This window comes from Sporotomaculum syntrophicum (assembly GCF_009932395.1).
Classification (GTDB): domain Bacteria; phylum Bacillota; class Desulfotomaculia; order Desulfotomaculales; family Desulfallaceae; genus Sporotomaculum; species Sporotomaculum syntrophicum.
On the sequence record NZ_LSRS01000002.1, the window covers coordinates 475,350 to 528,669 of the forward strand.

48 protein-coding genes, 3 tRNA genes, 2 pseudogenes, 1 riboswitch and 1 other annotated feature are annotated in these 53,320 nt (G+C 42.7%); of the genes and pseudogenes, 41 read left to right on the forward strand and 12 right to left on the reverse strand.

Annotation, left to right across the window (positions count from 1 at the left end):
* The 8 genes and pseudogenes from SPSYN_RS04620 to SPSYN_RS04650 all read left to right on the forward strand — a co-directional run.
* Positions 1-464: integrase core domain-containing protein (locus tag SPSYN_RS04620; protein WP_161821310.1), on the forward strand; the 464-nt coding region annotated here is incomplete at its 5' end.
* Positions 465-689: 225 nt separating this feature from the next.
* Positions 690-776, forward strand: a pseudogene (locus SPSYN_RS16425) (DEAD/DEAH box helicase family protein); the annotation flags it as partial.
* A gap of 138 nt (positions 777-914) precedes the next feature.
* Positions 915-1,490 carry a DEAD/DEAH box helicase gene (locus SPSYN_RS04625; RefSeq protein ID WP_243152909.1) on the forward strand — a complete coding sequence of 192 codons (576 nt, stop codon included), beginning with the start codon at positions 915-917 and terminating at the stop codon, positions 1,488-1,490.
* A 39-nt stretch (positions 1,491-1,529) separates the two neighbouring features.
* Positions 1,530-2,231 (forward strand): AlbA family DNA-binding domain-containing protein, encoded by a 702-nt coding sequence (locus SPSYN_RS04630; RefSeq protein ID WP_161821311.1) that lies wholly within the window; start codon positions 1,530-1,532, stop codon positions 2,229-2,231.
* Complete coding sequence (locus SPSYN_RS04635; RefSeq protein ID WP_161821312.1) at positions 2,222-3,238, forward strand: ATP-binding protein; 1,017 nt, start codon at positions 2,222-2,224, stop codon at positions 3,236-3,238. The genes SPSYN_RS04630 and SPSYN_RS04635 overlap by 10 nt, the downstream gene beginning before the upstream one ends.
* Before the next feature lie 290 nt (positions 3,239-3,528).
* A complete protein-coding gene (locus SPSYN_RS04640) occupies positions 3,529-4,443 on the forward strand; it encodes a creatininase family protein (protein WP_161821313.1) in 915 nt (304 codons plus the stop codon).
* A gap of 17 nt (positions 4,444-4,460) precedes the next feature.
* Positions 4,461-4,724, forward strand: a complete 264-nt coding sequence (locus tag SPSYN_RS04645) for an RAMP superfamily CRISPR-associated protein (protein ID WP_161821314.1) — start codon at positions 4,461-4,463, stop codon at positions 4,722-4,724.
* Between the two features lie 3 nt (positions 4,725-4,727).
* Positions 4,728-5,051: pseudogene (locus SPSYN_RS04650) on the forward strand (PEP-utilizing enzyme); the annotation flags it as partial.
* Positions 5,052-5,120: 69 nt separating this feature from the next.
* On the opposite strand, the gene SPSYN_RS04655 reads toward SPSYN_RS04650, so the two are convergent.
* Both SPSYN_RS04655 and SPSYN_RS04660 read right to left on the reverse strand, forming a co-directional pair.
* Complete coding sequence (locus SPSYN_RS04655; protein WP_161821315.1) at positions 5,121-5,753, reverse strand: methyltransferase family protein; 633 nt, start codon at positions 5,751-5,753, stop codon at positions 5,121-5,123.
* Between the two features lie 102 nt (positions 5,754-5,855).
* Positions 5,856-6,641, reverse strand: a complete 786-nt coding sequence (locus tag SPSYN_RS04660; RefSeq protein ID WP_161821316.1) for a flavodoxin family protein — start codon at positions 6,639-6,641, stop codon at positions 5,856-5,858.
* Between the two features lie 274 nt (positions 6,642-6,915).
* Between SPSYN_RS04660 and SPSYN_RS04665 the strand changes: the two genes are divergently transcribed.
* From SPSYN_RS04665 to SPSYN_RS04690, 6 genes are all read left to right on the forward strand, one after another.
* Positions 6,916-8,184 (forward strand): sensor histidine kinase, encoded by a 1,269-nt coding sequence (locus tag SPSYN_RS04665; protein ID WP_161821317.1) that lies wholly within the window; start codon positions 6,916-6,918, stop codon positions 8,182-8,184.
* Between the two features lie 4 nt (positions 8,185-8,188).
* The gene (locus SPSYN_RS04670; protein ID WP_161821318.1) at positions 8,189-8,830 is read left to right on the forward strand and encodes a response regulator transcription factor; all 642 of its coding nucleotides are present in this window, start codon (positions 8,189-8,191) and stop codon (positions 8,828-8,830) included.
* A 32-nt stretch (positions 8,831-8,862) separates the two neighbouring features.
* Positions 8,863-9,627, forward strand: a complete 765-nt coding sequence (locus tag SPSYN_RS04675) for a hypothetical protein (protein WP_161821319.1) — start codon at positions 8,863-8,865, stop codon at positions 9,625-9,627.
* 764 nt (positions 9,628-10,391) lie between these two features.
* Entirely contained in the window at positions 10,392-11,381 is a 990-nt protein-coding gene (locus SPSYN_RS04680; protein ID WP_161821320.1) for a DUF3231 family protein, read from the forward strand.
* Positions 11,382-11,834: 453 nt separating this feature from the next.
* On the forward strand, positions 11,835-12,074 hold the full coding sequence (locus SPSYN_RS04685; RefSeq protein WP_161821321.1) for a single-stranded DNA-binding protein: 240 nt from the start codon (positions 11,835-11,837) through the stop codon (positions 12,072-12,074).
* Positions 12,075-12,188: 114 nt separating this feature from the next.
* Positions 12,189-13,577: a hypothetical protein gene (locus SPSYN_RS04690; RefSeq protein ID WP_202623721.1), complete on the forward strand. Its 1,389-nt coding sequence runs from the start codon at positions 12,189-12,191 to the stop codon at positions 13,575-13,577.
* 224 nt (positions 13,578-13,801) lie between these two features.
* Here SPSYN_RS04690 and SPSYN_RS04695 read toward each other — a convergent pair whose 3' ends face one another.
* Positions 13,802-16,150 (reverse strand): STAS domain-containing protein, encoded by a 2,349-nt coding sequence (locus tag SPSYN_RS04695; protein WP_161821322.1) that lies wholly within the window; start codon positions 16,148-16,150, stop codon positions 13,802-13,804.
* Positions 16,151-16,374: 224 nt separating this feature from the next.
* Between SPSYN_RS04695 and SPSYN_RS04700 the strand changes: the two genes are divergently transcribed.
* Both SPSYN_RS04700 and SPSYN_RS04705 read left to right on the forward strand, forming a co-directional pair.
* Entirely contained in the window at positions 16,375-18,099 is a 1,725-nt protein-coding gene (locus SPSYN_RS04700; RefSeq protein WP_161821323.1) for an ATP-binding SpoIIE family protein phosphatase, read from the forward strand.
* Positions 18,100-18,167: 68 nt separating this feature from the next.
* Positions 18,168-18,470, forward strand: a complete 303-nt coding sequence (locus SPSYN_RS04705) for an STAS domain-containing protein (protein WP_161821324.1) — start codon at positions 18,168-18,170, stop codon at positions 18,468-18,470.
* A 148-nt stretch (positions 18,471-18,618) separates the two neighbouring features.
* On the opposite strand, the gene SPSYN_RS04710 is transcribed toward SPSYN_RS04705, so the two are convergent.
* Entirely contained in the window at positions 18,619-20,025 is a 1,407-nt protein-coding gene (locus tag SPSYN_RS04710) for an S-layer homology domain-containing protein (protein WP_161821325.1), read from the reverse strand.
* A gap of 252 nt (positions 20,026-20,277) precedes the next feature.
* Here SPSYN_RS04710 and hsp18 point away from each other — a divergent pair, with 252 nt between their 5' ends.
* Positions 20,278-20,712 (forward strand): heat shock protein Hsp18, encoded by a 435-nt coding sequence (hsp18, locus tag SPSYN_RS04715; RefSeq protein WP_161821326.1) that lies wholly within the window; start codon positions 20,278-20,280, stop codon positions 20,710-20,712.
* A 108-nt stretch (positions 20,713-20,820) separates the two neighbouring features.
* Here the strand turns inward: hsp18 and SPSYN_RS04720 are convergent, their stop codons facing one another.
* Entirely contained in the window at positions 20,821-22,170 is a 1,350-nt protein-coding gene (locus SPSYN_RS04720; protein WP_161821436.1) for an aminotransferase class V-fold PLP-dependent enzyme, read from the reverse strand.
* 232 nt (positions 22,171-22,402) lie between these two features.
* Here SPSYN_RS04720 and SPSYN_RS04725 point away from each other — a divergent pair, with 232 nt between their 5' ends.
* Both SPSYN_RS04725 and SPSYN_RS04730 read left to right on the forward strand, forming a co-directional pair.
* Positions 22,403-23,731: a hemolysin family protein gene (locus SPSYN_RS04725; RefSeq protein ID WP_161821327.1), complete on the forward strand. Its 1,329-nt coding sequence runs from the start codon at positions 22,403-22,405 to the stop codon at positions 23,729-23,731.
* A 209-nt stretch (positions 23,732-23,940) separates the two neighbouring features.
* Positions 23,941-24,201 carry a MazG-like family protein gene (locus SPSYN_RS04730; protein WP_161821328.1) on the forward strand — a complete coding sequence of 87 codons (261 nt, stop codon included), beginning with the start codon at positions 23,941-23,943 and terminating at the stop codon, positions 24,199-24,201.
* A gap of 180 nt (positions 24,202-24,381) precedes the next feature.
* Here SPSYN_RS04730 and SPSYN_RS04735 read toward each other — a convergent pair whose 3' ends face one another.
* Positions 24,382-25,059 carry a queuosine precursor transporter gene (locus tag SPSYN_RS04735; protein ID WP_161821329.1) on the reverse strand — a complete coding sequence of 226 codons (678 nt, stop codon included), beginning with the start codon at positions 25,057-25,059 and terminating at the stop codon, positions 24,382-24,384.
* A gap of 496 nt (positions 25,060-25,555) precedes the next feature.
* On the opposite strand from SPSYN_RS04735, the gene glnA reads away from it, so the two are divergent.
* Together glnA and pepF are read left to right on the forward strand one after the other, a co-directional pair.
* A complete protein-coding gene (gene glnA / locus SPSYN_RS04740) occupies positions 25,556-26,878 on the forward strand; it encodes a type I glutamate--ammonia ligase (protein WP_161821437.1) in 1,323 nt (440 codons plus the stop codon).
* A gap of 205 nt (positions 26,879-27,083) precedes the next feature.
* Positions 27,084-28,901: an oligoendopeptidase F gene (pepF, locus tag SPSYN_RS04745; RefSeq protein ID WP_161821330.1), complete on the forward strand. Its 1,818-nt coding sequence runs from the start codon at positions 27,084-27,086 to the stop codon at positions 28,899-28,901.
* Positions 28,902-28,949: 48 nt separating this feature from the next.
* Here pepF and SPSYN_RS04750 read toward each other — a convergent pair whose 3' ends face one another.
* Positions 28,950-29,585 (reverse strand): HAD-IA family hydrolase, encoded by a 636-nt coding sequence (locus SPSYN_RS04750; protein ID WP_161821331.1) that lies wholly within the window; start codon positions 29,583-29,585, stop codon positions 28,950-28,952.
* A gap of 315 nt (positions 29,586-29,900) precedes the next feature.
* On the opposite strand from SPSYN_RS04750, the gene SPSYN_RS04755 reads away from it, so the two are divergent.
* The 14 genes from SPSYN_RS04755 to SPSYN_RS04820 all read left to right on the forward strand — a co-directional run bounded on the left by SPSYN_RS04755 (position 29,901) and on the right by SPSYN_RS04820 (position 39,624).
* Positions 29,901-31,217 (forward strand): 4Fe-4S binding protein, encoded by a 1,317-nt coding sequence (locus SPSYN_RS04755; protein ID WP_161821332.1) that lies wholly within the window; start codon positions 29,901-29,903, stop codon positions 31,215-31,217.
* A 94-nt stretch (positions 31,218-31,311) separates the two neighbouring features.
* Complete coding sequence (locus SPSYN_RS04760; protein WP_161821333.1) at positions 31,312-32,697, forward strand: uridine kinase family protein; 1,386 nt, start codon at positions 31,312-31,314, stop codon at positions 32,695-32,697.
* A gap of 387 nt (positions 32,698-33,084) precedes the next feature.
* The gene (locus SPSYN_RS04765) at positions 33,085-33,606 is read left to right on the forward strand and encodes a DUF6125 family protein (protein WP_161821438.1); all 522 of its coding nucleotides are present in this window, start codon (positions 33,085-33,087) and stop codon (positions 33,604-33,606) included.
* A 165-nt stretch (positions 33,607-33,771) separates the two neighbouring features.
* The gene (locus SPSYN_RS04770) at positions 33,772-33,960 is read left to right on the forward strand and encodes an indolepyruvate ferredoxin oxidoreductase subunit alpha (protein WP_161821334.1); all 189 of its coding nucleotides are present in this window, start codon (positions 33,772-33,774) and stop codon (positions 33,958-33,960) included.
* A gap of 194 nt (positions 33,961-34,154) precedes the next feature.
* On the forward strand, positions 34,155-34,835 hold the full coding sequence (locus tag SPSYN_RS04775) for a hypothetical protein (protein WP_161821335.1): 681 nt from the start codon (positions 34,155-34,157) through the stop codon (positions 34,833-34,835).
* Between the two features lie 74 nt (positions 34,836-34,909).
* Positions 34,910-35,401 (forward strand): HIT family protein, encoded by a 492-nt coding sequence (locus SPSYN_RS04780; RefSeq protein WP_161821336.1) that lies wholly within the window; start codon positions 34,910-34,912, stop codon positions 35,399-35,401.
* 105 nt (positions 35,402-35,506) lie between these two features.
* Positions 35,507-35,583: transfer RNA gene (locus tag SPSYN_RS04785), tRNA-His, on the forward strand.
* 6 nt (positions 35,584-35,589) lie between these two features.
* Positions 35,590-35,664 (forward strand) — tRNA-Gln (locus tag SPSYN_RS04790).
* A 26-nt stretch (positions 35,665-35,690) separates the two neighbouring features.
* Positions 35,691-35,766, forward strand: a tRNA-Lys gene (locus SPSYN_RS04795).
* A 269-nt stretch (positions 35,767-36,035) separates the two neighbouring features.
* Positions 36,036-36,290, forward strand: coding sequence for an alpha/beta-type small acid-soluble spore protein (locus SPSYN_RS04800; protein WP_161821337.1), 255 nt, complete (start codon positions 36,036-36,038; stop codon positions 36,288-36,290).
* A gap of 369 nt (positions 36,291-36,659) precedes the next feature.
* Positions 36,660-36,965, forward strand: coding sequence for a hypothetical protein (locus SPSYN_RS04805; protein ID WP_161821338.1), 306 nt, complete (start codon positions 36,660-36,662; stop codon positions 36,963-36,965).
* Positions 36,966-37,001: 36 nt separating this feature from the next.
* Positions 37,002-38,090 carry a DUF763 domain-containing protein gene (locus SPSYN_RS04810; protein WP_423828279.1) on the forward strand — a complete coding sequence of 363 codons (1,089 nt, stop codon included), beginning with the start codon at positions 37,002-37,004 and terminating at the stop codon, positions 38,088-38,090.
* Positions 38,091-38,106: 16 nt separating this feature from the next.
* Entirely contained in the window at positions 38,107-38,649 is a 543-nt protein-coding gene (pyrE, locus tag SPSYN_RS04815) for an orotate phosphoribosyltransferase (RefSeq protein ID WP_243152911.1), read from the forward strand.
* A gap of 173 nt (positions 38,650-38,822) precedes the next feature.
* A riboswitch (cyclic di-AMP (ydaO/yuaA leader) is annotated at positions 38,823-38,952 on the forward strand.
* Positions 38,953-39,624, forward strand: coding sequence for a C40 family peptidase (locus tag SPSYN_RS04820; RefSeq protein WP_161821340.1), 672 nt, complete (start codon positions 38,953-38,955; stop codon positions 39,622-39,624).
* A 233-nt stretch (positions 39,625-39,857) separates the two neighbouring features.
* Here the strand turns inward: SPSYN_RS04820 and SPSYN_RS04825 are convergent, their stop codons facing one another.
* Positions 39,858-40,160: a hypothetical protein gene (locus SPSYN_RS04825; RefSeq protein WP_161821341.1), complete on the reverse strand. Its 303-nt coding sequence runs from the start codon at positions 40,158-40,160 to the stop codon at positions 39,858-39,860.
* Positions 40,161-40,303: 143 nt separating this feature from the next.
* Between SPSYN_RS04825 and SPSYN_RS04830 the strand changes: the two genes are divergently transcribed.
* The 3 genes from SPSYN_RS04830 (at position 40,304) to SPSYN_RS04840 (ending at position 41,912) form a co-directional block, all read left to right on the forward strand.
* A complete protein-coding gene (locus SPSYN_RS04830) occupies positions 40,304-40,555 on the forward strand; it encodes a GIY-YIG nuclease family protein (RefSeq protein ID WP_161821342.1) in 252 nt (83 codons plus the stop codon).
* Positions 40,556-40,622: 67 nt separating this feature from the next.
* Positions 40,623-41,069, forward strand: coding sequence for a 2-thiouracil desulfurase family protein (locus SPSYN_RS04835; protein ID WP_161821343.1), 447 nt, complete (start codon positions 40,623-40,625; stop codon positions 41,067-41,069).
* A 114-nt stretch (positions 41,070-41,183) separates the two neighbouring features.
* Positions 41,184-41,912, forward strand: a complete 729-nt coding sequence (locus SPSYN_RS04840) for a Clp protease/crotonase-like domain-containing protein (RefSeq protein WP_161821344.1) — start codon at positions 41,184-41,186, stop codon at positions 41,910-41,912.
* Between the two features lie 102 nt (positions 41,913-42,014).
* On the opposite strand, the gene typA is transcribed toward SPSYN_RS04840, so the two are convergent.
* Positions 42,015-43,793: a translational GTPase TypA gene (gene typA, locus SPSYN_RS04845; protein ID WP_161821345.1), complete on the reverse strand. Its 1,779-nt coding sequence runs from the start codon at positions 43,791-43,793 to the stop codon at positions 42,015-42,017.
* 215 nt (positions 43,794-44,008) lie between these two features.
* Positions 44,009-46,117: a beta-propeller domain-containing protein gene (locus tag SPSYN_RS04850; RefSeq protein WP_161821346.1), complete on the reverse strand. Its 2,109-nt coding sequence runs from the start codon at positions 46,115-46,117 to the stop codon at positions 44,009-44,011.
* Between the two features lie 402 nt (positions 46,118-46,519).
* Here SPSYN_RS04850 and SPSYN_RS04855 point away from each other — a divergent pair, with 402 nt between their 5' ends.
* Both SPSYN_RS04855 and SPSYN_RS04860 read left to right on the forward strand, forming a co-directional pair.
* A complete protein-coding gene (locus SPSYN_RS04855; protein ID WP_161821347.1) occupies positions 46,520-48,787 on the forward strand; it encodes a PAS domain S-box protein in 2,268 nt (755 codons plus the stop codon).
* Between the two features lie 129 nt (positions 48,788-48,916).
* Entirely contained in the window at positions 48,917-50,125 is a 1,209-nt protein-coding gene (locus SPSYN_RS04860) for an MFS transporter (protein ID WP_161821348.1), read from the forward strand.
* A 32-nt stretch (positions 50,126-50,157) separates the two neighbouring features.
* On the opposite strand, the gene SPSYN_RS04865 is transcribed toward SPSYN_RS04860, so the two are convergent.
* Positions 50,158-50,631, reverse strand: coding sequence for a superoxide dismutase family protein (locus tag SPSYN_RS04865; RefSeq protein WP_243152922.1), 474 nt, complete (start codon positions 50,629-50,631; stop codon positions 50,158-50,160).
* 272 nt (positions 50,632-50,903) lie between these two features.
* Here SPSYN_RS04865 and SPSYN_RS04870 point away from each other — a divergent pair, with 272 nt between their 5' ends.
* Positions 50,904-51,362, forward strand: coding sequence for a hypothetical protein (locus tag SPSYN_RS04870; RefSeq protein ID WP_161821350.1), 459 nt, complete (start codon positions 50,904-50,906; stop codon positions 51,360-51,362).
* Positions 51,363-51,412: 50 nt separating this feature from the next.
* Here the strand turns inward: SPSYN_RS04870 and SPSYN_RS04875 are convergent, their stop codons facing one another.
* Positions 51,413-51,739 carry a carbohydrate-binding protein gene (locus SPSYN_RS04875; protein WP_161821351.1) on the reverse strand — a complete coding sequence of 109 codons (327 nt, stop codon included), beginning with the start codon at positions 51,737-51,739 and terminating at the stop codon, positions 51,413-51,415.
* Between the two features lie 502 nt (positions 51,740-52,241).
* Positions 52,242-53,169 (forward strand) — a sequence feature (16S ribosomal RNA rRNA prediction is too short).
* Positions 53,170-53,320 lie beyond the last annotated feature (151 nt).

Consider the following 53,320-nt stretch of genomic DNA (forward strand, 5'->3'; position numbering starts at 1 on the left):
TATCACTTATAGACGTTTATGACCGCTCAGTAATTGACTATCATCTTGGATTAAGCGCTACAGCCAAGGATGCTTGCGCAGTACTTATAAATTCGCTTAATAAACGTGGTTTGAAGCCCGGCATGGAACTTCCGATAATAAGGACCGATAACGGCCCACAGTTTATAGCTAAAAAATTTGAAGAAACATGCTGGAAATGGAAATTAACTCACGAAAGAATCCCCGTTAAAAGTCCTAATATGAACGCCTATATTGAGTCCTTTCATTCTATTTTAGAAGATGAATGCTATAGCAGAAATGAGTTTACTAGCTTTACAGAAGCCTACAGGGTCATCAGTGAATACATGGATTATTACAACAATCGTCGTAGGCATGGCAGCATTGGGTACATTGCACCTGCTAAATATTATAAAGCTGTTATGAGTAACCAGATTCAGATATCAGTGAAGAAGATGGTCGCCTAGCAGCCGTTCATCGCAGACCCTTTACATGGGGAGGGTGTCCGTGTTAGCCTGCCTTTGGCAAAGGGCCGCAAAAGCATTAGCTGCAGCGGGCCCTGGTCGGCCCTAAGAAACACGGACACCAGGGGCCCCCATGTCAAGGGCGGCTGCCCAAGATAAAACGTTGTATTCTATATAAACTTAAGTTTTTAAGTGTATATTCTCCAATTTTAGGGGTTCAAGCCGATTATTGATGAGTGTCATCACGTATCTGCATTTAGTTTTGAGCAAGTATTAAAGCAAGTCAGAGCCAAGTACGTATTTGGGTTAACGGCTACACCTATTAGGAAAGATGGCCATCATCCGATTATAATGATGCAGTGTGGTCCCATACGCTTTCGGGTTGATGCAAAGAATCAAGCGGCCGCCCGTCCCTTTAAACATGTGGTTGTCCCAAGGTATACAACATTTAAAATGCCTTCAGAAATCTCGGAACCAAGCATTCAGGATATTTATGCGGCTTTAATATTGGATGCACAGCGAAATAACTTAATTTTTGATGACATCCTGACGGCCTTAGAGGCAGGCTATACTCCCCTATTGTTGACAGAACGAACGGAGCACGTAGATTATTTTGGTAAGCGCTTAAAGGGTTTTGTTCGTAATGTTATTGTTTTGCGGGGCGGTATGGGAAAAAAACAAAGAAAGGCTGTTGCGGATAAGATTGCTAGTATACCGGATGATGAGGAACGTGTAATTATTGCCACCGGGCGTTTCATTGGTGAAGGTTTTGATGATGCCAGGTTAGATGCTCTTTTTCTGGTAATGCCCATTTCCTGGCGAGGCACATTGCAGCAATATGCGGGGCGATTACATCGCTTACACAATAACAAGCATGTGGTTCGTATTTATGATTACGTTTATATCCTTGAACCTATGTTAAAACGTATGTACGATAAACGTCTTAAAGGCTATAAGACGATGGGTTACAAGGTTTGGGACAAGGAAGATATGTGTAACAAGCAATTTGAATTTATGTTAAATTTGTAAAATCTCATTTATCTATAAATCTTAAAGAGTGATGCTTACATGACAAAGGATGAATTATTAAATCTAATCTATGAAGTTCAGTCATTTAAAAGCGAGCAAGATAACATAGAAGTTAAATCCGCTGCCAAAGGTGCCCCCAAGATCTATGATAGCCTTTCTTCCTTGAGTAACCGACCTGGGGGAGGTGTCATAATATTTGGATTAAATGAGGAGCGGGGTTTTGAACCAGTAGGGATCTATAACTTGAGCGATTTGAGGCAAAATGTTGGGGAAGCTGCAGCGCAAATGGTTCCTCCTCTGCGTCTTACTTTTACTTCTTTAAAATATAAGGAAGCTATAATTTTATGTGCCGAGATACCTGAGTGTCCCATCGAGCTTAAGCCTTGTTATTATAAACCTGCGGGGCTGCACGGTGGTTCTTATATTAGAGTGTCAGACGGTGACCGTAAAATGACCGATTACGAAATATACATGTTTAAGAGCGGTAGAAGCCAGGCGACGGATGATATGCAGCCAGTTTTCAGGGCTAAACCGGAGGATTTAGACGAAAAGGCAATTGAAAAATATGTTTTAAAAATTCAGGAAAAGAGGCCGGGTTCCCGGCTACTTGTTTTACCTTGGGAACAGTTATTAAAATCTTTAAATATACTAACTGAATACGAAGGGAAACTGGTACCAACATTAGCCGGTATGCTGATGTTCGGCACTTTCCCGCAACAGTTTTCCCTTCATTGTTTATAGCCTTTTTATTATTTGCCGGTACTAACCAAGACGAAAAAGGTCCTAGGGGAGAAAGGTTTTTAGACAATCGTAGGTTAGATGGTACTTTGCCCGAAATCATTGCCGAAGCTGAAAAGGCAATAGTTTATAATATGCGTCGCAGCACTGTAATAAGTGGCTTGTGGCGCAACGATATTGATGAGTACCCACGAATAGCCTTAAGGGAGGCTATAATTAATGCCTTGGGTCATAGAGACTACAGCCATTATGCTTTGGGGACGCATATTCAAATTCGTATGTTTACGGATCGGCTGGAGATAGAAAATCAAGGCGGGCTTTATGGTCATTTATCTGAGGATACCATTGGTATAGATGCACCGGCAACCAGAAATGCGGCACTAATGCGTATGATGGAAGATATGGACTTGGTGGAAAACCGTGGTTCAGGCATTCGGACCATGATGGAGGCCATGCGCGCAGCACATCTAGCGCCACCTAAATTTACAAATAAGCATACTTCCTTTAATGTAACGTTTTTTAACCACACTTTGTTGGATAAAGAAACGTTAGAGTGGCTAAACAAATTTAGCTTAATCGATCTTAATGATAATCAACGATTTGCTCTTGCTTATTTAAAAAGAAATCCTTATGCCCCCAAATTAACTAATCGGGATTACCAACGTATCAATAGCGTGGAAAGTGTTCAAGCGACAAGGGAGTTGGGGGATATGGTAAAGCGGGCAGAGGTGCTGCTACAACACGGTACTCGTGGAGGTGCGTATTATACTCTCAGTGACTGGGTCTTGGATAAAAACCAGCAGATAGAGCCGACCCTTGAGCCAAAGTTATCGGAAAAAGAGAAAGAAATATTGAATTATGTAAAAGAGCATGGCTTTATTACTAATTCTTTATGCCGGGAATTGTTAAAAATTGATATAAATGCGGCAAATTATCTTTTAACAAGTATGAATAGAAAGTATTTATTAAAACGTACCGGAAAAGGTAGATGGACAAAATATACTCTGTAACCAATATAATTTATCCTATTTGGAGTCTATTTTGAAATATATTTGGAGTCTATTTTGAATTTTATACGGATCAGCAAAAGGGTGGATTCTCGGCGATTTGTTGCCGGGGCTTTGTTATTAATAACCGCCTTATTTTTTTATGTTAACGTTGTCACCTTGTCATACACCAAGTATCATTTAGGTGCAGGAACTACCTCTTTCTCGCCGAAAATTTTGGATATAGAGGGATTATTAACGTTAAGTTACCATGCCTTCATAGTAATACAAATGTCTAATAAATGAGGTATCTTATGACAGGTGTTCGCAAATATGCGGATCTTACTTGTACGGAATTTAATAAAATTAATACACATAAAGCAATATGTTTAATGACCGTCAGTCCTTTAGAAGTTCATGGACCGCATTTGCCGCTGGGTACAGATGTTTACATAGGGGAGAAGTTGCAACAAGAGTACTGCAAAGCTTTACTACAACGGTATCCCGACTTTGAACTTTTGCTTTTACCACCGTTATTTGCTGGTTGTGACTCTCTGCCAGTTAAAGGATCCATTACTATAAGAGCAAAAACATTAGAGAGTTTTTTGCTTGATATGGCCGGCCAGTTGTCTAAAATGGGATTTAAATATTTGGTTATCTGTGATAATCATGGAGGGCCAAGTCATCAGATTGCAATGGAAGTAGCATCGCGCAAAGCTTGGCATTGTTATAATTTTTACCTAATTAATCCCTTTAACGTCATTTATCGCATGATGGTGCGACATGATAAAAAATTTTTACAAATGATTAACCTGGCATCTGGTAATTGTGGTGATGATGCAGATGCCCATGCCGGAACCAATGAAACATCCCTAATGTTAGCAACAAACCCGGAGCTTGTAAGGGATTATTTAAATGTTTCCTCAAGCTTTTTAGCAAGAAAGAAAGGGCTGAGTGCTGCAGTTGGGTGGCTGGGGAAAATATTTAATAAGATGGGTTTGGTTAACATAAGTGCAGATTTAGAACATTTAGCCAATCTGGTAAATTGGACAAGGGATGCAAAAAACCAACCATATCTTGGCTCTCCAAGTAAAGCAAATGCCGATGATGGTGAGAGGATGACTAAAGGACATGTTTCCATTGCTGTGGATCTGATAGAAAAATCCATCTCAGGTCAAAGACCGTTTACTAAGCCCATGCTATGGTGGTTGAGGTTATTTAGAAGGTAATTAATTGGATTTATGATATGATGCCACAGCGAACCCCCGTACCTGAAAATGATTATGTTACTTTTGTTAGCTACGCTATCCCGGCTGGAGAAGCCGTTAGGGCAGCTAACTTTCGCGAACTACTTACTTTTTTCAAGGATGACAAGGGGCGGCCCGACATTCCGGGATCCTGTGTCAAGGGAGCGGTACGCACTGCACTGGTTGCTCAACTAATGAAAAACAGCCAATGTGGATCAATAAGTAACCTGATTTTCAATAATCTCCCTATCTGCCAACCGTAGCCCAGCTCAGATAACATACTTACCGGTTTTGGCGTATCAGCGGGAAGTGCTTCGGGTACGGCAAAATTAATTTTCCATCCCGACGAAGGGAAAAAACTGCAGGCCGGGGATGTACTGGTGGCCCCGTCAACGGACCCTGGCTGGACCCCCCTATTTTTAAAGGTTTCCGCTATTGTTATGGAGACAGGAGGGTTTTTGTCTCACGGCTCCATTGTGGCCAGAGAGTACGGCATTCCTGCGGTGGTAAACATTCCAGGAGCAATGAAGGTAATTAAAGATGGTCAGTTAATTACTGTCGATGGTGACGGGGGAAAGGTATATCTGTAGTTTTGCTCATTATCACATCCATAATAGGAGATAGCCATGGAATTATAATGGACAATCTATAAAACAAAATTAAAAGGACATCCTTCTTAGGCTATATTTTATCGGTAGAAACATGCCGGTTTTGCTCTTATATTTGATATACTCCGGACCAAATTCCTCTTCCATGTACTGCTCTTCTTTTTTAGCCAGCCTGTAATAAAGAACAACTAGAATCGGCCACATTATTAGCAGGGGAATGGTAGCCCATTCAAATATCATGCCCAGCGTTATAAGCAGGAAGCCGGTATACTGGGGGTGCCGGATGTAAGCATAGATCCCACCGGTTACCAGTCTGCCTTTCCCCGCTTCTTTACTCCAGTAGTGTTTGTGGATATTTCTCCACCCTAAGATAATCAGTATACCGCCTATTATATATAGCGCCGAACCAAAATATGTTCCCCAGTAACCAATATACTGCACCAGGGTATGGCCCCATAGCACCCCTTCTGGTAGAGTATAGCCAAAAACCCAGGTGATGACATACATACTTAATGGTATGCCAAACATTTCAAAGGCCAGCGCCACCACAAAAGCCATAAAAGCCCCGGCCGGTTTGATCTGGCTTTTTTTATAAAACGGAATAAAGGCCAGGAACACTCCGAACATAATGATCCAAACAGCGACCGCCCACCATTGCCCAAAGTGGCTCCAGATATCTTCCATTACCTTTTCAGCTCCTAGTTTAAAATTTTAACCTTTAGCTCTGGTCCCCCTGCCGATAAAATGCATGAAATTGATTTAATTATTTTGATTTGCTGCCGTTAATTAAAGAGCCCTTTTTGCTTTCAGGGCTTGTTTAATAGTTTGTTTTTCCACCCACCTTCCAATAATTTGCTTATACCAACTAATTCTGGTGGGGTAAAAATAATCTGCCTCAAGCCAGCCCTGCTCCTTGTAGTAGCGATAATCCCGCGCCAGTCCCGCCTCAATTGAGTGTACAGCTCGTACGGAACGGAAAATAACCACTTCTTTTAAGCTGGGGATAGAGTCGGTATTGCTGGTGAGATAGCTAAAAAACCTTTGGGCGGCCTTAGCTGTCTCTAAATCGTATTTTTGCTGTTCCGCCGGCAGCGGTTTTTCCCAGGCGACGGTAAGACCAAGCCCCGGGCAGGTCTTGAAACCCCAAAAGCGGGCTACCTCAGCCAAATATTTCAGGACGCCTTCATAGCCGTATACTCCCTGCGTTACAATCGGCATAAAGGTTTTATGGAAAAAACAGGGACGATGAAAAACATAAGCCAGGCGGTCCAACAGGTTTTTTAACAGTGCTGTTACCTGCAAAGAATACACAGGTGAGGCAAAGATCACTCCGTCGGCCTGCATCATCTTCATAAAAATATCTGTTCGTTCGTCTTTTAATGGGCAGTATTCTTCACCTTTTTCCAAACAGGCCCCGCAGCCCCGGCACGCTTTTAAATCTACATCTTTTAGAAAAACATATTCAAAATCTATATTGCCTAGCTTTTTTAGACACTGTTCAAATTGTTTTACTATACCCAGAGTTCTTCCATTGCGAGGACTGCCAATGATAGCGACAACTTTTGCGGACAACGAAATCACCTCTGTAATAAATTAACCAATGTTCTTACCTATGATTCTAAAGTAAGGTCCTGTTGGTAGGTAGTGCAATACGTCATGTCTTTGCAGGGTAAATAGTCATGTGAGGGGGGTAGCTTTTGTTTATCCGGTCACATGACACTCAGTATAAATAAAACATGACTTATTGCACTACATGATAAAAAGCCATCCCTTTAAAATATAGTTAGGCAGGTAATTATAGCTGATATAATAACTTGAATAAACGAAAGGATATGGCTGAAATCGTATGTATAAGCGCTCTTTTCTGCAGGAGGTTATTTATAATGCTATAATTATGAAAGAAAGAATCAAGGAAAGCGCGGGGTTTTATATGAGTGAACAGCCCAGGGCCTGGCAGTGGCTGGATTTTTTACTCGCTATGGTAAGAGCCGGGTGGTTTTTCATCCTGGTCATTGTTTTCATCACAGATCCGGATCACACTGGTATGTCCTTTTACATCATACTGATTTGGCTGCTGGTTGCTTTTATTGTGCCACAGTTGTTCTGGCGGCCCGGTACCATTAATACAGTGCTTTACCCGCTCGCAGAGTTGGTTTGTACCGGCGGGCTGCAGGTGTATATTTCCCTTATACTGCACAAAGATATTTTTGTTCTGGCTGTGCCCTTGTTAACTACGGGTTATTTTATTCATAAAAAGAACTTATGGTTAATTTTAACTTTTTTTATCCTGCTGATTCCCCTGGCCAACTTGGCTTTCCCCGGCAGTCCCTGGACAGATATACTGCTGGCGGTATTACAAAACCTATTAATGCTGGCCTTGGGTTATATATTTAGGCGCATGCTGAATGCCCACATTAAAATGAAACAGCTGTTAAGGGAAAACGAACGGCAGTATCAGCTCATCCAGGAACAAAACCAAATGCTGGTGGCATACGCTAAGCAGGTGGAAGAGTTGACCCAGCTGGAGGAGCGCAATCGTATGGCCAGGGAATTACATGACACGGTGGGTCATACTTTCACCTCTGTGATTATGGGCATGGATGCAGTTAGTTATTTAATAGATACTGCTCCGGACGTGGCCAGGGAAAAGTTGGATGTGCTGCGCCAGGTGGCTAGAAACGGCTTGGCTGAGGTCCGGCGGAGTATTCACGAGATTGCTCCTAAAGGTCAGGAACTGCCTCTTTCTCAGCATATCGCCCGGATAACCAATGAATTTTCTTTGCATACGGGAGCAAGCGTCGGCATTCATATTGAAGGGGAAGTTCATGATGAGGTACTACCGGTGAAGATGACCCTGATTCGCTGTATACAGGAATCGCTGACTAACGCCCTGCGGCACGGCCAGGCCAAAAACATAACCATCAACCTGAAATTTACCGCTGGTGAGATAATATTATCCATAGAAGATGACGGCGTTGGTGCCGATGGGTTAAAGCCGGGCTTCGGCCTATCTTCCATGCAGCAGCGCCTGGCGGCTCTGCATGGAACGCTGGAGTACTGGTCTGAAAAAGGAAAAGGAACCCGGATTACCTGTTTAATACCGACAGGGAGGTAATACTGTGAGCAGCTTGCGTATACTGGTTGTAGATGATCAGGAACTGATTAGGGAAAGCCTGTCCATAGTTTTAAATATGGAAGAAGATATTGAGGTTATCGGTATGGCTGAAAACGGACGCGTTGCTGTAGAGCTATGTGAGCGGCAGCAGCCTGACGTCGTTCTGATGGATATTCACATGCCGGAAATGGATGGCATTGTAGCCACGCGTTTGATTAAAAACAACTGGCCTCAGATACGTGTGATTATTCTTACCACCTTTCAGGAGTTGGATTATGTTGTTGATGCGTTGGATATCGGGGCTGAAGGCTATTTGCTTAAAGCAATTCACCCTAAAGACCTGGCAACAGGCATCCGGCTGGTGAACCGGGGCGGAACGCTGATTTCTCCTAATATGGCCAGGATGATGGCCAGCCAGTTAAAACAAAACGAGCCCAAAAGCTTAAATCACGGGTTAAGTGAGCGTGAGCAGCAGGTATTGGAGTGCTTGGCCCAGGGTCTGAGCAACCGTGAAACTGCGGAGAAGCTCTTTCTGTCTGAAGGTACGGTTAAAAACTATATTTCCAGTATCTACAGCAAACTAGATGTCCGGGACCGACTGCAGGCGGTAAAAAAAGCCAGGGATGAAGGTATTGTACGCAATTAAAAAAAGTAAATTTTACTGGGTGATAAGAACAAATGAAAAAAAATAAAATGTCAAAACCCATTCTTATCGGATTAGTTAGTATTATATCAGTAGCAGTTATTCAGTATTTACCTGCTTTGATCTTAAAATCCCCCGGTATGCAGGAGATAGCAGGGCAGTATGTAATTGTATACTATCAGAAAGGTGACGAAAAAGGAGCACATGAAGTTTTTGATTTGTTGGAATCTACTGCAAAAGAGATAAGAAAAAAATTAAATTATACAGAAGCTGCCAAAACGAAGATGTATATATATAAAAAGCAATCAACTTTTCAAATGAAAAAAGCAGGTCTTGTTACGTTATTATTTGCGCCGGAATGGTATGTTGGAGATAATAAAGGTGATATAGCCTTAATGGTTTCACCATATGCAAAAGTATCAGGACATAATCATGATAGTATTTTGTCGGCTGCACCACATGAGATGACGCATACCATTAATTACCTTATAAACCCTGAACTTTCATACTGGATTGATAATGGTGTTGCAGGATATCTATCAGATCAAAAGCCACAAGAAAACTTTATTGAGAAAAATAATGTTCCTTCTTTTGAAGATATTTGTTTAGAAAATGAAATAAAGTTTGGAAAAATTGGCGGGTATGAATATTCATACTTGTATATTGAGTACCTTGATAAAACGTATGGCTGGGACAAAGTGGCAAGTATTGTTAAAGGAATATCCTACCAAGAAGTATTTAATAAATCAGAAAAAGAAATTTATGATGAATGGGTCAGGTCATACTGGTATTTGTCCTAGCATTGACCCTAATAATATAACTAATCAAGGACGTTAATCGATATAACCCAAAGATATAAAAGGCAAGCCTCTAACTGTGCATACATCGACAAGTGGTCCGCCTCCACCATAATTTGTCCGAAAACCCGCTATTTTTGTGATATGCTCCCCGTCAAGTAGACAACTAAAAAACAAAAGATTTTCTGCCCGATTCGTCGGGCAGTTTTTATGCTGCTATTTTTGTCTGATAGTACTTGGACGGTGTTAATACCCCAAGCCTGCGCTGAACACGCTTATTACATAGTAATCCATGTAGTCGTTTATCGCTGCAATTAATTCCTCTTTTGTTTGAACTTTCTACCATAATACATTTCTCTCTTCATAACTCCCCAGAAGCCTTCCATCAGTGCATTATCTATGCAGTGAGCTACTCTGGACATACATTTCTCCGCTATTCTGAAGGCGTCTGCAAATCCAGTGCTTGGTGAGGACGGCGATAATTATAAAAGTTCAGTTAGCCGGCAATTCTTTGTCTGGCTTCTCGGGGATTGGTGTACAATCTTGGGTCCATTATACTGGCTATTAGCTGTAGACCGTCTCCTCTTGCGTGCCATTTCCTTAAACTAAGCGTTAGCTTATTATATAAGAATAATCTTGTGGGGGACGGTTATATTAATGGTGGTAGAAAATGAAATTGAGGTACAATTAAGCGGGTTGCTTAGTGGAGCTCGGAAAAGCTGGTCAAGAAACATTTCGTATTCTTCAGAAAAAACAAGGTGAAAGACATGAAAATATCAACAATCATTAATAAAACGCCGGATATAGGAAAATCGGCGGTGGCAAAGCAGCATAAATTAACGATAGCTGAGGCGGCAAATTTATGGAACAAACTGTTGGCTAGATATGATTTAATAGAAAGCATTTTGATATTTATGAACTACGTTAAAGATAAGGATTTGCGAAATGAAGCGCAAATCCTTCTAAAAAAAATTAGTCAGCAGACACAACAATTGGAAAAGGTGATGGCTGAATATTCGGTTCCGTTAACGCCACGGCCCCCTTCAGAAATTAAGATCTTGGAGGACATAGCATCAATCACGGATAGATATATCTTCAGCAGGATATTTAACGACATTAAACGGTTCCTGCCGGTCGATATGGTTGCCTTTATACAAAGTACGTCTTCACAAATGAGGAATTTTTTTAAAAAGTTTTTACTGGAAGAAATGGATATATACAATGGCCTTCAAGATCTCGGCCTGAAAAAAAACTGGTTGCAAGCTCAACCTGAGTACAAAGGTAATAAAAGCGGTGGGCAGGAAAACCCTACCATCATTGAAGCAGCCCAGATGTGGGTTAAATTGTCCGCCAGGTATGATACGGCCGAATTTACCAATCATATGAAAAATATTGCCACAGACCCCGATTTAAGGGCCGCTATTAGCATTGGCCAAGATACACTCAAGAAACAAAGCTCGGAGCTGGAAAAGATGATGCAAAAATACGCAGTGCCCTTGCCCGGAAAGCCTCCCGAAGCGGAAATTACAGCCCAGACTAGCGATGCAGTATCGGACAGGTATATCTACAGGCAAATTTTCAGGGGTATCCAATCCTTTTTGCCGATACATATGATTGCTTTTCAAGAAAGCATCAACCCTGCAGTGCAGAAAAAGTTTAAGGACCTGCTAACCGAGGAGATAGATATCTATGATAAATTCATTTCCTATGGAATATTAAAAGGCTGGGTGTTTAAGCCACCCTCCTTCAAGGGATAGTCACGACGGCGTAAAAAGTTAACAGTAAGAACGGCTTTATGCCGGGTAACTATACAAGTTTTTCTCGGCAGTGGAGAAATATAAACACGAAAAGGTATGATGTTACCGGCACTTAAGATTGCTGCATGGTTCGCCAAGCCGTTAATCGCTGGCAGCGGGCTTTTATTATAGCAGGTGTTTTCAACGGGTAGACATCCATGCCGCGAGCGGCACCATCAGAGGGATGAAAATACAGGAACTTTATGTCATTCCGAGCGCAGCGAAGAATCTTTAAATCTATCGCCAACGCAAGATCCTTCGCTAGCGCTCAGGATGACAGTTCGAAACACGGGGACTGCCGGTTGAGGAGTGATTATCCTTAAACGGCGGTTTTTCTATAATTGACAATATGCGGAGCAGTAGTACAATATTGATAACAATGTTGTTAATAAGGATGATAAGGAGGTGTTTGCTATGGTTGATGTTAATCAATTACTGGACGAAGCTATAAAAGAAACTGATAACCTTCAAGAAAACGAGATATTTCTGATCAGGGATCTGTTTAAGGGTTATGTCTGGAATAGAATCCCGGTAAAAGACAGGCTGCTTCTTGGAACGTTATTTTTAAACCAAGTAAATAGAACTGGTGGAAATATTCAGGCTATAGAGAAGACATCTTCGAATCAGCAGAGATATGAAAAAATATGCAAGTAAATTTTAAATAAAAAGTGAATTCGTAGCGGTTTGTTTCTAATAGTCATATAAAACGTTTAGTGATACTTACTCTTTTTTGAATGTTTTTAATAATGATTGGGGAGGTCGATAATATTGAATAAAAACATTCAATTAGGAATAGGTTTTGCGACTGGACGTAAGAGTTTCCGAAAGGTTCTAAAGACTTATGTTTTCAACTGGCGGGAATGTGGTTTGTCTGAAAGAAAAGATATCGGTCTAAACCTTCTAGTTGCTTATGATTTGAAGTATTCAAATACTAAACCGGAAGATTATAAAGAAATAAAAAAAGAAGTGCTTGATTTAATAGATAATGTCTATTTTATTGGTAAAGATGAGATGAAGGCGGAAGTTCAGCATCTTGTAAACAAAAATGTTATCAATAATAACGAAACTTGGATTTTTGGAAGTGGATATGCGGCTCAGCGTAATTCTATTCTGTATACAGCGATAAAAAACAACATAGATTATCTTATTTTCTTGGATGATGACGAATATCCACTGGCAGTAACCAGGACACGCCCGAATGTTGTATGGAGTGGTCAGCATGTTATAAGAACTCACTTGCGCTATATCAGACAGGCTGATATCACTCATGGCTACCATTGTGGGTATGTATCCCCCATTCCTTATGTGGAATTTAATAGTGTTTTGACCGAGAATGATTTTGCTATGTTTATAGAGGCTATAAGCAACGATATAATTAATTGGGATTCAATACGAATGATAATGAATAATGGCGGTATTACTTATGCTGATACGCAGGTGCTTACCAGTGAGGCAGTAAAGGAGGTTAAGGAAGTAAATCATTGTAAATTTATTTCCGGAGGGAACCTCTGTATTAACCTGACTGATCCCCTTAGAGTCAAGCCCTTCTATAATCCGCCTGGTGCACGAGGTGAAGATACTTTTTTAAGTGCCTGCCTGGGCGAACACAAGGTGATGCGAGTACCGTGTTATACATTCCATGACGGATTTTTTACCTATAATCATTTGCTTGATGGAGTATTACCTATCAGCCTTCGATGCGTTGAAGCAGATTCAGAGCAATTTATTACTCGCTTCTATAATGCTTGTATTGGCTGGATTCGGTATAAACCACTTCTGCTATATATAACACAACGAAATGTCTACGAAGACAAAATCGAACTGATGAGACAACAGCTAAGCGAAACATTGCCTAAAATATGTAATTATTTTAATAGAAATGAATTTATGAACATAGCGATAGAATTAGATAAATATCACCGTAACGTTAAAAAACATTACATGGAATTTCTTGAGATACAACGTATTTGGGCCAAAATATGTAATTATCTATACTCTAATAATGGACGAGCTTCTAAATTGTTGAAAACGGAAAATATTGCGGAATATATGACCAGAGATTTTCATCGTAAAAAAACAGTAAGAAGTCAATATACGAAAATTAGGGGCCGATATAACTATTCTGATAAGGTGAAACACGTAACTACTATGAAGTAGACTCAGGTTGCCTTTATCATAGATAACGGTACTAGAGCGAGTGTCTGACAACTCGCCTTTTTTTTGGCCAAATAATATGTTAACGTATTATGCGTACTTTCTCCAAATCTATTAGGGGGCTATATAGTAATTTCCTCTCCCCGGCGGAGCAAGCCTTAAAGTGACATACATAGTTAAGTGTTCTTTAATATGGATATAATATGGATATAGAATTTGAGTCTATCTCAAATTCTATCCAATCGCATAATTTGTTCTACTATCAAAGCAGCACTATAGGTTGCAGCTTTTTTAACCAGTGGGGTTACACTGCCATAAATAACGACGGGAAAAGTCCACTCCAGCATGGCTAAAAGATAGGGAATAATATCTGTTTCAAAGATTACTACCGTTTTGGCATATTTTCTTATCTGGCAGATCATATGATAAACCTTAACAACCTCGGGGTCATTTCCACGGTAGACGAATGGCGGCATTTCATCTAATGAATTTACCTGCGCCAGGGCCCGCTCGAATTCCAAGAAAGATATCAAATCTTCATTGTTTCCCAGCCGGGTCATCTCAAATTTAAAAATAGGTTCCAAACGGGCGAAATCAGATACTATGTTTCTCGGCCCGGTATCGGAGAAATCAATAATATAAACATTGTCGCGTTCGTCCAGCAGGATATTTTGCATATTTAAATCCCCATGATTGATACCCGTATACCAAAGGCGGGATGCGGATTGCCGGGCAGGATATTCTTTTTGTAAAAAATTATAGGGATTAGGAAGAACCACACCTAATTCGGGACAATCAATCATGTCTTGGTGAGCCGATATTCCCAATTCTTTTTCCGCTTCTTCAAGTATCATTGGAAATCGCACCAAAGGATTATGCTCCTGATAAGGCTTAATCATTTCCCAGCAGGGTTGACCGTACCAGGGTTTGAGGATATGAGTAAATATTTCATCAAAAAGCGGTATTAATTCCCCCACCGGCTTTTCTTGAAAGCGATTAGTCAGCCAGCAAAGATTGCTATCCGGTCCGCTGATACCCAAAAAGTTATATCTCATCCCAGTGGTATCACCGCACGTGGTTTGTCCCATAATGGTTGTGGAATTGTTAAGAATATAACCGTGCACATATTTTTGATGGTTTTCAATTTCTTTTTCGATCAAGGAGGTTGGTCCTATCTTTAAAACTGTAGGCAACATGCGTCGATTAGCATTATCATAAGCTGTTACGCGAAATGGTTTACCAAGACTAAATCCTCCGTGTAATGGTTCTAGAACTACTCGTCTGGCATCAGAATAAAGGCGACGGGTAATAATTCCCCATTCCTCCGGGAAAGCAATCCCATCCCCTACTTCAATCTGCAGTTGTTTCTCCTCCCCGGAGCGGATTTGTCCGGGTATAAAGAACCAAACCCTCCCTTCAGTAAGAGTCATATTTTTATCGGCTATGCACACATCTTGCATTAATTCCAGATCCGAGCAATACTTTAAGACCTCCCCAGGCTCCTGAATATTTTGCCAATCAATGATATTGGCAAAAACAAGAACATTTCCCCAGAAGAATTCTTCTCCCGGCTTTATACCCTGCTGAGCCATTAGCGGTGCCAAATACTCATCTGTTTTCCAAGCTGCACTTGCTGCCATACCAATAAGCAATATGGTTTTGTTGCCTGAAACTTCCCGGTTATGTAAATGGTTGTTTTTCAAATCTTCACGGTTTTGATAATAGCTCCCGTTTACCGTCTGCGTTCGGCCAACTATTACCATACCCAGGAGATCTTTATTCTGATGTGGTTTTTCCTGTAATTTCTCAATTATCAGTTTATGTATATCTTGTAAATTAACCGGTGCACCTGGCGGAATATCCAATCTTCCCCACGGCTGTCCACTAAAACTTGCTGCAGCAGCTATATACGTTTCTGCCTCCCGAGGGTCATTTACTACCATAAAATCCGGTTGATTATAACCATCTGCAGGCATTACTCCGATCATTCTTTCCAGAGCTAAAAATGGCCCTAATCCTTCAAAAGCGTCCACGCGGTCAAAACCTAAACCTCCTATGCCAAAAGCCACACCAAGATCTTCCAGACTGGCTGGAAGAAGATTAATGCTATCTAAATTATTCCGTGAGGGCTTTTTTAACGGATTCCAGATATCGAGACAGCTTTCTTTAGCTGATAGTATTTGCCAGGTACATACTCTTCCCAGAGCCGCAAAACTGTTAGGTCTTTCTGATAAAAGCCTCATATTTATTTGTTTCATGGCTTCGGCCATACCTTCAGCCTGTCCAAATAGCTGAAGTACGCCGGTAGTCTGTAACACTGATTTAACGTCACGGGTTAATCCCATTAGTATTAATCTTCCGTCAAGTTTTGCTAACTTCTTGCCGCATTTAATCAGGGACCGAATTCCGGCGCTGGATAAGTAGGTAACATTTGTGAAATCTATAATCCATTGATTTTCGTTTTTTATACCTTCCTTTAATTTTTGCTCAAAAAGTTGGGCTCCCAGCCCATCAAACCGCCCCTGTAAACAAATCTGAAGGATACCTTCCTCAATGAAGATAGAAACTTCAAGCATATTGAATACTCCTCCCCATGATAAAACCATATAAGTAGGGTAATGTTTCTGCTAAAGGTTATTAAATAATATTCTACAAAAAGCACGGATAACCTTGCAATTGCTAAAAACCGGCAGGATATTTTGATTATTTGTTGAAATTTCATCTATATCTTTTTATAGCAAGAAGGAAGGCGGCATAAATACATAACATTATCGATTTAGGCATAGAGTTAGTAAAAAATATGTCGGTGGTCATAGTATTAGCCTATGTTTTAACCAGGACCAGGGCTTATATAGCCATAATGACTAAGAACGAAATTACCATTAAGCAACAGCTTGGCATGATTCTGATATTTGGAATATTCTCCATTTACGGAACACTAAGCGGTATAGATGTTATGGGGGCAATTGCTAATATCCGTGATCTGGGACCAGCCATTGCCGGACTAATTGGAGGGCCGTGGGTCGGTATTGGCGCTGGTCTTATCGGCGGAATACATCGCTATACGCTGGGTGGGCCTACCTATATCCCCTGTTCCATTTCCACTGTTTTGGCAGGATTAATTGGCGGTCTTATCTATCAGTATCGGAAAGGTAAATTCGCCAGCATTACTTGTGCCGTAGTGTTTATGGCTCTGATGGAAGCCTTGCACATGGGTTTGACTCTGGTAATCGTAAAGCCATTTAGTCAAGCATTGCTTATAATTCAGAATGTAAGTTTACCTATGATTATTACCAATACTTTGGGTATGGGCATATTCGCTTTTATCATTCACAATTTAATGAAAGAACAGGAAACTCAGCATACCAAGGAATTAATTGAGGGGGAATTGAGTGCAGCCCGCGAAATACAGATGAGCATTGTTCCCAAAATCTTCCCGCCTTTTCCAGAACGGCCGCAATTCGATATATTTGCTGTTTTGGAATCTGCTAAAGAGGTGGGAGGGGATCTCTATGACTTTTTCTTGCTGGATGAGGATCATCTCTATTTCACCATAGGAGATGTCTCCGGAAAAGGAGTTCCGGCTTCCCTTTTTATGGCGGTTACCAAAACCTTGATAAAAGCCAAAGCCGACATCAATCTGGGTCCTGATGAAATATTATACCGGGTAAATAACGAACTTTGTGAGGATAATGACTCCGGTATGTTTGTAACCGAATTTCTTGGTATTCTAACGATTTCAACCGGAGAAGTGATTTTCAGTAATGGCGGCCACAATACACCTTATTTACTCAGGAAAAATGGAGAAGTAAAAGCTTTGCCCAAAATACCTGGAATGGCTTTAGGAGTTATGGAAGATGTTAAATATGTTTGTGCCAGCATCAAGCTTAGCGCAGGAGATAGTCTGGTGATGTATACGGATGGGGTAACAGAAGCAATGAATCCTGACGGGGAATTTTTGGGCGAACAACGACTGGAAAACATATTACGGCAATTTGACGGTAAAACTGCCAAGGATGAGGTTAATTACATTTTGAATAACACCCGACAATTTGTAAACGGAGCCAGCCAGTCTGATGACATAACTATAATGGTTATAAAATATCTCAAGCAAAAACAAGTGGAGTATCGCGTGAAAAATAAGCTAGAGGAAATACCCATCCTGGCTGCAGACGTAGAAGATTTTGCTGCAGCTAATAATCTACCTGCCCAACTAAATTTTCAAGTTAACCTTTGTCTGGATGAGTTGCTGACCAATACCATCAGTTATGGTTTCCCCGAAGGTGGAGAACATGAAATCCTGGTAACAATTGACCTGCAGGAAAAAATGCTGGTTATTACTATTCAAGACGATGGGATGGCGTTTAATCCCTTAAAACAGTCAAAACCGGATCTAAGTCTAGGCATTGATGAACGGGCAGTTGGTGGCTTAGGTATACATTTAGTACGTAATTTGATGGATAAAATAGAATACCGTAGGGAAGCAGGAAAAAATATTTTGGTAATGGAAAAACAAATAAAGTAATAAAAGAATTTTAAAGATAATCAAAGAGAAAAAAAGTCAATTAAAAGCTAAGATAAGGAGAGTTTACCATGAAGATTACAAAAAATGCGCAGGGGAATACCACCACTCTAGCCCTTCAGGGCAGACTGGATACAGTAACCAGTACCCAGCTGGCAAACGAACTAAGTGCTATATTTGAAGAAGGAGCGGTCAATCTCGTTTTCGATTTTACCGCACTGGAATACATCAGCAGTGCAGGGCTGCGTGTGATTTTGACTGCACAGAAAAAGATAAATGCTCAGGGAACGAAAATGGAAATTGTTGGGGCAAATGAGTCGGTGAAGGAGATATTTGATATCACGGGATTTTCCGGAATTATGAAAATCAATTGACAATCTGTCTAATTGTACTGCAACAGCGGGTTCTTCGGAACTCGCTGTTTGTATTTTATAGAAAGAAAGGGGTAAAGCACTATGAACCTTTAGCTCGTTGTGCTTTACCCCCCTTCTTTGCCTGAGGTATTATTCATGCTCTTGTCAGCTAATCCAGTGTTTCATTCTCTACGTCAAAATCATAGCTTGCCAGAAAATATGAATATATATTATACAATTTGACGTGAACTATTTCCGGCTCTGCGTCGGCATCATCTTGAAAGGCTTCGGCAAGTTCTTTACACATGGTTCTTACGTCGTCCTCAATAGCTCTGTTATTCAGGTCATCCCATTCATTAGCGGATATATATTCCCGGGATTTTAAAACGACCGTTACTTCATCATTTTCGTCGTAATTAATTGAAGTAATTTTGAAATCAATATTACTTACATTATATTCGTTGCCTTTTAGCTCATCCTCTACGTCGTTAATATCATTTACATTATCATCATAATAATTTACGATAAGATTTCCGGTCCCGTACTTAGTAAATTTAACCAACACGTCATCTTTATCAATGTTGATTATTTTGCCTCTAACAATGGTATCCTCGTCAAGTTCGTCTTGAATTTCGTCGACCAGGTTGGTTAAATAGTCCTTGATATCACGATTATTTAAATCGGACCATTCATCCTTGTATTCGTCCAACTCAACCTCGATCTCAACGTCTAAACGATCCTCGTCTCCTGATAGCTTGATATTTTCTACAGGTACCTCTTCAATTTCGGAGTATTCGTCTAGTAGCTCGTTTTCCAGGTCTGTAAGATCAGTATTATCCTCTTCATCTACATCGTCTTCATCTTCTTTAAGGTCCTTCAAAATTCTTTCCAGGATGGTAGCCATTTCCGCTCTGGTTATATAATTGTTGGGTAAGAAGTAGTTCCCCGGTGCGCCCTTAATATAGCCTGCTTGATACATCGCCAGGATGTAGCCGAGATCATCTTTGCTAATTAATATTTTATCTTTAAAATTTACTTTATCGATATCAACTGGAGTTAAAGCTAGTACTTTAGCAAATATAACACAGGTTTGAGCTCGAGAAGCTTGTTGTGCGGAATTGAACCGGTTCAGGTTTAAAATTTTTAAATTTATGGCCTTTTTAACTGAATCCCTGGCCCAACTGGGGACTTCCCGAAGATTTTCACTGTAAGTTGTATCTTTTTTGTCATTGCTATCGTTGTCTGCTAATCGCATCAGTAGTGCAATCATTTCTGCCTGGCTCATGTTTTTGTTGGGTTTAAAAGTACCGTCATCGTAACCTTTGAACAACTCCATATCTGCCATTCGTTGTATTGAGGCGCTGCCCCAATGATTTTTAGTGTCCCTGAACTTAGTGCCCTTAGCTGAGATTTTGCCGTCTACCATAGCCTTGTATTGCATCTTATACATTTGTACGGTTTGCGCTTTGGGTTTAGTCTTATCCTTTTTGGCGTTGCCGGATTTAGCCCATGCTGCGCCGGTTGACAAGGCTGTTGTCAGCAACATTACCAGCATAATAGTAAAGAATTTTTTCAAGTTTATCCCTCCCTATTATTCTTATACTAATTAATTCGCAGGCAGCTATATTTTTGGGGGGGACAGACGATGATTGCTGTGCATCAATTAATAAGAAAATGCCCAAAATTCGCAAAATTAAAAATATAAACTCATTTTGCGTTGAAAACAGACCAAAACTTGCTAAATCAAGGTGTTATGCGTTTTGACGTGCCTTATTTGGTGCTTGTACTATATAAATATAATTTTCATTTAAATAAGGAGGTTGGGTCTATGTTTAATATTGTTCCTTTCAAGAGAGGTTTGTTGAGAAGAGGAGAAGACTTTTTTGACCATTTCTTTGATAGTGACTTCTTCGCACCGGTTCCTTTTGAGAAATTTGGTTTCGGCTTCAAAGTCGACATTAAGGAAAATGAAAACGCCTATTTAGTAGAAGCCGACCTCCCGGGAGTAAACAAGGATTCCATTAACATCGAATTCGAAAACAACTATTTAACAGTCTCAGCCACAAGAGAAGACACTACTGAGGAAAAGACGGAAAACTACGTTAGGAAAGAGAGAAAATACGGCGAGTTAAAGAGAACTTTCTATGTTGATGATGTGGATGAGGAAAAAATAAAAGCCTCCTTTGTCGAGGGCGTTCTTAAAATTGAACTGCCGAAAGCCAAAGCAGAAAAGGCGGCGACGAAAAAGATCGAAATTGAATAAAGCATTGTAACCCTAGGGGGATTGAGTTCTGTAATTTACAGGATTCAATCCCCTTTCTCTTTGCTTGGGCGATATCTTTGCTTGCTAAAAGGCGGGTGGAATAAGCTGCTAGCTGTCGCTGTATTTGGCTATATAAATACTTTTATTAGCAATAATTTTCTGCAGGGCCATGATAAATCGGTCTACTTCCAAAAAGTTGTTATACAGTCCAAAGCTGGCCCTAACCAGGCCGGGAAAAGGTATGTCCGGGTTATTGCTGTAATAATCCAGGCATTCAGGAGTTAAATTCAACAGCCTCTGAGCATAAAGATGTGCGCAAAACAAGCCATTTCTTACCGCAATCCCATCCTCACCGGATAGTATTTTGGCAGTTAATTCGTGATGTACGCCTCTGATGTTAAAGGGAATAATTCCCACTTTTCTTTTTCCCCGTTGACTGTGGGTATAGATTTCGATATCTGGCAAGTGTTTTAGTCTTTCCAATGCATAGTCGGCCAAAGATATTTCATGTGCTTCAATTCGTTCAAGGCCGATACTTGTCAAAGTTTTAATCGCTGCCGTTAATGCTACTACGCCAATAACATTGGGAGAACCGGCTTCATCTTTTGCCGGGGGATCTTCCCAAAAAATATTTTGATGTGTTGCGAGTTTAACATCTCCCCCGCCTTTATATACAGGCTCACGCCGGTCAAAAAACTCCCGGGGACCGATTAGTACCCCTATCCCGAAGGGAGCATACATTTTATGTGCAGAAAAAACCAGAAAATCAATATGTTCCGGTGATTCTATCGGTTTCATATCAACCGCTATATGTGGAACTAATTGTGCGCCGTCAATCAGCACCTTCGTGCCGTATTGATGAGCCAGTTTGGCAATTTCATGGATCGGGTTAACATATCCTGTTATGTTCGAGGCTCCTGTAACTGTAACCAATTTTACTCTATGGCGGTATTTTTGGAGTTTGCTTTCCAGGTCATCTAAGCACAGCCTGCCGTAATTATCTATATCTACATAATCAACCGTAAATTTGCTTCTCCAGGGTAGATCATTGGCCAGGTGTTCCATCCAGGTTGTAAGGATAACCTGGTCCTTATGGTCCGGAACATCTGCACACAACAGATAAGCTAGCATATTGATAGATTCCGTAGTATTTTTGGTATAAATAACTACATCTTTTTCTTGGTCAGCTTTAACAAAATCTTTAATGGCCTGCCGGCCACCTTCAAATATTTGGGTGGATAAAATCGATTTGTAACCTGTCCCCCGGTGCACGGAGGCATACCAGGGCGCAAAATTATTAATTTCTTGCATTACCGCCAGGAAGGGCGGGGTAGACGCTGCATTATCAAAATTTACTGCAGTTGTAAATTTATGCTCAGCTATCGGCACCTCAGTATCTATGCCGACAACCAGATTTCTTAACTCAGTTTGCGTTATGTTTTGTTGCAAAGGAATCATCTCCATTGAAAGACATTAAAGCCTGGCCAATTTCGCGTTTCGCATTTCGCATTCCTTCCAACATATTATGATGAAGGATGTCATAATGTTATGCTAATAATTGAACTGCTGCCGAAATGGACACAATTATTATGTATTTATCACCATGGTCCAATTACCTAAAGGTTGAAAAAAAATACAGTTTGGGTTATTATAATTTTTATAAATTATTAATAATCAGAAAGGGAATCTAATGGAAACGGATCCGGAGTCAGCGAGTATATTTGTGCAATTAACCGTCATTGCTATTCTTACCATTATTAACGCCTTTTTTGCTGCTGCCGAACTGGCAATTGTATCTATAAATAGAACTAGATTGAGAATTTTAATTGACGAAGGCAATAGTAAAGCCGTTTTATTGCAGAAATTAATAAAAGAGCCCACAAAGTTTTTATCAACTATTCAGGTTGGAATTACCTTTGCGGGCTTTTTCTCTAGTGCCTATGCGGCAACAGGTATTGCTGATGACCTTGGTTTGTTGCTAAGCAAATTTGCTATCCCTTATAGCCAGGACTTAGCGCTGATTGTCGTGACGCTTATTTTATCTTACGTTATTCTTGTGTTAGGTGAGCTGTATCCTAAAAGGCTAGCCTTGCAAAAATCAGAAGCCATTGCGCTTTTTGCCGTGAAGCCGGTAATGTTTTTTCTAACACTAACCGCACCTTTTGTTAAATTGCTAACATTCTCCACAAACTTATTAATCCGGCTCACGGGTGTAAATAATCCCGACCTGGAAGAAAGGGTGTCAAGAGAAGAAATTAAATCAATGGTTGAAGTCGGGCAAGAACATGGTGCAATCAATGAAACAGAAAAGGAAATGATTGATAGCATTTTCGAGTTTGATGACAAATTGGCAGAAGAAGTAATGACACCGAGAACTGATGTTTATTTAATTGATATTGACGAGCCATTGTCGGAATATGTTGACGAATTGTTGCAGCAAAAGCATTCCAGAATTCCGGTTTACGAAGGCGATAGTGATAACATCATCGGTGTACTCCACATCAAAGACTTTATTATCGAAGCTCGCCGGGTGGGTTTTGCCAATGTTGACATTAGGAGCATTCTCCGACCGGCCTATTTTGTGCCTGAAAGAAAGAATATTGATGATCTCTTTAAGGATTTACAAAACTCGAAAAAACAAATCGCAATTTTGATTGACGAGTATGGTGGTTTTTCCGGTATTGTTACCATTGCAGATGTAATTGAAGAAGTAATGGGGAAAATTGAAGATGATGATACTTTAGACTCAGATGCGGATATTAAAAAAATCGACGACAACACCTACTTGGTCAAAGGTCGCTTGCCTGTTGAGGAATTAAATAAAGAATTATTATTAGATCTCGAAGATGATTCAGAAGACTATGATACATTAAGCGGGTTTCTAATCATGCTGCTGGGGTTCATTCCTAATGATGGTGAAGAGTATACTTTGGAACATAATAATGTTGTGTTTAAAATTGAAGAAGTAAAAAACAAAAGGATTGAAAAAGTAAAAATTTGCAAAATCGAATATGCTTAACGTACAGAATACCAAAGGTATTCTGTCTTTTTATCATAACGTTTGATGGTGCAAGCACTCTCTCTGGGGGGTGCTTTTTTAGTTGGCTGAACACCTTTTTTTTAACAAATGCATATTGTAATTAATGCATATATAAAGGTGCCAATATTTTTATGCTGGAATGTGTATAGATTTATTTTTAATAAAATTTACAAAGGAGGTTTATGTCAATGACTGATGCTACTACAAATCTTAAGCAGCTTAAAGACTTTGTGGCCATTTTTGTAGAAAACTCCCGCTTAAGAGAGTATCATAACATGGAGCCATCACTGCTCATTGACATTGAAACCGCCGATTTATCTCATGAGCGGGTGCGGGATGAACTGATCGGCCTAGTGATTTACTGCCTTTCACTAGCTAATGCCGCCGGCATAGATTTGTCCAGCGCCATTAGGGAAAAGGTAGTAGAAATATTAAAGGGTACACAGTAAATTAGATTATTTGCCCTTTTGGGCTGTTCTTTACGAAGTTTATAATGTTAAAATAGTTTAAACCTTGTACCCCCCCAGGTTGCTGTAGGCAGAGATGCAAGGTTTGATTTTGCCGCACGCCCCTTGGTAAGTGGGTGCGGCTTTTTGATGTTAATTATTGGTACAGATGGTTGTTACTCCCTAAGCCATCATGTCTTTAATGGAAAATCTGAAGGGGTTGAAATCCGTGTCGCTGTCATAGTAATCCACGTCTTCTATCTTTTTCACCAACCCTACTGCGGCATAGGTAAAGGGAGTAGCTAAGGCCTCAAAGGCTATTTTAAAAACGTAGTTGGATACGATCATGTACATTAACAAGTTGGCCGGTATTATTCCTGTAAAGGCGATAACTACGAATAATACTGTGTCTACTGCCTGGCCCACTATGGTGGAGCCAATTGTTCTGGTCCAAAGATACCGCCCTTTAGTGGCGATTTTCATTTTCGCCAGGATAAAGGCATTAACAAACTCACCGCCCAGGTAAGCAATCAAACTTGCGATTACTATTCTTGGAATTTGGCCCAATATGGCCAGGTAAGCCTCCTGCTGTTGCCAATCATTGGCAGCAGGTAGTATGCCCACCAGCCAGTACATCAAAGACATAAAGACACAAGCCAAGAATCCGGTCCAAACTACAATTCTGCTTCGTTTATATCCATAAACCTCGGTTAAGATGTCCCCAAAGATATAGGTTAGGGGAAAAAGAATCGTCGCGCCGTCAAAATAAAAAGGTCCAAGATGAGTGATTTTAACTGCTACAGTGTTTGAAACCAACAGCACAGTAACAAACAAGGCCATGATGATGGGAAATAAACGCAACTAAACCGCCTCCTGTTTTGTTAATCCGGGTGGCCGCGACCGGAAAACCTTGTATTTGATTAACTAGACTGCTTCTGACCGACAAAAACAACTTTTATCCTATCACAGGATAAGATATTCGTAAATATATTATCAAATTCTATTAAAACGTATTATGACTAAGGAACTTTAATGCCTTCATTAATCAGCCAGGGTAAGGTTACTTTGGTCTGAAAATCTACTGTACAAGGTCCGTCATTTTTACTGGGACTTGTTATACAAAGTATTATATAGCTTGTAATATGGAGCAGTTCAATCAAACCGGTACTAATATTATGGCTTATCAGCATAAGCTGTCTCAATACATCTTAATCCCATTATTAGGTATGCTGAAGCTCTTTTATGCATTAGCTAATACACTTAGACTTATATATCATTAAATTGCTAGATGTTTTACAAATAATAATAAAAGGGGGGAAAAATCATTACCGAAGAACTTAAAGATAAAAATCGGGAAATTAAAAAACAGGAAATTTTTGATAGAGTAATAAAAGGAGATATAGAATTCATTAGACTGCAATTTATCGATGTTTTTGGTGTTTTAAAAAGTGTCAATGTTACACCGGATGAACTTGAGGATGCAATGGAGGGCAATTTGTTGTTCGATGGTTCTTCTATTGATGGATATGCTCGAATTAATGAGTCCGACCAGTGTTTGGTGCCAGACCCCGACACCTTTCAGTGTATGCCTTGGAGGCCGACTGAAAAAGGTGTAGCTCGTATGATTTGTGATGTTTACAATCCCGATGGGACGCCTTTTGAAGGTTGTCCAAGGTGGATATTAAAACGCGCACTAAAAGAAGCTGAAGATATGGGTTATGAATTAAATATGGGTCCTGAAGGCGAGTTTTTCCTTTTTCACACTGATTCAGACGGGGGACCAACTCTTCATATTCACGATAAAGCAGGGTATTTTGATTTAGCGCCGATAGATCATGGTGAAGATGCCAGAAGAGATATTGTGCTTACTATGAAACAAATGGGTTTTAGAATAGAGGCCTCTCATCACGAAGTAGCTCCCGGACAACATGAAATTGATTTTAAGTATGGAGAGGCGTTGAAAACTGCTGATCAATGGGTTACTTTTCGCGACGTGGTTAAAAATATAGCTAAGAAACACGGTCTTTATGCCACTTTTATGCCCAAGCCCTTTGCAGGTGAAAACGGTTCTGCCATGCATTGCAACCAGTCATTGTTTCAAGACAATAACAACGTCTTTTACGATGCCAACGGCGAGTACCAATTAAGCAATATTGCCTTCAATTATTTGGCCGGGTTACTTAAGCATGCTAAAGGTATGACTGCTATTGGAAATCCCATAGTGAACAGTTACAAAAGATTAATTCCCGGTTATGAAGCTCCCACCCATATCGCCTGGTCAAATTCTAATCGCAGCACTTTAGTGAGAATTCCTGTCCGGCGGGGTAATGCAACCCGTATTGAGTTAAGAAATCCCGACCCTGTTGCTAACCCTTACCTGGCTTTTGCAGTAATGTTAAAATCAGGTATCGAAGGCATAAAAAACAGGCTCAAGCCACCACCGCCGGTTGAAGAAGATATTCATAATTTATCCGAGAAACAAAGAAGGGCTTTAGAAATAGAACACTTGCCCCGGGATTTATTTGAAGCTCTAAAAGAGATGGAAAAGGACCCTCTTATAGAACAAGCAATAGGGTCACATTGTTACAATCGTTTTTTAGAAGGTAAATATAGAGAATGGTATGAATACGCCGAACAAGTACATCAATGGGAAATAAGACATTACTTGGCTAAGTATTAGAACATTAACTTTACTAAGCTGCGTGGTGTTGCTAACATGAAAAGGAGATCGTGATTATCTATTAAGCAATAGGCGTGCATAATGGTATCATGCTGTTCATATGCTAGCTTAAAATACTACCGGATTAATATTAATCGATCACCGTCCATCCCGTTTTTATTTGATTGCTATTATAAAAGGTTCCGACCCTAAAAGGAGGTTAATAATGAACAAAGGCAATCTGCCCACTCGCAAAGAAATCCCCGACCAGTATAAGTGGCGGTTGGAAGATATTTATGTCTCAGTCGAAGCCTGGGAACAAGATTTCCGCCGGGCGTTGGATCTGGCCACCAGGATTGAGTCTTACAAGGGCAAGCTGGGCGCATCGGCCCGTACATTGTTTGAGGCGTTTCAACTGCAGGACCGGCTGGAAGCACTTAATGAAAAATTGTACACTTACGCCCATATGCGGCGCGATGAAGATAATACCAATCCCGTTTACCAGGCTCTTTCCGACCGGGCAGAAAGCCTGAGTGCCCAGGTCCAGGCTGCGGCTTCTTTTATGTTGCCTGAAATATTGACTGTGCCGGAACAAACTCTTGAGCAGTTTTTACAAGAAGAAGCCGGGCTGGGGTTATACCGGTTTGTGCTGGAGAAACTGGTGCGGCAAAAGCCGCATGTACTTTCTGCGGCGGAGGAACAGCTGATTGCCCGGGCGTCGGAAGTAACCCAGGCTTCCGCCAACATATTTAAAATGTTCAATAATGCCGATCTGACTTTTACTCCGGTGAAAGATGAAGAGGGCAACGAGGTGGAGCTTACTCATGGCCGCTACTTGCAGTTTATGGAAAGCAAAGACCGCCGGGTACGCCGGGAGGCTTTTGATTCCCTGTATGGTTCATACAGCCGGTTTCGCAATACGCTGGCGGCTACCCTGGGCTCGAGTATCAAAAAAGATGTGTTTTACGCCCGGGCGCGCCGGTATCCCTCGGCACTTGAAGCCTCACTATTTGTCGATAATGTGCCTGTAGAGGTATATGATGAGCTGATTCACACAGTGCGTAAAAATTTAGAACCTTTTTACCGCTATATGCGACTGCGGAAAAAAATGCTCGGTCTAAGCGAATTGCATATGTACGATATTTATACTCCCGTGGTTAAAGAAGTGAACTGGCACATCACCTACCCGGAAGGGGTGGAGATGATGCGAGAAGGCCTGGCTCCCCTGGGTGATGCTTATGTGGAAACAATGATTCAGGGCATCAATGAGGGTTGGGTAGATGTGTTTGAAAACAAGGGAAAGACCAGCGGTGCATACTCTTGGGGTCCATACGGCACGCATCCTTATGTATTGTTGAATTATCAGGATAATCTGGATAATGTATTTACCCTGGCCCACGAGATGGGGCACGCGATGCATTCTTACTACTCTTATACAACACAGCCCTACGTTTATGCCCATTATAAAATATTTACCGCTGAAGTAGCCTCCACAGTCAATGAATCATTGCTGGTACAATACCTGCTGGAAAAAGTAAAAGACCGGGATAAGAAGATGTATCTGCTAAATCATTATCTGGAACAATTTCGGGGCACTGTGTACAGGCAAACCATGTTTGCCGAGTTTGAAAAAATTACGCATGAGCGGGTGGAGGCCGGGGAAGCGCTAACACCGGAGTTGCTATGCAGTATTTACCATCAATTGAACCTTGATTATTACGGCCCGGATGTAGTGGTGGATAATGAGATTGATATGGAATGGGCCCGAATTCCCCATTTCTACAACGCCTTTTACGTGTATAAATATGCAACCGGTTTTTCGGCGGCAACTGCTCTAACGAGCCTAATTACTAGGGATGGGCTTCCGGCGGTTACTCGCTATATTGATTTTTTGCATCAAGGGGACTCCGACTATCCGCTGAATTTGTTAAAGTCGGCCGGTGTGGATATGACCACTCCGCAGGCAGTGCAGGAATGCCTGGATATGTTTGCACGCCTGGTAGGAGAATTGGAAGACTTGGCGGTAGGCAGGACAGTGGATTAGGAGAGAGATTTATTTGCGCACGGGCGGTGCAGCCCGTGCTGATTGTTTTTAGCCTGCATCACTGAAAATGGCATTACATAGTTCCAACGGGTGGTGGACGAGAGCGTCAGGATGATAGCCGGCCAGCAGTTCTTCACTATCATAGCCCCAGGTGACGGCGATAACGCGCACCTTATTTTTTTGACAGGCGATAATATCCCGGCATTCATCTCCAACATAAACTACCTCTTGACTATCTAAAGCTTGTTGGGTTAAAAAATCTTTAATAGCTTTATCCTTGCCAAAAAGGCCTCCGGATGAGATGATATTGTCGAATGAGCTAATTTTATTGTGTCTTAAAAAAGCGTTAATGTTTTCCGCCGAGTTGGAGGATATAATGCTTAACGCAAGCCCGCTCGCCTTTAGCCGGTCAAGCACCTCTTTAATGTCGCTGATGATGGGCAAAGAGGCTGTGGCCCGCCGGTATTTATCAGTCAAATCCATCTTTAGCACGGGTAATTTGTAAAAAGCGAGATTAATGAATTTGCATCTCTGGGGGATGGATAACGAGCGCAGGTGAGTATAGTCACTTTCTTTTATTTTGCGGAGCTTGTATTTGGGAGCCAGTTCATTGAGCAATTCCACGGCCAGGTAGCGTGACTCCACAATTGTGCCGTCAAAGTCGAAAATAACGCATTTAACCACTTTTTACCTCTCAGTTGTCATATTGTAATTAACTTGCATGACACTTTCAGTATAGCTTTTCCGGTTCCAAAACATTTTGCACATTTAAGTAATACTCAGCAAAGTATAATTTATCACACCTCTTTCAAAGATCAAAGACCTATTTAGGTTATTTTTGCCAGGGATTTGGAATAAACTTTATTTTCAGCGTATGATATAGTATATCATTTCTTGCCTGGGCTAAGTCCTTGCAGGAGTGCATTAATTAATTGGCGAAGAGTAGATTAATTAATGAAAGCACAACGATGTATGTTTACATGAAGGGATGGCAAGGGCATGGGGCACATGGCGGGCAAAGATATATACCGCAGGCTGGGCGAAAAAATCGATAACCTGACGATAAAATCCCCATGGAATAAGGCTTTGCACATGGTGCTTAAAGAGCTGTACTCTGAACCGGAAGCAGACCTTGTGGTGCAGATGCCTTACCAGTTATCCAGTGTGGATAGAATCGCCGGCATTACCGGTGTTGAATCGGCCGAACTGCAGGACAGCCTGAAAGCTATGGCGGAAAAGGGACTGGTGCTGGATCTGTATCATGAGGGACAGTATTACTACATGCCGTCCCCTCTCATGGTGGGCATATTTGAGTTTACCATGATGCGAACCGGTTCAAACTATAGTCCCAAGGCAGCGGCCGAGCTGTTTCATGCCTATCTGTCAGGTACTGACGACTTTTATCGGGCTAATGCCGGCGACGGGCAGCAAATTGCACTAACCAGAGTTATGCCCTATCCTGAAACAGTGGCACCCGAAGATGTGGTGGAGATTTTACCTTACGAAAAAGTCGAGGCTATTGTGGAAAGCCATGACCAGTATGCTATAGGTACCTGCGCCTGCCGGCATGAGAAACAGCACATTGGCCAAAAAACCTGCGCCACTCCGCTGGACACATGTACTTCTTTTGGCTACGCCGCTGATTATTTAATTAGACATCACATGGCCGCTCAGGTAAGCCGCGAACAAGTGTTGGAAAACCTAATGCGCTGTAAAGAACTGGGACTGGTGTTTTGCGCCGACAATGTTAGAAAGAATATAACCTTTATTTGCTGCTGTTGCTCCTGTTGTTGCAATATGCTCCAGGGTATCAACAAATTTGGGTATACCGGCTTTATCAAAACCTCTAGCTTTATTGCTACAGTGGCCGTTGAAAAATGCACCGGGTGTGGCCGGTGTGTCTCAGCCTGTCCGGTAAATGGAATTAATTTAGTTAAGAGAGCATCCTTTGGGGCGGTGGAAGAAAATACAATTGCCCGGGTGGATGAAACAATTTGCTTGGGATGCGGGGTATGTGCTACTCAATGTGCCCGGGGTGCACTGCAGCTAATAAAACGTCAGCCCATCGTGTTGCCTCCGGAAACTATCTTTGAGCGTAACATACTGGCCTGTTTGGAGAAGGGAACCTTGCAGAACTATCTATTTGATAACCCCGGCGCGGTTACTCACCAGGTGATGCGGGGTGTGTTAGGTGGAATATTAAGGCTTTCTCCGGTGAAGAAAGCGTTGGTGGGAGACTTATTTTGCTCTGTCTTTATCAAGACATTGACCACTGGGGTAAAGCTTACCGGCAGGGGATGGATAACCGAACTATAAGATATTGACAAAACTTTGCAGAATATTTGCAAAGGAATAAACATTTTTATGTGGAAACAATAATTAGCCAAACTACTGCGAAGAAGGTGAGTATATGATTGAAACCCATTTTCGTAAAGGCACCCAAACTATTAAATTGGGACTTATTAAAGTGGTGCATGACTTGTTTCCCGATGATGCTTTAAAAACAGCTTACTCAATCGGGGAGGGGGTTTTTTGCAACCTGGCCGGTTCCCTGTTATCTGTAAGAGAGGTAAAACAAATTGAAATAAAACTAAGGGAATGGGTTGAGCAGGATAGCCCGATCCAATTTATTGAACATAAGGATGGGTATTATCACTATCTGGTAGGCGACATGCTGATGAAAGTAGTTTACCCTGCCCACACCACCACTGCTCTGGCCGATCCATTCACGATCACCCCTTTTTCTTATGGTTTTATTATCGACTTTTCCGATCCCGTAAAAAGAGGGAATAAGCCTATTGAACCGCCCGTTTTGTTGGCTAACAATTATGAAAAGAGCCAGCGCTGGTTAAAAAATATCGGCATTGAATTCTTTTCCGATATAAATAAATTTATTCTCTCCGGAAATAGTATGCAATTACTTGGTCTTGCGGAGGCTGTGCATGAAAAGAGAATCTCCGATATTGCGGATATGATTATTCAACAGCGCCGTGCTTTGCGCGTGCTGCTTATTTCTGGACCCTCGTCATCAGGGAAAACCTCTTTTGCCCAGAGAATTGCCACGCAGCTGTATGTAAATGGATTAAAGACTGTTTCCCTTTCCATGGATGACTACTATTTAAGCCGGGATAAAGTTCCTCGTGATGCGGATGGCAAATATAATTTTGATTGTATTGAAGCGCTTGACTTGCCGCTTTTGCAGCAACATATTGAACAGTTGATTAATGGGGAAACCATTGAGGCTCCGGTACATGATTTTATTCTTAGCCGCCGGGCTAAGCAAACTAGAACCATGCATGTAGGACCTTCAGAAATTCTCATTATCGAAGGAATTCATGCCTTAAATCCCATATTGGTTCCAAACATAAATAGAAATTTACTTTTTAAAGTTTATGTCAGCTGCCTCGGCGGGCTTAATTTCGACCTGGTTAACAGAAATCCCACCACTGAAATTAGATTGCTGCGTAGATTAGTTAGGGACGATCGATACAGGGGCTCTCACCCTGAAGAGACTTTAGATATGTGGGCTAGCGTGCGCAGGGGTGAGGAAGGCATTTTTCAATACCAGGAAGACGCAGACGTTATGTTTAATTCAAATTTGCTCTATGAAATGAACGCCCTGCGTCCTTTTGCCGAGGAGACATTGAGTAAAATACCTGATGATAGTCCTCATTACGAAACAAAAGAGCGCCTGATGAATTTATTGACTTTTTTCGAACCGATGGAAACTGCTAAAGTTCCCTTTAACTCCATTTTAAGGGAATTTATTGGAGGCAGTATATATTTCAGCTACTAAAGCGAAAAACTGAGTCGATGCTACATTGTTTCTTATTTAAATGGGGTATAAAGGAGCGCGGTCAACAAGTGAGCGTTCCTTTATACCTCATATTTTTAGGTATACCTCATATTTTTAGGGCTGTTTTTTTGATGCATAAACAGGCAATAAGTATAAATTACGCTGTAATAAGCTTAACGCTCGTAAAAAATCACACAAAAATATGACATTTTGACATCATTAAGAATAATGCCGACACGTTGTGAGCAAGTGTCGGTCATTTGCTTTTTGATTCTTGCCTAACCGACCGATTATTTAAGTTTAAATGATTAACGGTTGGCAGATTAGATGCTAGGGCTAAGGCTTTATGTTATAATGTGCTGCAGTAAATTTTTTATGGAGGGATGAATTTTGTCATTCAAAGACATCCATGATTTGACCAGGGAGCAGCTCCTTGATTTTATAACAGATTTGAGCAAACGCTGGCTGGCACTCGATGGGCTGTGGTTTCAGGCTGTGGAAAAAGAATACGGTTTGAATAAGGCTATTGCAGTGGATACTGCTGCGTGGAGCAAATTTACAGCTCTAGAAGCTCAGCGAATCATGGCCTTTCTTGGTCTGCCGGCACAGGGCGGTCTGGATGCGCTGGAGCAGGCTTTAAAGTTTCGTTTATATACTTTTTTAAATAAACAGGAAATTATCCGCCGGTCGCCTGACAGACTTGTATTTCGCATGCAGGATTGCCGGGTGCAGGCAGCCCGGGAGCGCAAAAATATGCCGCTATTTCCCTGTAAGCCGGCGGGATTGGTGGAATACAGCGGCTTTGCCCGTACTATTGACTCTCGCATTAGTACCCGGTGCATTTGCTGCCCGCCGGACAAGCCCGATGCAGGCTGCTACTGTGCCTGGGAGTTTACAATTACCGAGTAACATGTACAAAAAAACAGCTAAACGCCATTAATTTTTTTATTTTCTAACACAATTTACTATAGACGTTACACCGGGGGTTTTGTACAATAATATTTGCTGGTTGCTTGACCGGTCAATGAAGGGGTAACCCCTGCGAAATTTTATGAATTATGGGAGGTATATAATATGTTTAAGGTGCAAATCAACCAGGATAAGTGCCAGGGTTGTGGGGAATGCGTAGAAAACTGCCCGGCTGAACTTCTGGCTATGGATGGCGATAAAGCTACTGTGGTCGGCGAACCTGATGAGTGCTTGGGCTGTGAAACCTGTGTAAGCATTTGCCAGAACGAGGCTGTTACTGTTAGTGAGGTATAATATAAACTTAAATATTTTAGCATAATAAGCTCATATCCGACCGGATATGAGCTTATTATTTTTTTGTCAGAATAATATGCTTGACAGTGCAAATTTTGTCTTAGTCATCGTTAAATGAAGTCATGAAGCGACATTATAAATCGTTGTTATGCTACTCAAAAACACTTATTATATTCATTGGAGGTGGATACAGTTTGTATTACATTGCAGGGGTAACTGAAGACGGCATAGAGATGGGCTGTGATTTCGGATTTGATATGATTGAGCGAATCATACTGGATGATATTTTCATGGAGATACCTTTAAAGGTAATGGGCGATTTAATTGCCTGGAAAAGGTTTTCGTATTTTGGGGACAAGCCCGAGGTTAATGCTGATGATTTAGTTGGCCAAAAAGCTCAGCGCCTGCAGATAGAATATGGGATTGATGTTTTGCGGGAGAACTGCCAGTCGGTAATAGTTGACAGAATTCCTTTATTAGCAACTTTAAAGAGAATACGCATTAAACTGTGGAATCTGCCGGGCTGGCAATGTGGACAAAATATAATACCAATCGAACTGTTTAAGCATATCGTGCTATATCACCCCCAGTTATTGCGCAGTCTATTAGGTGAAGAAAAATACGGGCTCTGGGACCATGCTGAGGACCGGGGGCGGGCTCTTGGTGTTTTAAATAAATTCATTGACTTCCTGGAAGGTAACCCCGGCCTGCAATATATTGTATTATATAATGAATTGACTTGCCCCCACTGGGATGCTTCGGGTGAAATGCAATTTGACAGCAGTGGCCGGCTGGCTGCTTTTAATTATTTTGGCCGGGGTAACGGCCAATCATATAAATATTACCCGGAGCTGGAAGTATGGCAAAGAACTTAGCCTGGCAGGACTTGCCCTTTTAATAAAAAAGTATATAGTTATAATGAATACGTAACTTACAGGAGGCATGAAATGTGGACAGGCTATGGGCACCGTGGCGTGGCGTTTATGTGGTTAATAAATCCGGAACCGAATGTATCTTTTGCGAGAAATTAAATGCGGGGGTCGAAAAGGATTTTGAAAATTATGTACTGTATCGCGGCGACAATGTGTTTGCGTTGCTGAATATTTATCCCTATAATAATGGTCACTTGATGGTGGTACCAAACCGGCATGTAGGTGAAATTGAGGAATTGAAACTTGAAGAGATGCAGGAATTGTTTACGGTTATTCAATTAATGGTCAGAGTGCAGAGAAGCGCGCTGTCTCCCGATGGTTTCAATGTGGGGATGAACCTGGGTAAAGTAGCGGGGGCTGGCATTCCCGGCCATTTACATATACATATAGTGCCCCGCTGGGGTGGCGATACAAATTTTATGCCTGTACTAGCCGATGTGAGAGTAATTCCCGAGGGTTTGGAGGCCACCTACGCCAAGCTCAAGCAGGCATTGGAGCGGATAGTATAGTACAGTAGATAGCAAAAGGATAATATTACAAATAAACAATTCTTGACTTAAAGCAATGCGTATGATAAGATCGTTCTTGCGTTAAGGAAGAACGCAAATTTTGTGGTGGATGTAGCTCAGCTGGTTAGAGTACCAGATTGTGGCTCTGGGGGTCGTGGGTTCAAATCCCATCATCCACCCCAGTTTATTGGGGCGTAGCCAAGTGGTAAGGCAACGGGCTTTGGTCCCGTCATTCGTTGGTTCGAATCCAGCCGCCTCAGCCAAAGCGGCCACGTTGTGGTCGCTTAATGACCTAGTAGCTCAGTCGGTAGAGCACCTGACTTTTAATCAGGGTGTCCCGCGTTCGAGTCGCGGCTGGGTCACCAGGAAAAGCCCCGTGATTAATCATTGCGGGGACTTGCTTTTTTTTAATCCAGTTTGGTTTGTATAAAGCTTTTCGTTGGAGTTAATAACTTTATCCGGTTACCTAGTCAGCCGTTATTATAATGAATATAAAAAAACAAGTTGCTAAAAGTAGCAACTTGTTTTTTTTTGTTCCTGTGTCACTAAATAGTGTCACACATACTCGTAATTTTGTCGGGCATTATAAAGACATCACCAGTAATTAAAAATAATTAACGAGGAGGTTTTTATTTTGGCACAAGGACAAAACAGGAACAGGAAACTGATACCGCAGGCAGCTAATGCTATGGAGCAATTTAAATATGAAACTGCTGCCGAATTAGGTATTCCCAATTACCAGGGTTATCTTGGTGACTTGCCTTCACGGATGAACGGTGCTGTTGGCGGTAACATGGTTAAGAAAATGGTTGCCGCTTATGAGCAAAGCCTGGCTCAGGGACAACAGCCTCCCACTCCGCAGGTAACCAACCAGCAGCCTACTCCCTAAGGAATGAAAACCAACCGGCCATTACAAGGCCGGTTTTTTCTGGTCTACCAAAATTAAACCATTGTTCGGCTCGTTAAATCAGCTTGACTTGTACAATATTTTCTGCATTACCATAAAAATTATGCATGCTCAGTTAAAAAATCTATTATGTGAATTTTATTTTAGTATTTAACTTGAGCACAAATAACCTTTATTATGCTGGTTTTTTATGCTTTTATGCTAATTTGTGCTGATATGTTGTGTGGATTAAGTTAAAAATGTTCCGTGTATTGTTGTTTTTGTGATAATATTTATGAATAACATATAATAAGATTATATATAAGTTAGAAGCAATAAATAATTAAAATTAGATGTTGGGAGGCGTTTGTTTTGGCTTTTGAAGTTTATAAACCAAGGTCGTCTAAAGATGATGTGGTTGCCTTCACTAAACATCATATTAGATTAGGAGTAAAACTAGCCGGTAAACTTGGTGGTGACCGGGTTGAGGTAGCTTATGACAGGGATACTCAGCAATTAAGAATTAAAGCGGTAGACGATGGCGGGCTGTTGCTTAATAATAATAAGATCGGGGCTCGGGGTATCTTTAAGTTTTTTGATCTCGAAGGTAAAAAGGGTAATTATGAAGCCAGGTTTGATCCTCAGGAAGCAGCTATTTTTGTAGATATGAAAGAATAGTGTTTCTGCTTAGGGGGATAAATAATGCGAACTGGTATAGCTAACTTACCTTTACATGGACATCATTGTCCCCGGTGGCTTTTCGAGCGCATGGTACGTCTGAGCGCGGCTATCGTTGAGGCGGTGGTGGAGGAATTCGGGCCGCGGGAAGTGCTGCGCCGCATGTCTGATCCTTTTTGGTTTCAGGCTTTTGGTTGCGTAGTGGGCTTTGACTGGCATTCATCCGGGCTGACCACGGTGCTCTGTGGTGCCTTAAAGCAAGGGATGGCTGATAGACAAAAGGATGCCGGTATATTCTTTGCCGGAGGCAAGGCAATGACGTCACGGAAAACGCCCCTTGAAATAGCTGCTTATACCGACAGGTATGCACTGCCGGACAATGTGGCTAATTTGCAGTATGCCAGCCGCATGTGTGCCAAGGTTGATTCGGCGGCGGTGCAGGATGGCTACCAAATTTACCAGCATTTCTTTATGTTTACCGGCGATGGGAGTTGGGCGGTGGTTCAACAGGGCATGGATGGACAAAGTGGCTGGGCAAGGCGTTATCACTGGCTGAGCGACAATTTACGTAGTTATGTCGAAGAGCCGCACGCTGCTGTTTGTGGTCAAAATGGATTAAAGGTGCTCAATATGGTAGCCAGGGAGAGTGACCAAGCCCGCAACGTATCGGTTTTTCAAACTAAAGAGAAGCCGGAAAAAATTATTTCGTCCTTAAAAAAGATTGCGGCGCTACCCCGGGAGCAGTTGGCCAGATTAGATTTACCTGCTGCTCACCCGGTGCCTCAGGCAGGACGTATCGAAAAAACCTTGCGTCAACTCTATGATTTGGCTCCGCAGAACTATGAGCAGCTATTGTCTGTTCAGGGAGTCGGACCGGCGACCGTGCGGGCTTTTGCCCTGGTTGGTGAAGTAGTCTACGGAGTAAAGGCCAGCTTGAAGGACCCGGTGCGCTATTCTTTTGCCCACGGGGGTAAAGATGGTCACCCCTACCCGGTGGATCGCAACAATTACGATCTCTCTATAAATATGCTGGAAACCGCCCTGCGGCGGCTGCGAGTTGGCGAAAGAGATAAAATGGATGCTCTACGCCGCCTGGCAGTTTTGCAAAAAAACTTTACATATTAAACTGGAGGTTTTCGATATGGATAATCGTCAAGCGCTTAAAGAGTTATTGGATACCCTGGCTTTTGAACGCCGGCCGGTAGTGCTTTCTTCCGGTAAAACCAGTAATTATTATTTTGATGGCCGGAAGGTTTCCCTTAATCCCCAGGGGGCTTATTTAATTGCCCAAATCATTTGTGATATGCTTGAAAACGAAAATATTGATGCTGTGGGTGGCTTGACCATGGGTGCGGATCCCATTGTGGGTGCTCTGGGGCCGGAGGCTTACCGTAGAGGTCTTGACCTGTCTTTATTTATTGTGCGTAAAGAAGCTAAACAACATGGTACCAAACAGCAAGTCGAGGGGCCGCCCCTTAAACCGGGTCAGCGGGTGGTAATTGTTGATGATGTTCTTACGACTGGGGGCTCAATAATCCAGGCGGTGCAGGCTGTGCGGGAAATCGGTTGTGAGGTAGTCAAGGCTATTGTCCTGGTGGATAGGTTGGAAGGTGGTACCCAGGCTTTGGAAGAGATGAACGTTCGCGTAGAGTCTGTGTTTACTGCGGCTGACTTTGGTCTTTAATTAAGCCGCACAAAAAAACTAAACTTTCGTCTATTAATTGTTTAAAAGGCTAAATAAGAGCTCATGATGTATTTATGCCGAGATATTTTGGCAAAATGAACAATTTTGTTGTTTGACTTGTTAAATAATAATACATAAAATTACATCGCGAGCCTAAATTTGGGGAGGCGAATAATATTTTGTCACCGAATTCCTATTATGGAAGCGGGGGAACCATTTTAGGGGTGAAATGCGATTAGCATGGGGCTAACACTTCGGTCCTAACCCGTCAGCTAACCTCGTAGGTGTGGAAAGTGAGGCACCATGTTAAAGCGAAAGGCAAAGTTGTTTTTTACTTCAGTTGCGCTCGGTGCATCTTTATTAGTGTCACCAGGTATATCTTCTGCGGATACATATTACACTGTTAACCAGGGGGACAACCTCTGGAGAATTTCCAGAATGCACGGCACATCGGTGGAAAACATTATGTTCTGGAATGGTATGACTTCTAATATTATTCATCCAGGTCAGCAATTGGTGGTAGCTTCTGGTGCGGGTACAGTGCAGGACAAGCCATCCACCTGGACAAGCCAGGCGAATCCGGTCCAAACCGTGTCAAGAAGTAGTGACCGTGTCACCGAACTAATTGATTATTCCAAAACTTTTATTGGTGTGCCATATGTCTCTGCAGGTATGTCGCCCAGCGGTTTTGATTGTTCCGGCTTTACCAAGTATGTATTTGCTCACTTTAACATTAATTTGCCCCGTACTGCTGCTGAACAGTACAACGTAAGTCAGGCTGTAACAACAAATGAAACCAAACCCGGTGATTTAGTGGCTTTTAAAACAGGTAGTTACATATCGCATGTTGGCATTTATTTAGGCGGTGGCAAATTTATCAGTGCCACCTCCAGCAGGGGAGTTGCTATTGCTTCGGTATCTGATCCCTATTGGAAAGAGCATTTCTTTGGATATGCAAGGGTCATTCCTTCATAAACATTGCCGAACAGTGTTACTTTGATTAATCATTAAGAACGATCATATAAAAAAGCTCACCTACATTCGGATAGGGGGCTTTTTTACTTTCAAGATATCGTGCCCGCAAATAGTGACTATGATTATAGTAGACAATTTAAGTTGTTCAGCAAGAAAGGAATTGTGCGATGAACAGTAAGTAATTAGCGAAATTTTATGAACGGTCGAATCCAACCCCGACTGTAGGCTGTGATTTAACAGACTGGGATTTTTATCTCCAATATGGTTTTAGGCTCAGGACAATTAACCAAAACCTCAACCACAAAGTAATTATAGTATTTTTTTATGGCTGTTGCCAGGCCAAAGGTGCGCAGTCCATATTTGTCCAGTGTCTGGATCAAGTTGCCGTATATGCTTGCTTCCAGCATGATACGGTCGTTCAACTCAGTATGGCTAATGCCGGCCAATACTTGCCGGACATATTCGCTGAATTCATTAAGTGCAGGTGTAAGGGGGGAAATATCATATTCAATATAATCTTCCACCATGTCGATCATATGATCATCTCCTATGGTAATATATGTAATATATTACCATACGTGGAAATAAATATCTAGTATTAAATTTATAACCCATGTTAATATTTTTATTAATTTAAGTGATTTTTTTATCTATGATTTTGTATGTTAAAGGTGTAATAATGTATTATGTTTATATATTAATCTGTGCTGACGGCACTTATTATACCGGTTATACTACAGACCTGGTCAGGCGGCTACATGAGCATAACCGGGGGCAGGGGAGTAAATATACCAGAGCTCGTTTGCCGGTGGAACTGGTATATTATGAGGTGCTGCCGGATAAAAGCAGTTCGCTGAAGAGGGAAATTGCCATTAAAAAATTGTCCCGGCGGGAAAAAATAAGGCTGGTAGATAAATGCCAATCCAACTAAGCATTAAGCCTGCACAGAAACGGTAGTGTGACTAGGTTAAGCAGTTGGGAAGGTGGATAGGTGCCCGATGATAATTATCAGTGCCTGCTTGGTTGGCGAAAAGTGCCGGTATACCGGTGATGGTTTTGATTACACCACGCTTCGCCGGTTGGTGGAGGAAGGTCTGGCTGTGCCTGTTTGCCCGGAGGTGCTGGGGGGCTTGCCTGTTCCAAGGGATCCCAGTGAAATAAGGGGAGGTAACGGCTTTGATGTGCTAGATGGCAAGGCCCGGGTGAAAACTAACCAGGGTGTGGATAACACGGCTGCCTTTATGCGAGGAGCTGCAGAGGTACTGGCAGTAGCCCAACGATACAGTGCTTGCATGGCTATTTTAAAGGAACGCAGCCCGTCCTGTGGCAGTAAGATGATTTATGATGGCACTTTTACTAACCACAGGGTTCCCGGTTGTGGCTGTACCACGGCACTTTTGCTGAGGGAGGGTATCCGGGTTTTTTCAGAGGAGAACTATAGTTAGCCGGGGAAATAAGTTACTACCGGGTAGCCGAAGGTCATATGCTGGCTTGACTGGTTAAAAGTATAAGTTTATTAATCTTAGCTTGGAAAGTTGGTCGTGGGAAGGAAGAACTAAATGTTTATTAAAGACGAATGGCGATTAATTGAAAAACATCAATTAGCTGAACAGCCCTGGTTAGTGAAGCAATTGGCCGGATTGGCGGAAGGTCCCGGTGCTTTGGAAGAAAGGGTTGAAATCTTGCTGTTGTTGTGCCAGCTCCCTTTAAACAAACAAGCAGTAGCGATTAGCGCTTGTATAGACAGGGACAAGCTGTGGGAAGATTTACTAGACAGAGAAGAATATGGCGCAGCGCTTAATTTATTGCACAGCGCTTTAGCCAGGTGGCTGCCGGATATCGGCGAATTCAGCGATTTAAAGTGGTTGTTTTCCGGGTTGCTGCAGGTGAAAAGGCAGGCAGTCGGTAAAAAGGCCAGGGTGGTGTTTAATACAGTATCCGGCAGCCAGGTGTGGGAGAGCGCTGCCATGCTGGAGGCATTGATAGAGGACGCCCTTGGTGCCGCAGCGGAAGCCTGGGTGCGTTGTCTGCGTGGTCCAGGGGGAGGCCACCGGGTATTGGAAATTCCCCAGGCATTGGCAGACCCGGATCTGGCGGAGTCGATAATTAGTGAACTGGCCCGTGACCCGCAGGCACTGACCCTGTTATTGGAGGATGTGCGCCCGCAGCCGTCAGATGTTGGGCTTACTTTGGAGCAGTATGTCGCGCTTCTAGAAAGTGGTGTTGAAGCCGCTCGTTATTGTCTGGATACAATTATGGCCGGTATAACCGTAAGTAGTGAAAAGTAAAGCCACAACAACAGCTTGGCTGGTGTTTATATGGTTATATCTCTATGCAGCAGGTATCTTTTGCAAAAAACACCTGCTGCTGCCTTTATTGTTAACCTAAGGTTACAATGATTGTTTACGCATGCGCAGTGATTTGGGGGTTACTTCCAACAGCTCATCGTCAGCGATAAATTCCATGCATTGTTCCAAGCTCATTAACCGATGTGGTGTTAGCTTGGACGAGATCTCGGAAGTAGAACTACGCATATTGGTCAGTTGTTTCTTCTTGCAAACATTAATCACCAAGTCCCCTGGCCTGGAGTTCTCACCGACGACCATGCCCCGGTAAATCGGCACCCCGGGACCGATAAACAATTCACCACGCTCCTGGGCGTTTTCTAAACCGTAGGCGGTGGAATCACCGGTTTCAAAGGCCACCAGTGAGCCTCTGGTGCGGGTTAGAATTTCACCCTGGTAGGGCGCGTAATGATGAAAAGCATGGTGCATAATTCCCAGCCCCTTGGTATCGGTCATAAATTCGGATCGGTAGCCGAACAAGCCCCTGGTAGGTATATAAAAGACAAGACGTACCTGCCCGTTGTCCTTATGCTGTATGTTAACAATTTCACTTTTACGGGGGCCTAAACCCTCCATAACGATGCCCACATAATCTTCCCGAATATCCAAGGTTAATTCTTCAACCGGTTCGCACCTTACCCCGTTGATAAACCGCTCCACAACCTGTGGACGGGATATTTCAAACTCATAGCCCTCCCGGCGCAGGTTTTCGATTAAGATGGACAGGTGTAGCTCTCCGCGCCCGGATACTAGAAATGTATCCGGTGTCTCAGAAGCGGTCACACGCAGGCTGACATCTGATTCCATCTCTCGAAACAGTCTCTCACCTAGTTTGCGGGAGGTTACGTAAGTGCCCTCTCGACCGGCAAACGGGCTTTTATTTACGTGGAAAGCTATTGCTACAGTTGGTTCATCAATGCTGATAAAGCTCAGCGGCACCGGGTTTTCCGGGTCGGCGATGGTGTTGCCGACATTAATATCTTCAAGGCCTGTTACAACAACAATGTCCCCTGTAGTGGCTTCCTCCACAGGTACTTTCTTAAGACCGCCAAAAACAAATAATCCCGAGACACGCTGGCGTTTAATTTCATCGTTAGACTTAATAACGGCTACATCCTGCTTGAGTCTGATGGTACCGTTTTGAATGCGTCCTACCGCTTGCCGTCCCACGTACGTGTCATAATCAATCAACGTGACCCCCAGCTGCAGGGGGGCTTGAGGATTTCCCACCGGGGCGGGAATTCTATCTACGATCATGTCAAATAGCGGCTTCAAATCTGTCCCGGGGGTACCAGGGTCTAAAGTGGCTGTGCCGGCGCGGGCGTTGGTGAAAATTACTGGGAATTCCAGCTGCGCATCGCTGGCTTCAAGCTCAATAAATAAATCCAATACCTCGTCGATAACTTCTTTGGGGCGGGCGTGAAGCCGGTCAATTTTATTGATTACCACAATAGGCGCCAGACCTGCCTCCAGTGCTTTGCGCAGTACAAAACGGGTTTGGGGCATAGGGCCTTCAAAGGCGTCCACCAGCAGCAGCACGCCGTCCACCATTTGAACAATGCGCTCTACCTCGCCGCCGAAGTCGGCGTGGCCGGGGGTATCTACGATGTTTAATTTGTACTGGCCGTATTGCACAGCTGTATTCTTGGCCATAATTGTGATGCCCCGCTCCCTCTCCAAATCGTTGCGGTCCATAACGCGTTCCTCTACCACCTGCTTTTCATGGAAAACGCCGCTTTGCTTAAGCATCCCGTCGACCAGGGTAGTCTTACCGTGGTCAACGTGGGCAATAATGGCTAAATTGCGAATTGTGTTTTTATCCATGCTGTATATCCTTTCCAGGCATCTTTCGTTGGTTTTTTTACCTACCTGATATTACTCTTTTTTAACATTTTTTTCAACAGGCAAGCAGGGCGGCGTAGATTTTTAGATGTATATTTCTCAGAATGGAACGGAAATAAAGAATAAAAACTCTTGAAGCTGTTGCAACAACTTCAAGAGTTCAAAATGTCCCCCGGCAAAAGTAAATTTCTCCTGCTTTATAAAGCTATCTTCCTGATTTCCTTCAGGTTATCCAGCTTATACATCTTAAGTTGCTGCTCGGATATGGTGTACAGGACATCCCCAATATATAACGAGCGGCTGACGGTGTCATAGAAACTTGCACCGTTTTGGCTGACCCGGTGTTCCAGCTTGCCTCGTAGTTTGATGCCCTTTTCGGGTGAGATGTCAAACACATAAGTCCCCTGCCATTCAGGGAAGTAGGGCAGCATGCGTTTGGTATCCATTGGCATGATGCGCCATGTCGAGCCGTAGCTAACTGGTATAACCAGCAGGTTCTTTTCCTTGCTAAACAATACCGCCCGGTGGTCGTGGCGTGCCGCTGAGTCCGAATCATCCCGGTCAATTACATACTTGGCTATTTCCCGGGGCGCTGTGGGATTTGTTACATCAAACAGCGCAATTTTTACTCCCTGTTCGCGGGTAGGCGGGGGCATAATCATGCTCTGCTCGGTAAAGGGCTGGGATACTGGTACTGTAGTAACCTCCCGGCCAATACCAATTAAGTGGTTATCGTCGTAGGGCTGCAGGTAATCCGAATAACCTGGTATTTTTAGCTGACCCAGCAATTTGGGCTGCTCCGGGTTGGCCAGATCAACCACAAACAACGGGTCGGTTTGCCGGAAGGTTACCAGGTAAGCCCGGTTGCTCATGAACCGCGCCGAGTAAATCCTTTCTGTTGGGGCCAGGCCCAGCAGCTGCCCGGTTACTTTCATTTTATCATCCAGTACATAAATATTGTTCCGAGTGGCGGGCGCAGTAGTGGACAAAAACCCCTCCGAGGTAGTGGCGATGCGGAAATAACCGTTATACTCATCCATAGAGAACTGGTTTAATACGCGCCCATTTACTTCGCCCTGGCCACGGTATTTCACTTGGCAGTTTAATAATGCCATTTTATGGATGACGGTTTTATTTTGTTCTCGGCCTATATCTTGTTGGAATTTGTACATGATACCCCTTATTTTTTCTTCCATGGCAGCTGCTTGTAGGTAGTTCATACTGCTTAAGTGTTCTTCCAATATACTTTCGGCTTGCCGTGTCTTTTCCGTGTAGCTGTGCTCCGAATCCCGCACAGCCCTAATTTGCCGGGCGATATCAGCCGGTACTAGTTCAGCCAGCCCGTCCAGCAGCTTTTGGGTGTGGAGGGCGTAATCTGGCATTTTATTGCCAGTCAGGTATAGATGACCAGTGGATGCAAATATATTTTGAGAAGTACCGGTTAAAAATGTTTTGCTTTGCACCTGGTTGGTATTATCTTGCATATTTAGAGATAGTATCAGAGTATAGTTGTAGGCATTGTCAGGGTTATTGAAATAGTGGATGCTTGAGGCATCAATGGTACTCTCTTGACCGTCAACGGTTAGCTCGGGCAATACTATTTTATTTTGCCGGCTGGCCGGTTCGTAGCGATAAGTGGGGGCGTTTACAATTGCGTATACCTCGGAGCCAATCATCCGCGAGGTGAGGTAATAACCGCTGCATTTTACTTCCTTGACCAGTACTGGATTTTCCCGGTTGGCCACGTTATACTTATGCATGAACATAAGGTCATTCTCTTGGCTGCTACCGAAAACTAATAGCGTGTCAACGTTAATAAAAGCTTCCACAGGTTGCCCTTCAAAGTGTATTGTGGATAGTTTTTTACTCTCCGCAACCGGGTTAGCTTTTATAATAGTTAGCTTTTGGCCGCTAATTACGTACAGGTATTCACCGTCTGTTTTCACTTTGTCTGCTTCGTCTACTCCCTGCACCTGGTTATTGGTGCTGGAGTAATCGGTTGTGCCGGTGGTATCCAATGCTTCATTCTGATAATCAGTCCTCTTGTTTTTTTGCGCGGCTTCTGGAGGGGCCGCGCCACTCTGAGGAGCTGCACTGTCCTCAAGGATCTCTCCGTAGCGTAGTATGCCAAACTGACGGGCTATTAACGTATTTTGCTCAATGTAATCAACAAGCTCTTCATAGCTTTGGAACGTGGCCGGCTCTGCGGCCGCTGATTGGTTCGTCCCGGCAGAGAAACTTGCCAGTAAAACGATCATTGATGTCAGCATGGCCAGCAAACCGTACCAGGCCTTCCGTAACGACATAACCATTACCTCCTTATTTATTTGCTTTTTACATGCTGACGAGAGTAGCTGGGAAAAAGTTCCCTGGTAATAAGCCATTAAAGTGGTGAATGGCTCAGTGAATATATTTTGGACAATAGGGCTTTCTAGATTAGTGCACAGTGTTTAGAACATAAAGAAAGACATTTTTTACGCTACTAACATAAAATAGTACAAGTAGACAATTAATTAACAAAAGCTGCCCGCCGTAAGGTTTGTTGCGGCGGGTTTATCTTTTAGTATTCAACAATAATGTAGCTATAAATGTATTACAAACAATAATATCTAAATTTTTTTCTTAATTTACAAAATTCGATTATATTCCCGAAGGTAATTTGACGAGTGATGTATAATAAACCATCTCGAAGGAGGTAAATAACGCTTATGAATAATCCATATTTATTGTTTGCTTTGCGCATTAGTATATTGTATTTCGTTTTTGGCCTATTATGGATGGTCGTGTCTACTTACCTGCTTCGCTCACTTGTCGGTAATGAACAGCAGTTAATGCAGTTTTATGCCTACAATAGCTTGGCTTTCGTTGGAATTACCGGTGTACTACTATATTTGTTATTGCGCCGCTATTTACAGGTACGCGATCTTGACGAAAAAAAACTACGGGAGTCTGAGGACAAATATCGCACGGTTTTTGAAACCACGGGCAGTGCTACCATGATCATTGAGGAAAATGCCATCATATCTATGGTAAATACAGAATTTGAAAAACTTTTCGGTTATTCCAGAGATGAATTAGAAGGTGAAAAGAGTTTAATTGAATTTGTGGCTCAGGAAGATGTCGAGAGAATAAAAGAACACCACTGGAAGCGCATGATTGATCCAGACTCTGTGCCCAGGAGCTTTGAGGCAATGCTTATTGATAAGCAAGGCAAGGTTAAAAATATTGTCATGATCGTGGCCATGATCCCGCGGACCAAGAAAAGAGTGGTCTCTGTCTGGGATATCACAGAGCGCAAGCAACTGGAAAATGCCTTGAAGCAGCAGCACGACCACCTTGATGAACTAGTCAAAGAGCGTACGGCTGAATTACAGCAGGAAATCACCGAGCGCAAACGGGCGGAGCAGGAATTAAAATATCGATTTGAATTTGAAAAGCTGATCACTACGATTTCAACCAAATTTATTAACCTGGCGCCAAATGATATTGACAGCGGCATAAAGAATGCTTTGGGGGAAATTGGTCGGTTTGCCGGGATGGATCGCTGCTATGTGATATTGTTTTCGGATAAAGGGACCAAACTAAATGATATCTATGAGTGGTGCGCCGACGGCATTGACCCGCAAGTGGAAAGACTACGGGGAACATCTACTTATAAATTTCCGTGGTGGATGGAGAAATTACGCCGTTTGGAAAACATTGTTTGTTTTAGGGTACTTGATCTTCCGCCGGAGGCTAACGCTGAAAAAGAAATCCTGCTGGCCCAGAGTGTTAAGTCAGTAGTGTCGGTGCCTTTAATCTATGGCAAGTCAATGCTGGGCTTTCTGGGCTTCCATGCCGTGCGGTCAGAAAAAAATTGGCCGGATGAAATTTTTGCACTGCTCAAAATAGTCGGGGAAATCGTGGTTAACGCCCTGGAGCACAAACGGGCGCAGCAGACGTTAGCGAAGAGCGAGGAACGTTACCGGGGCATGGTCGATCTATCGCCTGAAGCGATTGCCGTGCTTAGTGAAGGCAAGATTGTTTTTGTAAATAACGCAGCTGCCAAACTTATCGGGTTAAACAGCCCGGCAGAAATGATCGGCAAACCGTTGCTGGACTATATGCACCCGGATTCCCGGAAAATTGCTAATGAACAGGCATGGCGGGCGTTGGAAAAGGGAAGTACTGAGCCCTTTATTGAAATGCAGTGCCTGCGGAGTGATGGGACAGCTCGTGATGTGGAGGCAGCGGTAGTGCCATTAACCTTGTCGGGGGAAAAGGCAGTGCAGGTGATTGTGCGTGACATCACCGAGCGTAAAGTATTAGCACAGGAAATGGCCCGTCTGGACCGGCTGAACTTAATTGGAGAAATGGCGGCCGGTATCGCTCATGAGGTTAGAAATCCCATGACTACCGTGCGTGGCTTCCTACAATTATTCAGAGGTAAAAAACAGTTTGCCGAATCCATTGAATATCTGGACCTGATGATTAGAGAACTGGATATGGCCAATGCAATTATTACCGAATACCTAGCCTTGTCTAAAAATAAACCGGTAAATCTTAAGATGCAAAACCTTAATGCCATCATCGAAGCCCTATTCCCGTTAATTCAGGCAGACGCTGCGCTGTCCGGCAAATATGCTCAAATTGAACTGGGGGATATTCCGGATTTGCTTCTAGATAAGAAGGAAATTAACCAGCTGATGCTCAACTTTGTACGCAACGGACTGGAAGCCATGTCCGCCGGAGGTGGCCTGACTATCAGGACTTACCAGGATGATGGAGCGGTAGTTCTGTCGGTGCAGGATCAGGGTAAAGGGATTGAACCTGAAGTGCTCGATAAACTGGGAACCCCTTTCTTTACCACTAAAGAAAGCGGGACAGGCCTGGGGATGGCTGTATGCTATAGCATTGCCGCCAGGCATAATGCAACCATTAATGTGCAGACCAGCCCCCAGGGGACCACTTTTTATGTGCGGTTTAATTGCGCTTAAAGAATACTCGCCGTTACAACCAAATTCCGCCAACCTGGCCAAATATAACAGGCAGCAATGAATTTGTCACTATTGCTGCCTGTTGACACTATTTTTGATAAGTATAAAATGTGTTTGGAGGTAGGTGGAATGAATATAGTACAGCCAAAACTGTGGACGCAAGATTTTATTATTATTTCAGCAGCGAATTTTTTTATTGGTTTGACTTTTTACTTGTTGATGACAAATATCGCTGTCTATGCTCTGGAAGAATTCGGTGCTTCTAAAAGCATAGCAGGTCTTGCTTCTAGTATCTTCATTATTGGCGCGTTGGTTTTCCGCCTTTTTGCCGGCAAGTATATTGAGGTTACGGGACGTAAAAGAATGCTTTACGGAGGATCAGCCCTATTCCTGCTGGCGGCGTTGTCTTATTTTCCTGTGGAAAATCTGAACTTTCTTCTGCTGGTCCGATTTATCCACGGGGCTGCTTATGGTATCTGCGCGACAGCCATGGCTACCGCTGTAATGGATATTATCCCAAGGGAGCGCCTGGGGGAAGGTACCAGTTACTACACCATGAGCTTTACTTTGGCTACGGCCATAGGGCCTTTCCTGGGCGTTTTTATCAGCCAGCAGCTCGGTTTTACTATGGTATTTTTAATTTGTACTCTTTTTTCCGTAACCAGCACGATTATACCATTATTTGCACATATTCCTGCAGCCAGGATTAGCAAAAAACAGCTAGAGGCGATGAAAGGTTTTAATATAACCAATTTTTTTGAAGTAAAGGCCATACCTATTTCCATAATTATCTTCCTGATGGGTTTTTCATACTCCAGCGTTATGTCATTTCTCACCACTTATGCTAGTAACATTGATTTAATTGATGCGGCGAGTGTCTTTTTTCTGGTTTATGCGGTATTCATCTTAATTTCCAGGCCGTTTACCGGCCAGTTATTTGACTTAAAAGGAGCCAATTTGGTAATATATCCAGCACTAATCATCTTTGCGCTGGGTCTGGTGTTGCTTGGTTTAACCAAGCACGGTTTCACCCTGCTGTTAGCAGGAGCAATAATTGGACTTGGTTATGGGACGATGGTATCTTGCTGCCAGGTTATTGCCGTGAAGGAATCACCCCGGCATCGAGTCGGGCTTGCAACATCAACTTATTACGTCTGTCTGGACGGAGGGGTCGGGGTTGGGCCGTTTATACTGGGATTTCTCATTCCGCTGGTTGGTTTTCGCGGCATGTATTTAGCACTGGCTGCTTTGGTACTGACGTGCATCCTGTGGTATTATCTACTGCACGGCAAAAAAGAGTCCCGCAGGCGCAGAGACGACTATGCCGCTTCCTGCTGATAAAAAGACCGGTAGTTAATACACAATCTTTATCATGCTCTTTGAATAATGCCACAAGCCAATCTTTTTCCGGCGTCACCCGCCGGCTGGGTTCTGTAATCATCGGGGTTTTGATGAATTATGATGGCTTTGCCGATAACCTGTTCCGGCTTGAAAGCAACGGTAAAGAAACACATATTGGCACGTCCCTGGTTGGAGAATAAAACGGGGAAATCACCTGCATGGTTTCCGTGGGGTTGGTTAGAGGGGTTCCAGTGTCCACCCGCCGCCTGAAATGGATCTGCCGGATCACCAATTTGGCAGTTGCCGAACATATGGATATGAAACCCATGGGGACCGATGGGATTTTCTCCGCCTGCCGCAGGTTGATAAGGAGGAAGCCCGCTTATATCCGCGCATACCCACGTACCATTCGGCACATCATACAAGCTTACCGTGCCGGCGATTTGCGGTCTTAATGGGCCTCCATATATATTTGCTACAGCTACGGGAGTACTTAATGGCATATTAATTGTTTGGCCAACTTTGAGTTTGTTGGCATTAATACCAGGATTAACGGCTAGTATATATTCTAATGAAATACCATGCTTTTGGGCTAAATTATATAAAGTATCTCCACTATTGACCTGATACTTAAATGTTCCAGAATGGTTATTGGCAAACACTAAGATCACCTTCCTAGCAAAGCTTCACTGCCACGATGGCAGCGCAAATTTAAAATTATAATACTCGGCACGATGGGTAATGTTACTATATTAAATTGAATAGGTTGGTTTGCATGAAAATAATCAATAATCAAAACTTCATTACTAACCGGCAAATTTTAGACATTATCCAGTTATTAGGAAAAGAGTATGCGCCGCATACTATAGTGCTTTATGAAACCCGGCTAGATATGTTTAAGTTTTTTCCCAGGTGCTTTAATTTTGCCTTGGATGAGTTTAGTGGACAACTGGAAGGGGTTTATGAGGAATCTACCGATACAGTATATATATTTATTTTTGTGCAGACTGACGATGGGGATGATGTACATAGTCGGCAGTTATATTCGCTGCATGCTCTAATGCATGAACTTAGACACCGGTTTCAAGCTGTTACAAATTATTTAACCTGTGACGATACTCGAGCGGAACAAGATGCTGATCAGTTTGCCACCAGCTTTATTAATGAGCGATCGCGCCAGATTAGCAAGATTATGAACTGGCCAGATGAATGGACCGTTGAAGAAGAACGTTAGAAGGCCCTGCAGGTTGAACAGGGCCTTCTAAGTGTATCTACTTAGCTTAATTAATCCACAAGGTTAAAGCACCAGTTTTGCCCGTTATTATTATCCCAGTTGCAAGCGCTGTCCTTAAAACAGAAGTTGATGTTACTGCGTTCCATTTGAATGGTTTTTTCCCAGCCATTAGCAGAGCGTTCCATTCGGTGGTCATAAACATTGTCCCAATAGCTCCCTATACCCGTATGCAGGTATACCTGGGTAGCTCCTGATTTAGCAAGTAAGCCATTGTAACAAATAGTTATATCTTTTCTGTCAGGATGCATAAATTTAACCGAGATGCCTGCCCTGGAATCATAATCTCCTCGCCCATTATTGGCTTTCAGTTGATGCATACAAACACCTCCAAATTATTTTGTATTTTTTCCTCGTGAAATACTGAGTTAGTTTTCCCTAAAGCAAGTGCTATAACACTTGTAATAATTAAATGAGCTTGGATATACAGGGAACAGAACATTTTAATTTGTAAATGGGTTAAAGTGCTATTGCAAAAAGCATATATTAGTGGTATTATTACAAATGTCGCCGCTACTATAGCGGTACAATAAACAAAACTAGTTCAATATTGGTAATAATTTTGGACAAGTTGTTGAGATATTCCACAAATTGTCTTTGACAAGATACACACAAAATGCTATAACGAAGTTCCAATCACCAAAAAACTAGATGGTCCTTGAAAACTAAACAGTGCAAAGAGATGTAAAACGAACGCAGTCGTGAATGGTCCATAGCGACCAATATGAAACGACAGCAACCGAACCAAACCTCGTCAAGCGAAAGCAAAGCGAGAAATAAAAAAAGAGAGCAAAGATTAAACTCTTTTGAATAATAAATGGAGAGTTTGATCCTGGCTCAGGACGAACGCTGGCGGCGTGCTTAACACATGCAAGTCGAACGGTCCAGCACTCAACTCAGTGCTTATCTTGTAATAAAAGCGAAACATCTAGTATAAAGAGATAACGCTTAATACAAGGTAGGTAACGAGTTGAGTGCTGGATAGTGGCGGACGGGTGAGTAACGCGTGGATAACCTACCCCGTAGCCTGGGATAACGCCGGGAAACCGGTGCTAATACCGGATACGTTCACTTGATAGCCTTATCGAGTGAAGAAAGGTACAAACCGCTACAGGATGGGTCCGCGTCCCATTAGCTAGTTGGTAGGGTAACGGCCTACCAAGGCGACGATGGGTAGCCGGCCTGAGAGGGCGACCGGCCACACTGGAACTGAGACACGGTCCAGACTCCTACGGGAGGCAGCAGTGGGGAATCTTCCGCAATGGGCGCAAGCCTGACGGAGCAACGCCGCGTGAGTGAAGAAGGTTTTCGGATTGTAAAACTCTGTCCAAAGGGAAGAAACAAATGACGGTACCTTTGGAGGAAGCCCCGGCTAACTACGTGCCAGCAGCCGCGGTAAAACGTAGGGGGCAAGCGTTGTCCGGAATTACTGGGCGTAAAGGGCGTGTAGGCGGCCCTGCAAGTCAGACGTGAAACCTATCGGCTCAACTGATAGCTTGCGATTGAAACTGCAGAGCTTGAGTGCAGAAGAGGGGAGTGGAATTCCCAGTGTAGCGGTGAAATGCGTAGATATTGGGAGGAACACCGGTGGCGAAAGCGGCTCCCTGGCCTGTAACTGACGCTGAGGCGCGAAAGCGTGGGTAGCAAACAGGATTAGATACCCTGGTAGTCCACGCCGTAAACGATGGGTGCTAGGTGTTGGGGGTATCGACCCCCCCAGTGCCGCAGTTAACGCACTAAGCACCCCGCCTGGGGAGTACGGCCGCAAGGCTGAAACTCAAAGGAATTGACGGGGGCCCGCACAAGCGGTGGAGTATGTGGTTTAATTCGACGCAACGCGAAGAACCTTACCAGGTCTTGACATCCCCTGCCAGCTGCAGAAATGCAGTATTTTATCTTCG

Excerpts from the sequence above, each read along its gene's own strand:
- SPSYN_RS04625 (WP_243152909.1), top strand. The coding sequence starts at position 915 with ATGCCTTCAGAAATCTCGGAACCAAGCATTCAGGATATTTATGCGGCT.
- SPSYN_RS04630 (WP_161821311.1), top strand. The coding sequence starts at position 1,530 with ATGACAAAGGATGAATTATTAAATCTAATCTATGAAGTTCAGTCATTT.
- SPSYN_RS04640 (WP_161821313.1), top strand. The coding sequence starts at position 3,529 with ATGACAGGTGTTCGCAAATATGCGGATCTTACTTGTACGGAATTTAAT.
- SPSYN_RS04645 (WP_161821314.1), top strand. The coding sequence starts at position 4,461 with ATGATGCCACAGCGAACCCCCGTACCTGAAAATGATTATGTTACTTTT.
- SPSYN_RS04655 (WP_161821315.1), bottom strand. The coding sequence starts at position 5,753 with ATGGAAGATATCTGGAGCCACTTTGGGCAATGGTGGGCGGTCGCTGTT.
- SPSYN_RS04665 (WP_161821317.1), top strand. The coding sequence starts at position 6,916 with ATGTATAAGCGCTCTTTTCTGCAGGAGGTTATTTATAATGCTATAATT.
- SPSYN_RS04675 (WP_161821319.1), top strand. The coding sequence starts at position 8,863 with ATGAAAAAAAATAAAATGTCAAAACCCATTCTTATCGGATTAGTTAGT.
- SPSYN_RS04680 (WP_161821320.1), top strand. The coding sequence starts at position 10,392 with ATGAAAATATCAACAATCATTAATAAAACGCCGGATATAGGAAAATCG.
- SPSYN_RS04685 (WP_161821321.1), top strand. The coding sequence starts at position 11,835 with ATGGTTGATGTTAATCAATTACTGGACGAAGCTATAAAAGAAACTGAT.
- SPSYN_RS04695 (WP_161821322.1), bottom strand. The coding sequence starts at position 16,150 with ATGCTTGAAGTTTCTATCTTCATTGAGGAAGGTATCCTTCAGATTTGT.
- SPSYN_RS04700 (WP_161821323.1), top strand. The coding sequence starts at position 16,375 with ATGTCGGTGGTCATAGTATTAGCCTATGTTTTAACCAGGACCAGGGCT.
- SPSYN_RS04705 (WP_161821324.1), top strand. The coding sequence starts at position 18,168 with ATGAAGATTACAAAAAATGCGCAGGGGAATACCACCACTCTAGCCCTT.
- hsp18 (WP_161821326.1), top strand. The coding sequence starts at position 20,278 with ATGTTTAATATTGTTCCTTTCAAGAGAGGTTTGTTGAGAAGAGGAGAA.
- SPSYN_RS04720 (WP_161821436.1), bottom strand. The coding sequence starts at position 22,170 with ATGATTCCTTTGCAACAAAACATAACGCAAACTGAGTTAAGAAATCTG.
- SPSYN_RS04725 (WP_161821327.1), top strand. The coding sequence starts at position 22,403 with ATGGAAACGGATCCGGAGTCAGCGAGTATATTTGTGCAATTAACCGTC.
- SPSYN_RS04730 (WP_161821328.1), top strand. The coding sequence starts at position 23,941 with ATGACTGATGCTACTACAAATCTTAAGCAGCTTAAAGACTTTGTGGCC.
- pepF (WP_161821330.1), top strand. The coding sequence starts at position 27,084 with ATGAACAAAGGCAATCTGCCCACTCGCAAAGAAATCCCCGACCAGTAT.
- SPSYN_RS04755 (WP_161821332.1), top strand. The coding sequence starts at position 29,901 with ATGGGGCACATGGCGGGCAAAGATATATACCGCAGGCTGGGCGAAAAA.
- SPSYN_RS04760 (WP_161821333.1), top strand. The coding sequence starts at position 31,312 with ATGATTGAAACCCATTTTCGTAAAGGCACCCAAACTATTAAATTGGGA.
- SPSYN_RS04770 (WP_161821334.1), top strand. The coding sequence starts at position 33,772 with ATGTTTAAGGTGCAAATCAACCAGGATAAGTGCCAGGGTTGTGGGGAA.
- pyrE (WP_243152911.1), top strand. The coding sequence starts at position 38,107 with ATGGATAATCGTCAAGCGCTTAAAGAGTTATTGGATACCCTGGCTTTT.
- SPSYN_RS04820 (WP_161821340.1), top strand. The coding sequence starts at position 38,953 with ATGTTAAAGCGAAAGGCAAAGTTGTTTTTTACTTCAGTTGCGCTCGGT.
- SPSYN_RS04825 (WP_161821341.1), bottom strand. The coding sequence starts at position 40,160 with ATGATCGACATGGTGGAAGATTATATTGAATATGATATTTCCCCCCTT.
- SPSYN_RS04830 (WP_161821342.1), top strand. The coding sequence starts at position 40,304 with ATGTATTATGTTTATATATTAATCTGTGCTGACGGCACTTATTATACC.
- SPSYN_RS04835 (WP_161821343.1), top strand. The coding sequence starts at position 40,623 with ATGATAATTATCAGTGCCTGCTTGGTTGGCGAAAAGTGCCGGTATACC.
- SPSYN_RS04840 (WP_161821344.1), top strand. The coding sequence starts at position 41,184 with ATGTTTATTAAAGACGAATGGCGATTAATTGAAAAACATCAATTAGCT.
- typA (WP_161821345.1), bottom strand. The coding sequence starts at position 43,793 with ATGGATAAAAACACAATTCGCAATTTAGCCATTATTGCCCACGTTGAC.
- SPSYN_RS04850 (WP_161821346.1), bottom strand. The coding sequence starts at position 46,117 with ATGTCGTTACGGAAGGCCTGGTACGGTTTGCTGGCCATGCTGACATCA.
- SPSYN_RS04855 (WP_161821347.1), top strand. The coding sequence starts at position 46,520 with ATGAATAATCCATATTTATTGTTTGCTTTGCGCATTAGTATATTGTAT.
- SPSYN_RS04860 (WP_161821348.1), top strand. The coding sequence starts at position 48,917 with ATGAATATAGTACAGCCAAAACTGTGGACGCAAGATTTTATTATTATT.
- SPSYN_RS04865 (WP_243152922.1), bottom strand. The coding sequence starts at position 50,631 with ATGCCATTAAGTACTCCCGTAGCTGTAGCAAATATATATGGAGGCCCA.
- SPSYN_RS04870 (WP_161821350.1), top strand. The coding sequence starts at position 50,904 with ATGAAAATAATCAATAATCAAAACTTCATTACTAACCGGCAAATTTTA.
- SPSYN_RS04875 (WP_161821351.1), bottom strand. The coding sequence starts at position 51,739 with ATGCATCAACTGAAAGCCAATAATGGGCGAGGAGATTATGATTCCAGG.